The sequence below is a fragment of the Acinetobacter sp. MD2(2019) genome (assembly GCF_035615615.1).
Lineage (GTDB): Bacteria > Pseudomonadota > Gammaproteobacteria > Pseudomonadales > Moraxellaceae > Acinetobacter.
The window spans coordinates 1-57,671 of sequence record NZ_VTDU01000005.1; the positions used below are offsets into that span (position 1 = coordinate 1).

At 41.6% G+C, this 57,671-nt stretch carries 47 protein-coding genes, 1 rRNA gene and 1 riboswitch (1 of these 49 running past the window's edge); of the genes, 30 read left to right on the forward strand and 18 right to left on the reverse strand.

Going from position 1 to position 57,671, the window contains the following annotated elements; all coding sequences use genetic code 11:
* Window positions 1-35: 35 nt before the first annotated feature.
* Window positions 36-150 (forward strand): 5S ribosomal RNA (gene rrf / locus I2F62_RS04045).
* A gap of 300 nt (window positions 151-450) precedes the next feature.
* Here rrf and I2F62_RS04050 read toward each other — a convergent pair.
* Window positions 451-1,818: a nucleobase:cation symporter-2 family protein gene (locus tag I2F62_RS04050; protein ID WP_324625747.1), complete on the reverse strand. Its 1,368-nt coding sequence runs from the start codon at window positions 1,816-1,818 to the stop codon at window positions 451-453.
* Window positions 1,819-2,077: 259 nt separating this feature from the next.
* Between I2F62_RS04050 and I2F62_RS04055 the strand changes: the two genes are divergently transcribed.
* From I2F62_RS04055 to I2F62_RS04090, 8 genes are all read left to right on the forward strand, one after another.
* Window positions 2,078-3,178: a BMP family ABC transporter substrate-binding protein gene (locus I2F62_RS04055; protein WP_324625748.1), complete on the forward strand. Its 1,101-nt coding sequence runs from the start codon at window positions 2,078-2,080 to the stop codon at window positions 3,176-3,178.
* Window positions 3,179-3,332: 154 nt separating this feature from the next.
* Complete coding sequence (locus I2F62_RS04060; RefSeq protein ID WP_324625749.1) at window positions 3,333-4,871, forward strand: ABC transporter ATP-binding protein; 1,539 nt, start codon at window positions 3,333-3,335, stop codon at window positions 4,869-4,871.
* A 10-nt stretch (window positions 4,872-4,881) separates the two neighbouring features.
* Window positions 4,882-5,973 (forward strand): ABC transporter permease, encoded by a 1,092-nt coding sequence (locus I2F62_RS04065; protein ID WP_324625750.1) that lies wholly within the window; start codon window positions 4,882-4,884, stop codon window positions 5,971-5,973.
* 8 nt (window positions 5,974-5,981) lie between these two features.
* The gene (locus tag I2F62_RS04070) at window positions 5,982-6,902 is read left to right on the forward strand and encodes an ABC transporter permease (RefSeq protein ID WP_324625862.1); all 921 of its coding nucleotides are present in this window, start codon (window positions 5,982-5,984) and stop codon (window positions 6,900-6,902) included.
* Between the two features lie 75 nt (window positions 6,903-6,977).
* Window positions 6,978-7,463, forward strand: coding sequence for a nucleoside deaminase (locus tag I2F62_RS04075; RefSeq protein WP_324625751.1), 486 nt, complete (start codon window positions 6,978-6,980; stop codon window positions 7,461-7,463).
* Window positions 7,464-7,760: 297 nt separating this feature from the next.
* Window positions 7,761-8,933 carry an FMNH2-dependent alkanesulfonate monooxygenase gene (ssuD, locus tag I2F62_RS04080; protein WP_324625752.1) on the forward strand — a complete coding sequence of 391 codons (1,173 nt, stop codon included), beginning with the start codon at window positions 7,761-7,763 and terminating at the stop codon, window positions 8,931-8,933.
* Window positions 8,930-9,739, forward strand: coding sequence for an aliphatic sulfonate ABC transporter permease SsuC (ssuC, locus tag I2F62_RS04085; protein WP_324625753.1), 810 nt, complete (start codon window positions 8,930-8,932; stop codon window positions 9,737-9,739). Before ssuD ends, ssuC begins: the two co-directional genes overlap by 4 nt.
* 13 nt (window positions 9,740-9,752) lie before the next feature.
* Window positions 9,753-10,553: an ABC transporter ATP-binding protein gene (locus I2F62_RS04090; protein WP_324625754.1), complete on the forward strand. Its 801-nt coding sequence runs from the start codon at window positions 9,753-9,755 to the stop codon at window positions 10,551-10,553.
* Window positions 10,554-10,809: 256 nt separating this feature from the next.
* On the opposite strand, the gene I2F62_RS04095 is transcribed toward I2F62_RS04090, so the two are convergent.
* On the reverse strand, window positions 10,810-12,912 hold the full coding sequence (locus I2F62_RS04095; RefSeq protein WP_324625863.1) for a TonB-dependent receptor: 2,103 nt from the start codon (window positions 12,910-12,912) through the stop codon (window positions 10,810-10,812).
* Between the two features lie 410 nt (window positions 12,913-13,322).
* On the opposite strand from I2F62_RS04095, the gene I2F62_RS04100 reads away from it, so the two are divergent.
* Entirely contained in the window at window positions 13,323-14,747 is a 1,425-nt protein-coding gene (locus I2F62_RS04100) for a phosphate--AMP phosphotransferase (protein WP_324625755.1), read from the forward strand.
* Between the two features lie 53 nt (window positions 14,748-14,800).
* Here the strand turns inward: I2F62_RS04100 and I2F62_RS04105 are convergent, their stop codons facing one another.
* On the reverse strand, window positions 14,801-15,322 hold the full coding sequence (locus I2F62_RS04105) for a hypothetical protein (protein WP_324625756.1): 522 nt from the start codon (window positions 15,320-15,322) through the stop codon (window positions 14,801-14,803).
* Between the two features lie 124 nt (window positions 15,323-15,446).
* Between I2F62_RS04105 and I2F62_RS04110 the strand changes: the two genes are divergently transcribed.
* The 7 genes from I2F62_RS04110 to I2F62_RS04140 all read left to right on the forward strand — a co-directional run bounded on the left by I2F62_RS04110 (window position 15,447) and on the right by I2F62_RS04140 (window position 30,334).
* The gene (locus tag I2F62_RS04110; protein ID WP_324625757.1) at window positions 15,447-19,115 is read left to right on the forward strand and encodes an exodeoxyribonuclease V subunit gamma; all 3,669 of its coding nucleotides are present in this window, start codon (window positions 15,447-15,449) and stop codon (window positions 19,113-19,115) included.
* The gene (locus I2F62_RS04115) at window positions 19,112-22,819 is read left to right on the forward strand and encodes a UvrD-helicase domain-containing protein (RefSeq protein WP_324625758.1); all 3,708 of its coding nucleotides are present in this window, start codon (window positions 19,112-19,114) and stop codon (window positions 22,817-22,819) included. The genes I2F62_RS04110 and I2F62_RS04115 overlap by 4 nt, the downstream gene beginning before the upstream one ends.
* 179 nt (window positions 22,820-22,998) lie before the next feature.
* Window positions 22,999-24,669, forward strand: coding sequence for an exodeoxyribonuclease V subunit alpha (gene recD / locus I2F62_RS04120; RefSeq protein ID WP_420713720.1), 1,671 nt, complete (start codon window positions 22,999-23,001; stop codon window positions 24,667-24,669).
* Between the two features lie 755 nt (window positions 24,670-25,424).
* The gene (gene rpsO, locus I2F62_RS04125) at window positions 25,425-25,694 is read left to right on the forward strand and encodes a 30S ribosomal protein S15 (RefSeq protein WP_111895817.1); all 270 of its coding nucleotides are present in this window, start codon (window positions 25,425-25,427) and stop codon (window positions 25,692-25,694) included.
* A 242-nt stretch (window positions 25,695-25,936) separates the two neighbouring features.
* On the forward strand, window positions 25,937-28,024 hold the full coding sequence (gene pnp / locus I2F62_RS04130; protein ID WP_324625864.1) for a polyribonucleotide nucleotidyltransferase: 2,088 nt from the start codon (window positions 25,937-25,939) through the stop codon (window positions 28,022-28,024).
* Between the two features lie 85 nt (window positions 28,025-28,109).
* Window positions 28,110-29,336, forward strand: coding sequence for a magnesium transporter CorA family protein (locus I2F62_RS04135; RefSeq protein WP_324625760.1), 1,227 nt, complete (start codon window positions 28,110-28,112; stop codon window positions 29,334-29,336).
* 152 nt (window positions 29,337-29,488) lie between these two features.
* Window positions 29,489-30,334 carry a Cof-type HAD-IIB family hydrolase gene (locus I2F62_RS04140; RefSeq protein ID WP_324625761.1) on the forward strand — a complete coding sequence of 282 codons (846 nt, stop codon included), beginning with the start codon at window positions 29,489-29,491 and terminating at the stop codon, window positions 30,332-30,334.
* Between the two features lie 61 nt (window positions 30,335-30,395).
* Here I2F62_RS04140 and I2F62_RS04145 read toward each other — a convergent pair whose 3' ends face one another.
* The 6 genes from I2F62_RS04145 to I2F62_RS04170 all read right to left on the reverse strand — a co-directional run bounded on the left by I2F62_RS04145 (window position 30,396) and on the right by I2F62_RS04170 (window position 37,579).
* On the reverse strand, window positions 30,396-30,713 hold the full coding sequence (locus I2F62_RS04145; RefSeq protein WP_324625762.1) for a chaperone modulator CbpM: 318 nt from the start codon (window positions 30,711-30,713) through the stop codon (window positions 30,396-30,398).
* Window positions 30,714-30,715: 2 nt separating this feature from the next.
* Window positions 30,716-31,657, reverse strand: coding sequence for a DnaJ C-terminal domain-containing protein (locus I2F62_RS04150; RefSeq protein WP_324625763.1), 942 nt, complete (start codon window positions 31,655-31,657; stop codon window positions 30,716-30,718).
* Window positions 31,658-31,787: 130 nt separating this feature from the next.
* Entirely contained in the window at window positions 31,788-32,399 is a 612-nt protein-coding gene (locus I2F62_RS04155; RefSeq protein WP_324625764.1) for a LysE family translocator, read from the reverse strand.
* Window positions 32,400-32,493: 94 nt separating this feature from the next.
* Complete coding sequence (locus I2F62_RS04160; RefSeq protein ID WP_324625766.1) at window positions 32,494-33,369, reverse strand: Hsp33 family molecular chaperone HslO; 876 nt, start codon at window positions 33,367-33,369, stop codon at window positions 32,494-32,496.
* A 56-nt stretch (window positions 33,370-33,425) separates the two neighbouring features.
* Window positions 33,426-35,273, reverse strand: coding sequence for a monovalent cation:proton antiporter-2 (CPA2) family protein (locus I2F62_RS04165; protein ID WP_324625767.1), 1,848 nt, complete (start codon window positions 35,271-35,273; stop codon window positions 33,426-33,428).
* A gap of 98 nt (window positions 35,274-35,371) precedes the next feature.
* Window positions 35,372-37,579 (reverse strand): primosomal protein N', encoded by a 2,208-nt coding sequence (locus I2F62_RS04170; protein ID WP_324625768.1) that lies wholly within the window; start codon window positions 37,577-37,579, stop codon window positions 35,372-35,374.
* 144 nt (window positions 37,580-37,723) lie between these two features.
* Here I2F62_RS04170 and I2F62_RS04175 point away from each other — a divergent pair, with 144 nt between their 5' ends.
* Both I2F62_RS04175 and I2F62_RS04180 read left to right on the forward strand, forming a co-directional pair.
* A complete protein-coding gene (locus I2F62_RS04175; RefSeq protein WP_324625769.1) occupies window positions 37,724-39,904 on the forward strand; it encodes a TonB-dependent receptor in 2,181 nt (726 codons plus the stop codon).
* Window positions 39,905-40,140: 236 nt separating this feature from the next.
* Entirely contained in the window at window positions 40,141-40,491 is a 351-nt protein-coding gene (locus I2F62_RS04180; RefSeq protein ID WP_324625770.1) for a hypothetical protein, read from the forward strand.
* A 42-nt stretch (window positions 40,492-40,533) separates the two neighbouring features.
* Here I2F62_RS04180 and lnt read toward each other — a convergent pair whose 3' ends face one another.
* Window positions 40,534-42,075, reverse strand: coding sequence for an apolipoprotein N-acyltransferase (lnt, locus tag I2F62_RS04185; protein ID WP_420713712.1), 1,542 nt, complete (start codon window positions 42,073-42,075; stop codon window positions 40,534-40,536).
* A 5-nt stretch (window positions 42,076-42,080) separates the two neighbouring features.
* The gene (locus tag I2F62_RS04190; protein WP_324625771.1) at window positions 42,081-42,920 is read right to left on the reverse strand and encodes an HlyC/CorC family transporter; all 840 of its coding nucleotides are present in this window, start codon (window positions 42,918-42,920) and stop codon (window positions 42,081-42,083) included.
* Window positions 42,921-43,091: 171 nt separating this feature from the next.
* Here I2F62_RS04190 and tusA point away from each other — a divergent pair, with 171 nt between their 5' ends.
* Window positions 43,092-43,349 carry a sulfurtransferase TusA gene (tusA, locus tag I2F62_RS04195; protein ID WP_324625772.1) on the forward strand — a complete coding sequence of 86 codons (258 nt, stop codon included), beginning with the start codon at window positions 43,092-43,094 and terminating at the stop codon, window positions 43,347-43,349.
* A gap of 37 nt (window positions 43,350-43,386) precedes the next feature.
* Here the strand turns inward: tusA and I2F62_RS04200 are convergent, their stop codons facing one another.
* The 5 genes from I2F62_RS04200 to I2F62_RS04220 all read right to left on the reverse strand — a co-directional run bounded on the left by I2F62_RS04200 (window position 43,387) and on the right by I2F62_RS04220 (window position 48,866).
* Complete coding sequence (locus tag I2F62_RS04200) at window positions 43,387-44,352, reverse strand: CsgG/HfaB family protein (protein WP_324625773.1); 966 nt, start codon at window positions 44,350-44,352, stop codon at window positions 43,387-43,389.
* Window positions 44,353-44,417: 65 nt separating this feature from the next.
* On the reverse strand, window positions 44,418-45,014 hold the full coding sequence (gene lpoB, locus I2F62_RS04205) for a penicillin-binding protein activator LpoB (RefSeq protein WP_324625774.1): 597 nt from the start codon (window positions 45,012-45,014) through the stop codon (window positions 44,418-44,420).
* Window positions 45,015-45,027: 13 nt separating this feature from the next.
* Window positions 45,028-45,426 carry a DUF1425 domain-containing protein gene (locus I2F62_RS04210; RefSeq protein WP_324625775.1) on the reverse strand — a complete coding sequence of 133 codons (399 nt, stop codon included), beginning with the start codon at window positions 45,424-45,426 and terminating at the stop codon, window positions 45,028-45,030.
* Between the two features lie 20 nt (window positions 45,427-45,446).
* Window positions 45,447-46,826, reverse strand: coding sequence for a hypothetical protein (locus tag I2F62_RS04215; protein WP_324625776.1), 1,380 nt, complete (start codon window positions 46,824-46,826; stop codon window positions 45,447-45,449).
* A 306-nt stretch (window positions 46,827-47,132) separates the two neighbouring features.
* Window positions 47,133-48,866 (reverse strand): electron transfer flavoprotein-ubiquinone oxidoreductase, encoded by a 1,734-nt coding sequence (locus tag I2F62_RS04220; protein WP_324625865.1) that lies wholly within the window; start codon window positions 48,864-48,866, stop codon window positions 47,133-47,135.
* 166 nt (window positions 48,867-49,032) lie between these two features.
* On the opposite strand from I2F62_RS04220, the gene I2F62_RS04225 reads away from it, so the two are divergent.
* The 5 genes from I2F62_RS04225 (at window position 49,033) to I2F62_RS04245 (ending at window position 53,453) form a co-directional block, all read left to right on the forward strand.
* A complete protein-coding gene (locus I2F62_RS04225) occupies window positions 49,033-49,644 on the forward strand; it encodes a DUF1285 domain-containing protein (protein ID WP_324625777.1) in 612 nt (203 codons plus the stop codon).
* Window positions 49,645-49,691: 47 nt separating this feature from the next.
* Window positions 49,692-50,576 (forward strand): glutamate racemase, encoded by an 885-nt coding sequence (gene murI / locus I2F62_RS04230; RefSeq protein WP_420713713.1) that lies wholly within the window; start codon window positions 49,692-49,694, stop codon window positions 50,574-50,576.
* A gap of 113 nt (window positions 50,577-50,689) precedes the next feature.
* Window positions 50,690-51,667 (forward strand): DUF4062 domain-containing protein, encoded by a 978-nt coding sequence (locus I2F62_RS04235; protein ID WP_420713714.1) that lies wholly within the window; start codon window positions 50,690-50,692, stop codon window positions 51,665-51,667.
* Between the two features lie 130 nt (window positions 51,668-51,797).
* On the forward strand, window positions 51,798-52,796 hold the full coding sequence (gene hemH / locus I2F62_RS04240; protein ID WP_324625779.1) for a ferrochelatase: 999 nt from the start codon (window positions 51,798-51,800) through the stop codon (window positions 52,794-52,796).
* Between the two features lie 12 nt (window positions 52,797-52,808).
* A complete protein-coding gene (locus I2F62_RS04245) occupies window positions 52,809-53,453 on the forward strand; it encodes an MBL fold metallo-hydrolase (RefSeq protein WP_324625780.1) in 645 nt (214 codons plus the stop codon).
* 2 nt (window positions 53,454-53,455) lie between these two features.
* Here the strand turns inward: I2F62_RS04245 and I2F62_RS04250 are convergent, their stop codons facing one another.
* Window positions 53,456-53,647, reverse strand: coding sequence for a DNA gyrase inhibitor YacG (locus tag I2F62_RS04250; protein ID WP_324625781.1), 192 nt, complete (start codon window positions 53,645-53,647; stop codon window positions 53,456-53,458).
* A 91-nt stretch (window positions 53,648-53,738) separates the two neighbouring features.
* Between I2F62_RS04250 and I2F62_RS04255 the strand changes: the two genes are divergently transcribed.
* The 5 genes from I2F62_RS04255 to crcB all read left to right on the forward strand — a co-directional run bounded on the left by I2F62_RS04255 (window position 53,739) and on the right by crcB (window position 57,499).
* Window positions 53,739-54,368, forward strand: a complete 630-nt coding sequence (locus tag I2F62_RS04255) for an SAM-dependent methyltransferase (protein WP_324625782.1) — start codon at window positions 53,739-53,741, stop codon at window positions 54,366-54,368.
* The gene (locus I2F62_RS04260) at window positions 54,368-55,579 is read left to right on the forward strand and encodes a TIGR03862 family flavoprotein (protein ID WP_324625867.1); all 1,212 of its coding nucleotides are present in this window, start codon (window positions 54,368-54,370) and stop codon (window positions 55,577-55,579) included. The genes I2F62_RS04255 and I2F62_RS04260 overlap by 1 nt, the downstream gene beginning before the upstream one ends.
* Before the next feature lie 34 nt (window positions 55,580-55,613).
* On the forward strand, window positions 55,614-56,411 hold the full coding sequence (locus I2F62_RS04265; protein WP_324625783.1) for a tetratricopeptide repeat protein: 798 nt from the start codon (window positions 55,614-55,616) through the stop codon (window positions 56,409-56,411).
* 71 nt (window positions 56,412-56,482) lie between these two features.
* A complete protein-coding gene (locus tag I2F62_RS04270; protein WP_324625784.1) occupies window positions 56,483-56,890 on the forward strand; it encodes a GFA family protein in 408 nt (135 codons plus the stop codon).
* A 33-nt stretch (window positions 56,891-56,923) separates the two neighbouring features.
* A riboswitch (Fluoride riboswitch) is annotated at window positions 56,924-56,989 on the forward strand.
* 123 nt (window positions 56,990-57,112) lie between these two features.
* Window positions 57,113-57,499, forward strand: a complete 387-nt coding sequence (crcB, locus tag I2F62_RS04275) for a fluoride efflux transporter CrcB (RefSeq protein ID WP_324625785.1) — start codon at window positions 57,113-57,115, stop codon at window positions 57,497-57,499.
* 36 nt (window positions 57,500-57,535) lie between these two features.
* On the opposite strand, the gene I2F62_RS04280 is transcribed toward crcB, so the two are convergent.
* Window positions 57,536-57,671: the end of a HopJ type III effector protein gene (locus tag I2F62_RS04280; protein ID WP_324625786.1), read on the reverse strand. Its footprint extends 200 nt past the window's final position; the window shows 136 of its 336 coding nt (coding positions 201-336); its start codon lies beyond the right edge, outside the window; its stop codon occupies window positions 57,536-57,538.

Genomic DNA, 57,671 nt, shown 5'->3' on the forward strand with positions numbered 1-57,671 from the left:
CCCAATAAGACCTAACGAGTAAGCATCCAAGTTGTGCTGGCGACAATAGCAAGAGTGAACCACCTGATCCCTTCCCGAACTCAGAAGTGAAACCTCTTAGCGCTGATGGTAGTGTGGGGTTACCCATGTGAGAGTAAGTCATCGCCAGCTCATTATTCAAACACCCTCCGCTTAATAAAGCAGAGGGTGTTTTTTTATGTGGAATAGAAAAAGAAGTCAAAAATAAAGAACCAATTATATTCAAATGGATTCCTTCTTAAAGAATATAGATATCTTCGTATGAAAATTTGTGCTTTTCTCTCCACAGTAAAAAATATGCAAGTAGATATAAACCTCAAAGACCATCTAAAAAAAGACTCGGCTTTAAAAGTCCGAGTCATTGATTGTGCTAAGAAAGTACTTAAGTGCTGAATCTTATATTTTAAAGAGGATGCATCTTCCGCTAGCAAATTAATGAATTGTTTTTTTAATCACGCTTTTTGCTAATTGATCAGCTGTTAACGTTTTTTTCTTAATACCCATATGGTTAAACATAATATTTAAACAAACGGCCATAATACATGTTGCGCTAATACCTGAATGGAATAATGTTTTAAACCATGTTGGGAATTGTGCATAAAATTCATTGTTGGCTAAAGGAATCATGCCTACAGCTAATGAAGTTGCAACGATAATCATATTTTTTTGTTGGCTATAGTCAATTTTTCCTAAGCTGCGAATTCCACTGGCTGCGACCGATCCAAATAAAACCAAACCAGCGCCGCCTAAAACAGGCATAGGAACAGCAGAAACGATACGTCCCATAATAGGCAGTAGCCCCAATAAAACTAAAATTGCACCGCCTGCAGCAACAACAAAGCGACTTTTTACCCCAGTCATCGCCACTAAGCCCACGTTTTGGGCGAAAGCACTTTGCATAAATGTGCCAAACAGTGGTGCAACTGCACTTGAGAGCATGTCGGCACGTAAACCATCGGCAATTCGTTTATCATCCACTTTGGTTTCTACAATCTCGCTGACGGCAATAATGTCGGCTGTGGTTTCGGTTAGAATCACGACTGTTGCAATCAGCATCGCTAAAATGGCTGGAAGATGAAAAACCGGTGCACCAAAACTTAAAAACTCAGGCACAGCGAACCAAGCACCTTGCGTGACATTTGAAAAATTACCAAAGCCCAAAATAGCAGCTAAGATGGTTCCAATAACAATAGACGCGAGAATTGAAAGTCTACGCAAAGTTTCATTACCGATTTTGCTTAAGATTAATAAAATGATTAGGGTCATGGCAGCAAGGCCAATATTCTCGACTGAACCAAAATCGGGTGCTTTGCTGTTTCCACCCATAATCCAACGCACGGCAACGGGCATTAGTGAAATCCCAATAATGGTGATTACGCAACCGGTAACAATGGGCGGAAAAAATCGAATAATTTTGGCAAAAAATGGTGCAATGATTAAGCCGATAACTGCCGCACCCATTACCGCACCGAGTACCACATTAAAACCGCCTCCGGTTGTGGCAATGCCTACCATCGTGCCGACACTTGCAAATGAAACGCCTTGTACCAAGGGTAAACGTGCACCAAAGTATTTAATGCCGATCGTTTGTAGAATGGTTGCAAGACCACCAATAAATAATGATGCTGTAATTAATTGTGCAATTTGCAGGCTATTAAAGCCAGATGCAGCACCAATAATTAGCGGAGGGGCAATAATGCCACCATACATGGTTAGAACATGCTGCAAGCCATAGGCAAAACTTTTTCCAAATCCTAGAAATTCATGTTCTGGTGCGGTGATATTTTTTTTATTCGACATTAGACATTCCTTATTTACTGACAAAACTTGTACTTGTTTTAGAAAATGCATGAAATGTGCCAATAAAAAAATATGATTAATATATCAATATGTTGTTTTTATCGTGGAATATCGCACAGGATTTATGCATTTTTCAAATCAACTAAGATGGACAAGTATTTTTAAATTTACGCTTAAATTTTGTGTTGGAATGATTTTTGCTTTTTCAGAAGAGAAAGATCTTAAAGATTATTTTATTTAAATCCGCTGGGAGAGAAAAATGCAAAATTGGCAACATACTACAAGTAAACTTAAAAAACTTGCCAAAGCTTGTTTAGCTGTTGGTACCCTTTGTTTTGCTGCATCGCAGGCCAGTTTTGCGGCAGAAAAAGCGGCATTTGTCTATATTGGCCCAACAGGTGACCATGGCTGGACTTACTCTCACGACCAAGGTCGTTTAAAGGCTGAAAAGGCTTTGGGCGGAAAATTCACCACCTCTCATATCGAAAATGTGCCTGAAACCGCTGATGCAGAGCGTGTGTTCCGTAATCTAGCACAACAAGGCAATAAGGTTATTTTCGGGACTTCATTTGGTTATATGAACCAAATGGAAAAAGTGTCTCGTCAATTTCCAAATACCATTTTTATGCATGCAACTGGCTACAAAATGGGTAAAAACTTAGGCACTTACGATGTAAGAACCTATGAAGGCGCTTATATGCTGGGTGTTGTGGCTGGGGGCAAAACCACTAAAAATACGTTAGGTGTGGTTGGTTCTTTCCCAATTCCAGAAGTCGTGCGTAACATTAATGCGTTTACTTTAGGTGCACAAAGTGTGAATCCTAAAATTAAAACGAAAGTGATTTGGGTGAACTCATGGTTTAACCCGGGTAAAGAGCGCGATGCTGCTTTAGCCCTTATTTCACAAGGGGCAGATGTGTTAATGCAAAATACGGATTCACCAGCGGTCGTGCAAGCTGCTCAACAAAAAGGCATTTATGCGTTTGGTTGGGATTCAGATATGAGTAAATTTGGTGCAAAAGCACAACTTGCTGCATCGGTAATTCATTGGGAAAAAATTTATGTGCCGTTGTTGAACCAAGTGGCGAATAAAACATGGAAACCAACAAGCATTTGGTGGGGTGTTCCACAAGGGGCAATTGATATTGAAAACTTTGGCCCTGCGGTTCCTGCACCATTAAAAGTCAAAGCACTTGCTGTCCGCGATTCTATTCGTAAAGGTCAAATGCATCCGTTTGATGGTCCAATCTACAACCAAGCAGGTGGTGTGGTCATTCCTAAAGGCAAACGTTTAGGCGATGATGTTTTAAGCAAAATGAACTTTTATGTGAAAGGCGTAGAAGGTGCATTACCTAAATAATTAAGACTGATTTGTATTTAATGATGCACTCAAAATGTTATTTTTGAGTGCATTTTTTATGCGCACGATATTCTTAGAATTTGGCATAGAGCTTGCAATAGTAACCCTTAATAGACTGAATTAAAAAATATAGATTTGGATGAGGAGGGTAGCTATGCCTGAAGTTCCGCGTTTGGAATTGGTTGGAATTAGTAAAAGTTACAACTCATTGAAGGCGAATGATCACATCAATTTAACGGTATTGCCCGGACAAATTCACGCCATTTTGGGTGAAAATGGTGCAGGCAAAAGTACATTAATGAAGATCATTTATGGTGCAGTCAAAGCCGACCAAGGTTCGCTGATTTGGAATGGCAAAGAAGAACATATCGATCGCCCTGCATTTGCTCGAAAATTAGGCATTGGTATGGTGTATCAGCATTTTTCATTATTTGAAACGCTAACCGTCACTGAAAATATTGCACTAGGTTTAGATGAGTCGATTGATTTAAAACAATTGAGTGAAAAAATTAAAACTGTTTCAGAAGAATACGGTTTACCCATCGACCCAAGACGAGAGGTGCATACGTTATCTGTAGGGGAGCGGCAACGTGTTGAAATTATTCGTTGTTTGTTGCAAAACCCCTCGTTACTTATTTTAGATGAGCCGACTTCGGTTTTAACGCCTCAAGCCGTTAAACAATTATTTAAAACGCTAAAACAATTGGCCAGCCAGGGCGTATCAATTTTATATATCAGTCATAAATTACATGAAATTAAAGAGTTATGTGATGAAGCAACCATTATTCGTGCTGGGCGCGTGACAGGTACGGTCAATCCAAAAGAAAAAACCACCAATGAATTGGCCAGTTTAATGATTGGGCGAGAATTGCCAACATATAGTCGTGTGGCATTTACAGGCAATCAGGTTTCTTTATTTAAAGTTGAGGCATTAAGTTTTAATTCAGATGATCCATTTTCGGTTGCATTACGCGATATCGATTTAGAGTTACATCAAGGTGAAATTTTAGGCATTGCCGGTATTTCTGGAAATGGTCAAGCCGAATTATTAAGTTTGCTTTCGGGCGAAACAGCAACAAAGCAAGGCAAAATTTTGTTTAAACAGCAAAGTATTGGACATTTAAATGCAGGTAAACGACGTGATTTAGGTTTGGGATTTGTGCCAGAAGAGCGCTTAGGCCGTGGTGCTGTGCCTAATATGACTTTGAATCAAAATACGTTGCTGACAGCACATCGTCAAGGATTAACACATTTTCAACTGATTGATTTTAATAAAGTGAAAGCCTTTGCAGAACAATGCATTGAACGCTTTGGCGTCAAAGCCAGTGGTGCAGATGCCGAAGCACGTTCGCTTTCTGGGGGGAATTTGCAAAAATTTATTGTTGGACGTGAAATTTTACAACAGCCCGAAGTGTTAATTATTTCTCAGCCAACGTGGGGCGTGGATATTGGGGCATCGATGTTTATTCGTCAGACCTTAATCGATCTTTCTCGAGAAGGCGTTGCAATTTTAGTGGTCTCTGAAGAATTAGAAGAATTATTTGAGATTAGCGACCGAATTGCGGTACTGGCGGAAGGAAAATTGTCTGAAGCTATGCCAACGACCAGTACCAATGCGGAACAAATTGGATTGCTTATGTCGGGTTTAGGGCATAGCGCAGGGCAAAATCAAGTTTCAGAAGGACGTGCTTAAGGAGTTCATCATGCATTTATTACAGCCTAGAGAACATCCTTCTCTTTTAATGAAATGGCTTTCACCTATTTTAGCCATCTTTTTGACCCTTATTGCCGGTTTAATTTTATTTCGCTGTTTGGGATATGACCCGTTCAAAACCTTATACATCTTCTTTATTTCACCGCTGAATAGTTTATATGGTTGGAGTGAGTTGGTGGTCAAAGCCAGTCCACTTATTTTAATTGCTCTGGGTTTATCGATTGGTTTTCGCGCCAAATTATTTAACATTGGTGCCGAAGGGCAGTTAACTATGGGCGCTATTTTTGGTGGTGGCGTGGCTGTTTTGTGCTATGGGCATGAAGGATTATGGACATTACCGCTTATGTTGGTGATGGGGGCTTTAGGCGGTGCATTGTGGGGTGCAATTCCTGCATTACTCAAAACGGTTTTTAATGCAGAAGAAACCCTAACCACGTTAATGCTGAATTATGTGGCAAGTTTTGTGTTGCTGTATTTAATCAATGGTCCGTGGCGCGACCCAAATGGCATGAACTTTCCGCAGTCGGTGATGTTTAGCGATTTAAGTTTATTGCCGCTATTAAACGACACCACACGGATTAATTATTCCGTCTTTTTAACCCTTATTTTAGTGATTGTATTTTGGGTCTTTATTAAAAAAAGTATGCAGGCCTTCAAATTAGAAGTGAGCGGGCAAGCCCCAGCAGCTGCTAAATATGCGGGTTTTTCTGCCAGTAAAACTGTTTGGTTTAGTTTGGTTTTGTCGGGCATGATGGCAGGACTGGCTGGTATTTGTGAAGTGGCAGGGCCAATTGGGCAGCTGAATCCAAATTTATCGCCGGGTTATGGTTATGCTGCAATTATTGTTGCGTATTTAGGCCGCCTGAATCCGATTGGGATTGTATTATCTGCTTTTTTAATGGCGCTCATTTATTTGGGTGGTGAAATGGCACAAATGCAGTTACAACTACCCGTTGCAATTGCTGGTGTGTTTCAAGGCTTATTGCTGATGTTTTTATTGGCAGCAGATGCCTTTATTGAAAACAAATATCGGTTTAGCAAGAAAAAAACCGAAGCATCTGTTCTATCTATGCAAGGCTAAGGGGAAAAATTATGTTGGAAGTGACAGCTATTTTAGCAACAACCGTTGCCGCAGCAACACCTCTTATTTTTGCCGGTTTAGGTGAACTGGTTGCCGAGCGAACTGGGGTGATTAATTTAGGTGTGGAAGGCATGATGCTGGTCGGGGCGATTGCCGGATTCGCTTTTTCTACCCAATTTGAATTAAGTGTATTGAGTGCTTTAGGTGTGGGCGCAATTGCTGGCATGCTGATGGCACTTATTTTTGCTTTTTTTAGTTTGTCTTTAAGTACGAATCAATCGGCTTGTGGTTTGGCTTTAACTATTTTTGGTATGGGGTTGTCGTCTTTTATTGGACAAAACTATGTCAGTCAAGGGTTGCCGGGCTTAAGTGCAATGAATATTCCACTGCTTTCGCAAATTCCATTTATTGGGCCGGTGTTTTTTCAGCAAAACTACGTGGTGTATTTGTCGTTTCTAGCTTTTGTGTTGGTGTGGTGGGTTTTGGCAAAAACACGCTTAGGTTTATTGCTAAAAGCCGTAGGTGAGTCGCCAGAAAGTGCGCATGCAATGGGCTATAACGTGTTAGGCATTCGTTATGCTGCGGTGTTATTTGGTGGTGCGATGGCCGGCGTGGCAGGGGCATTTTTATCAACCGTATATACGCCCATGTGGATTGAAAATATGGTTGCAGGACGCGGTTGGATTGCTATTGCATTGGTGGTGTTTGCAACATGGAAACCGACACGTTTAATGCTGGGGGCGTATTTATTTGGCGGCGTCACAATTTTGCAGTTACATGCGCAAGCATTGGGGCTCAATGTGCCAACCGAATTTTTAGCGGCTTTGCCTTATGTTGCGACCATTGTAGTTTTGGTAGTGATTTCTCGCGACAAAAAAGTGTTGAAGATGAATTTACCTGCATCTTTAGGGAAAACTTTTTTACCTTAATAACTTAAAAATAATTACCATTATGGCGAGGTGTTCACTTCAAAGTAATGGTTTTAAAATGGAAGTGAGATCACTATGTCTGCACCAAGCCCAGCGCAAATTTTATATTTTTTACAACAAGCCAATGAACTTGCCCGAAAAACCATGTCCGATGGGCATCATCCTTTTGCGGCATTATTGGTTGCACCAGACCATGAAACGATTTTGCTCAGTCAAGGCAATATCGATACGGTAAATCATGCCGAATCGACTTTAGCGCGCATCGCTGCCAGTCAATATTCAGAAGAATATTTATGGCAATGTACCTTGTACACCACGGTCGAGCCGTGTTGTATGTGTTCAGGCACCATTTATTGGGCGAATATTGGTCGTGTTGTGTACGGTATGGATGAAGCCGATTTATTGGCTTGCACAGGGGATCATACTGAAAATCCAACCATGAGTTTACCCGCAGCAGAAGTATTTGCACGCGGGCAAAAACAAATTGATTTAATTGGCCCTGTTGAGCAGGCGATTCCTGAAATTTTAGAAGTGCATCAAAACTTTTGGCAGCATTCATAAGCGTTTAAAACGAATGTTTTTTCAGCATGAATATTTTAGCTACTTCAATAAGCCTATAAATAATAATAATAAATTTTTTTGTTAATAGCCCGATGGGGCTATTTTTTTATCTGCATAAAACCGATGCGGCTGTATATTCCAAAATCTGCTAAGTACAGCAATAAAAGTTTTATCTTCAAATTTCATAATCATTCAAGATTTTCTTGGTTTGAATTTTGAGCATTGCTATTTATCTTTATCGCAACGGTGTTAAGCCTTTTGCTTCACAAATCCATTGCATTTTATAGGTAGAACAGCATGAAAATTTTTTGGTTTATTCCCACTCATGGCGATAGTCGTTATTTAGGCACTACAAAAGGCGCGCGCCAAGTGGATCATGCGTATATGAAACAAATTGCAGTGGCAGCGGATCATTTAGGTTACGAAGGTGTACTTATTCCCACCGGCCGTTCTTGTGAAGACCCATGGATTGTGGCCGCAAGTTTAATAGATGCCACGCAGCATTTAAAATTTTTAGTCGCACTGCGCCCGGGTGTAACCACGCCAGCTTTAACCGCACGCATGGCTGCAACCTTTGACCGACTTTCTCATGGGCGGGTATTACTGAATTTGGTTACAGGCGGCGATGAATATGAATTACGCGGCGATGGTGTGTATGAAGATCATCAAACTCGTTATGAAACAGCCAATGAATACGTCAAAATTTGGCGAGAAATTTTAACCCGTTCCCACACGGGCGAATCCTTTACTTTTAAAGGCAAAAGATTACAGGTGGATGATGCCAAACTATTGTATCCACCGGTGCAAAAACCGTATCCACCGCTGTGGTTTGGTGGGTCTTCAGATGTGGCGATTGATTTAGCTGCCGAGCAAGTCGATACCTATTTAACTTGGGGTGAACCGCCTGCGGCTGTTGCTGAAAAAATTGCAGTGGTTGCGGCAAAAGCTGCGCAAAAAGGGCGTCGCTTAAATTATGGTATTCGCTTGCATGTGATTGTCCGCGAAAGTAATGAAGAAGCATGGGCAGCGGCGAATCGTTTGATTCAACATATTGATGATGCAACCATTGCCGCCGCACAGAAAAAATTTGCCCGAATGGATTCTATCGGCCAGCAAAGAATGGCGGCTTTACATGGCGGAAAACGTGACCAACTGGAAGTGTCGCCGAATCTTTGGGCGGGCATTGGTTTGGTTCGCGGTGGTGCGGGTACCGCATTGGTTGGCGACCCCGAAACCGTTGCGGCACGTATTCAAGAATATGCCGATTTAGGGATTGAAACCTTTATCTTTTCAGGCTATCCGCACCTTGAAGAATCTATTCGCTTTGCCGAACTAGTTTTCCCATTATTGCCGCTAGAAACTCGTAACAAACTACAACGCGACCATTTATCTGGCCCATATGGTGAAATTATTGCCAATGATTATTCTCCTGCGGATGCGACTAAGCGTCCATTACGGGAGGCGATATGAACCCAAAACAACGCTCAGATAAAAACACCTCAACGCTGTTTTTATCTGCGCTGAGCAAACGAATATTGCCGTGGGTGGTGCCATTATTGTTACTTACGGCATGGCAATTGGCTGCATTTTATGGCGTGCTACAAAGCCAAATTTTACCCGCACCTTCGGCGGTACTTACGGCATTTTGGCATTTATTGGTGAGTGGTGAGCTTTGGCATCATGTGAAAATTAGTGCAGGTCGGGCGTTACTGGGTTTAATTGTGGGGGGCGGTTTAGGTTTATTACTGGGGCTGTTAAACGGCTCTTCTAAAGTTGCTGCAACCTTGTTAGATACCACCTTACAAATGATTCGCAATATTCCAGCGTTGGCGTTAATTCCATTGGTAATTTTATGGTTTGGGATTGATGAATCTGCCAAGTTGTTTTTGGTTGCCGTCGGGGTGTTTTTCCCAATGTATATCAATACTTATCATGGAATTCGTGGGGTCGACCCACAGCTTATTGAGATGGGGAAAAGCTATGGTTTGACGCGTTGGGGCTTGTATAAAAATATTATTTTACCCGGTGCAATGCCATCTATTTTAGTCGGGCTACGTTTTGCGTTGGGTTTGGTTTGGGTGTTATTAATTGTTGCAGAAACGATTTCAGCACAGGCAGGTATTGGCTATATGACCATGAATGCACGTGAATTTTTACAAACGGATATCGTTGTCGTCGGCATTTTACTTTATGCCATTTTAGGAAAATTGGCGGATGTATTTGCACAACAATTAGAGCGTTATTTGTTGCGTTGGCATGCGGGTTATCAGCAATAATTGGAGAAATGACATGACGGATTTAAGTATTGCTCGGCATGAAACGAGTGCCGATCAGCCTTTATTTTATACTGCGCATCAGCCTTTGGTAGAAACATCTCGTGGTGCAGAGATTGCCATTCAGCAACTGCATAAATATTATGGCAAGGTTTGTGTTTTAGACCATTTAAATTTGAATATTGCTGCAGGTGAATTTGTGGCGATTGTAGGGCGAAGTGGCTGTGGTAAAAGTACCTTATTGCGTTTAATTGCGGGTTTAGAAGCATCAACCCAAGGTGAGATTCAAATTCAAAATACACAAGCACAATTGGTTCAAACACAAGAAATTCGCGTCATGTTTCAAGATCCGCGTTTGTTGCCGTGGAAAAATATTTTGGCGAATGTTCAATTGGGTTTGCAAAAGCAGCAATTTTCCCAAGCAGCGCAATTACTGGAAAAAGTCGGTTTAAAAGACAAAGCCAGCTTGTGGCCAAGTCAACTTTCTGGTGGGCAGCGCCAGCGCACGGCATTGGCACGAGCATTGTCGCATCAACCCCGTATTTTATTGTTGGATGAACCGCTCGGTGCTTTAGATGCGTTAACCCGTTTAGAGATGCAAAACTTAATTGAAACGCTGTGGAGGGAGCAAGGCTTTACCGCTATTTTGGTCACGCACGATGTCAGTGAAGCAGTTCAATTGGCCGATCGAATTATTTTGTTAGATCAAGGTCATATCGCCCAACAGTTTCAAGTGGATTTGCCTAGACCCCGACAAAAAGGCGCGCATTTTGCCGAATTAGAACAGCAAGTCTTAGCGGCAGTTTTAGCAACTTAGGCATATACGGGAAATAAAGCATTTTTAATTTATGCAGATGGTGTCAGCTAAAACGTACAATAAATAGAGAAATTGGCTGCTATACCACAGCAGGAATTTTTCTTAAGATGAATTTATCAGGAACAGGATGTTCCCAAACATAAAACAAAAACCATAAGTTTGTGCATCAGGAATGTGAGGTAAGACAGGAGTCCAACCTAATCACCCAATCTAAATAAGCCCGACAGGATGTCGGGCTTATTTATTGGTTCACACTTTAGAAGCGATAGGTTGCACCGAGTTGAACAGTACGTGGCTCGCCTGGGTAAGAGAACAGCATATAACTACTTTCATCATAACGTTTATTGAAGATGTTCTTCACGTCCAAGTTAAAACGTAATTGATCGTTGACTTTGTAATACGCCAGCGCATCGGTCACGCTATAACCCTTCATTTTGAAATACACATCATCATTTTTACCATAACGCTGACTAATATATTTTTGGTTAATGCCGACACCTAGGCCCGACAACGCCTTGCTTTGGAACTCATAAATGCTTAATAGGTTAAAGCTGTTTTTAGGAATGTTGTCTAACGGTTGACCCACATTATTGGCATTTCCATCTTTCGTGATTTTGGCATCGGTATAAGCATAACCGCCAATCACTTTCCATGCTGGCGTGATTTGCCCTGCAAGATTTAACTCAAATCCTTTACTGGTGGCAGCACCAATGGTTTCATAAATTGTTTCACCTTGGCTATTCAATGCGGCAGAAAGCACATTTTTCTTTTTGGTGTAATAAATGGCACTTTGTACAGACAGTTTATCGTCAAGCAATTGCCATTTTGAACCGAGTTCGTAGACTAAGCCTTTTTCAGGATCATTGGCTTGTCCGTTGCTGTTTTCGCCATGGATTGGATAAAACGAGGTGCTGATATTGCCATACAGTGACCATTCTGGCGTGACTGCATAACTGAGTCCCACGCGAGGCAATACTGTATTGGTGTTTTTGCTCCATGCAGTAGGTTCATCGGTGGTATGGTCTTGTTGATAATGTTCAAAACGTAAACTCATTAAGGCTTTGAGTTTTGCGGTTAAGTCAACTTGGTCTTGAATAAACGCTGCATAACTGGTGAGGTTTTCACGCTCATTATAAAATGGGTTAATCAGAGTTGGCAGCGTTTGTGAATAGTTTGGATTAAGTGGATTTAACGATAAGTTTGCACCACGGCCATTACGGTCGATACGGGCTTTATAATCGTAATCTTCATATTCAATTCCGGTCAGCAAGGTATGTTGCATTCCCCATAAATTGAACTTTCCTGTTAAGCTTGCTTGTAGGTCTTTATCGGTCCAAGACAATTTACGCCAGCTATATCCAACTAAAAGATTATTTGTTGTTTGATCAAAGCCACGTGGTTCTAAACCGAAACCATGAATCCCACCATTGATATATTGTGCGCCAAAATTTAACGTCCAATCCGAATTGAGTTGATGTTCAACTCTAAATTGATACAGATCGTTGGCGCTATCTAAGCGGTTGACATCTTTACCCGTTTGCCAAAAATATGTTTTGGCACTGAACTGTGGATAGTTCTGCCCGGGATAATTCGTAAAGCCTTTGTCGTAAGGTTGTTGATTTCGTAAAAAATCGGCTTCGAAGGTGACTTTGGTTTGGTCGGTGGGTTGCCACTGTAGCACAGGCGAAATGTCATAGCGTTTGACATGCACATCGTCACGGAAGGTCGAGCCGCCTTCACCAGCAACATTTAAACGATAGGTTAAGCTTTTATCTTGATTGATTGCACCTGTGGTGTCGAGTGTGCCGCGGTATGTCCCGTATTGGTTGCCTTGAATGCCCACAACGGTTTGATTTTCTTTTAAAGGTTGCTTACTGACAATATTAAATGTTCCGCTTGGGTCACTACGACCATACATGGCGGAAGATGGCCCACGAATAACATCTACGCGGTCAATATTGCTGCTGTCTGGTGCAGCAGGGTAACCCCGATTAATTGGAAAACCGTTGCGGTAAAATTCACCACTTGAAAAACCACGTGTGGTGTATTTGGTGAGTCCTTGTGCGCCGAAGTTATTTGAACGACCCACGCCGCCAGCAACATCTAAGGCTTCAATTAAGCGCGATGCACCTAAATCAGTCAGCACGCCTTGGCTGACTACAGACACCGATTGTGGCGTGTCTTGTAATGCGGTATTGGTTTTAGTGGCTGAACTGGAATTCTTTTGCAAATAGGCATTTGCATTGTTTTGTTCGGTAGAAACTTGAATACTAGGGAGATTAACATCGTCAGCGAAGCTAGATTTTGCAATGAAGATAGCGCAGATGCTCAGTGCAAGAGGCGTAAGTTTTAACACAATAGTCCTTTATAAATGAGATTCATTATCTATATTATTATAGTTACAGTTTGTATAAATAAATAGCAACGCAGCGCGAATATATCACTTTTATTAATATATTTTTTATATAAATGTTTGGGGCGATAATATGTTAGTGAAAAGCGATAAGCAATAAATAAATGATTAAATGGGCGCAGAGAATTAGCTCAACTCAGGTTGAATAGGTAGCAGGCTGTTCCTCAATAAAAACAAAAAGCAAAAATTAAGCGAAGATCAAAGCCCACCTAATCATCTAATCTTAAGCGCTAAGGCAGCAGCTTAAGTTTATGTATGGCTTGGCTTACGCTTTATATTGAGTGCAATTGGCAGATCAGACAGATTGTTTTATATTAGAAAATAATGCATTCAATTGAATAACAATAAGGTGAGCTATGACTGCTACAACCGCGAAACAAAAACTGAAGAAACAAGAAGATCAGCTCTCTATCGATTTAATTGAAGCGCAATATGGATTAAAAGAAAGTCGTGGAACTGCACACAGTAAAAGCGTGCTCATTATTGTCAGTGGTATTGAACTGGCGGGCAAAGGTGAAGCGGTGAAGCAACTGCGTGAATGGGTCGATCCACGACATTTGCATGTGAAGGCCAAAACTGCCGAGTTACTCAGTAGCAGCCAAACTTTCTGGGAACCCTACGCCAATTCGATTCCTGCCGAAGGCGAACTCTTTATTTTGTTTGGAAATTGGTATAACGATTTACTCAAAACTGCCATGCATGTGTCGAAGCCGTTAAATGAAACCTTGTTTGATTCTTATATTGAACAAATGCAGCAATTTGAACACGACTTGAAGCAAAATTATGTTGATGTGATTAAAATTTGGTTTGATTTATCGTGGAAATCATTGCAAAAACGTTTAGATAATATGAATGCCTCTGAGCAACAATGGCATAAATTGCATGGGCTAGATTGGCGCAATAAAAAAGAATATGACACCATTCAAAAATTACGTCAGCGCTTTAGTGATGATTGGATTTGTATTGATGGTGAAGATCCAACGCAGCGTAATCAAATCTTTGCCGAGCATGTTCTCGACAGATTGCGAGATTTACCCGAACATAACGGCTTGGTGGCACATCAATGGCAGCAAGCAGCAATACCGAGCCCATTACGTGACATCCAAAATCCTAGCGTTGAAAAAAAATCGTATAAAAAACAATTGAAGAAACTCGGCTTAAAAGTATCGAGAGCCATGCTGCAAAATCAGCGCCGTGTGGTGATTGTGTTTGAAGGGATGGATGCTGCAGGCAAAGGCGGCGCCATTAAACGGATTGTGAAACGCTTAGACCCACGTGAATATGAAATTACCAGTATTGCTGCGCCAGATCCTTTTGAGCTCAGACATCCTTATTTATGGCGTTTTTGGCGAAAACTCGAAGAAAATAATAGTTTTATTCATATCTTTGACCGTTCTTGGTACGGGCGCGTTTTGGTCGAACGCATAGAAGGCTATGCGCAGCCTTTTGAGTGGCAACGCGCCTACGATGAAATTAACAGTTTTGAAAAAGATTTGGTCGATACCAGAACTGTGGTCGTCAAAATTTGGTTAGCCATTAGTAAAGACGAGCAAGAAAAACGCTTTAAAGACCGCGAAGCCACGCCGCGCAAGCAATATAAAATTACCGATGAAGATTGGCGTAACCGAGCCAAGTGGGATGAATATTTAAATGCAGCCGCGGATATGTTTGAACGCAGCAGTACCCAATATGCGCCATGGCATATTATTGCAACAGATAATAAACGTCAGGCACGCTTAGATATATTAAAGGCGATTTTAAAGCAGTTAAAGGCAGAATAACTGCCTTTAACTCATTGATAAATTTATTTAAATATTAAAGCGTTTCTGCCCAGTTAAGCACCAACGCTTTCACCGACCACTTGAGCTTGTTGTTTAAGCTGAATTTTTTTGGCCAATTGATAACAATCATCGACATGGGCCGCAGCAATTTTCTTAAATACAAAATAACCCAAACCTGCGGCCACCATTTGTCCACCTAACGGAATAAATTTAGTCACTTGTTTGGTCAGCATTTTGCTAATAAATCCATTGAGTGATTTTTTTACACCTGTACGCGCGACCATTAATCCTGAAAATTGAACACCGCGTTTACGTAATTCTTGCCAATGAATCTCTTTGGTTTTAGGATCAAAAACACTTACATGTGCCTGATCTAAACCAAATTTTTCATTAATACTTGGAATTAATTGGCTTAAAATACTTACATCTGCCACAACATCAAAAAAAGGTACGGGTACAACGGCCGCACCTGCAGAAAGGTAGGCACGTTTTTGAATCAGTTCTAGACAGTCTCGTCTGACTTGTTCTAAGTTAAGATGTGGATCGATTGAATCTGGTACATGGTCAATTTTCATTTTTTACACCTGAGTTTCAATGATTTGTATTTAAACCTAAAATAACCAGACTGTGTAGTATTTCATGTGTAAAAATGTCACCCGTGTAGTCGTTAAATTTGCTTGAGAAAGATAAAGGAAGCATATGGGAATTCATATTTGCCAAAGTCAGCGTCTAGAAATTTTGGCTCAAGCATTATTACAACAAAGCCAAACCCAAGAGCAGTCGATTTTTCAGGCATTAGAAGCGCAGCATTTTATTGTGCCCAGTTTGGCTATGGAACATTGGTTAAAACAATATATTGCCAAAGCCCAAGGCATTAGTGCCAATACGCATTTTCATCAAAGAATACAAACTTTTCAATGGTTTGCTTATCAACAGATTTTGAGCAACAAAGAACGGGTGCGCCAAGCCAATATTCCTCGACTAGTTATGAAATGGCGGATTTATTCTGCCTTAGAACAATATATTCAACCGCCTCAATTCAGTTTAGATCATGCGCATCCGTTATTTAGCATTGTAGAGCGAATTTATCTGAGTGCCGAGCAAGTGGCGGAAGCTGATCGCCCACAAAAAAAACAAAGCATGTTGTATTGGGTTGCCGAGCAAGTGTCGCGGTTGTTTGGTCAATATATGTTGTATCGTGGGCACTGCCAACATACGTTTTCGCAACCGTGTCAGTGCCCACAAAATTGGTTAAAACAGTGGGGGAACAATCAGGCATTGGACCTTGAGCAGCTCAGTGCACTGCAATCTACACACGCCGCAGAGCAATTTGCGCAGCTTGAAAAATTAGAAGCATGGCAACGTTGGTTGTGGTTAGAGATTTTCCATGACGATTTTGTCGAAATGCAGCGCATTGATGCCGAGTTTTGGGCCATTTTAGATGATCCATTTCAACGTGAATCGGCTTTAGCCAAGCTTCCCAAACAGATTTTTATTTTTACCGTATTGGAACTTCCACCGAGTCAACTCAACTTTTTGCGCCGTTTGGGGCAGTATTTAGAGATTTATCTGTTTCACTTTAATCCATCGCAAGAATATTGGGCCGACAGTGTCGATCCCAATTGGAAGAAACAATATGACGTGAAAGTAAAAGAGCGATTTATTGACAGTCGTGAACGTCAAGGCAAGCAGGTAACCGATGCAGAAATTGCCCAGTTTTTTGAACAATTTAATTTAAATTTTAATGCGTTGGCAAGAGAATCACGCCATCCAATTCTGACGCGGTTTGGCAAGCAAGCACGGGATCATTTCTCTTTACTTGCAAATCTTTCATCGGGTGAGGAAGGCGAATGGTTCGACTTGTTCGATGAACACTATCCCGACACATTATTGGGGCGGTTGCAGTCCGATATTTTGTATTTGATGGAACCTGAATTACATCAGTATCCATTACAAGGTGCAGATCAGTCGATACAAATTCATGTGTGTCATTCGGCATTGCGTCAGCTTGAAGTGTTAAAAGAGCAATTATTGAATTGGTTGGCTGAAGGCAGCGCCGAGCAACCGCGCCGTTTAGATGATATTTTAATTTTAACGCCAAATTTAACCGCACTTGAGCCTCATATTCGAACTGTTTTTGCCCCTGCACCGAAAATTCATGGACAGCAGCAAGTGTATTTACCCATTAAAATTGGTGGTGTGCCTCAACTAGATGTATTGCAAGCGTGGCAAGCATTACTTGGGCGCATCACTTTGGTGAATACGCGCTTTTCCTTTGAAGATTTTGCCGATTGGCTAAGCCTTGTGGCAACCCAGCAGCGCTATGCCTTAGATGTCGATGCGATTGCGCGGATACTAGATTTATTAAGCCAAGCTGGATTTAAACGCGGTTTAGATGCCGCGCATTTATCGCGCAGTTTAAGCACAGACGATACAGATTATCGGTTTAGCTTTAAATTTGCGTTAGACCGTCTTGCGCTGGGTATTGCGATTCCTGAACATGTTCTTTTTGAGCAAAGTTTAAGTTTTGCCGAAGTTTTTCCTGAAGATTTTCAACTGATTGCAACCTTAATTCAGATCTATAACGATTTAAAGCAGCGCAGCACATGGTTATCGCCTGAACCGAATACGCCATCTATTAGTGTCGAGCAGTGGTTGTTGCTGCTTCAGCAAGATGTCTTTGAGTTTCAAAATGCGGGCGTGTTGGCTTTAGACAAGGTGGCTGAATTACTGCAAAAATATATTCGAATGCTGACCTTGTCGGTGTTTACCCAAAAACAGCAGCAACGTGAAGAAGTCCATTTAGCCGCGTTAAGTTTGCCTTTAACCTATTTGTTACAAGAAATTCAGCAACAGCTGGAAAATAATTTAGATCAGGCCGAACCGAGCGGACAAATTACCTTTAGTCAAATTGGGCAAATTCGTCCAATTCCTTATAAATTAGTGGTAATGCTTAATTTAGACAGCGGTGTGTTTCCGAATCGGCAAAGCCAAACTGCCTTTGATTTAATTCAGCAGTTACGCCCACAATTGGGCGATCGTTCGCGTTTAGAGGATGATCAAGGAGCGTTCTTAGATGCGCTGCTGCTTGCCAAACAGCAACTTTGGTTGTTTTATAATGGTTTTGATGTCAATGATGGCATGCTCCGTCAGCCGTCAAGTGTGCTGCAAGAGTTAATCGATCACCTCGATTTTATTGTGCAATCGTATCAGCCTGAACAGTTGATATCTGAGCAAATTGAAAAAAATGGCTTGTCGGTGTCTAAGCATATCCAGCATTTATTTTCGGTTCATCCTTTGCAACCGTTCGACCCTCAAGGCTTTCAACAAAACAGCATTGTAAGATTTCACGACCATTGGTTTAATGTGGCACAGCAGATTGTTGATGCAGAAGGAAAACGACACGGCTGGAGTCAGTCAGAATACGAATTAGATGCACAGACGCAGATTCGCATGAATGGTTCGCAATGGATTAATCAAATGGTTTTTCCTGCCGAGTTGTATTTAAAAACGCTGGGTATTGAAAATCTGCGCGTGCATGTCAATGACATTGACCAAGAGCCACTGATTTTAAATGGCTTAGGGCGCTATGCGGTGCGAGAATTTTTACAACAACAGCGACCCGCTACCGAAGCGCTGTTAGCCGACCAATTGCCCGTGGGTAAAGTGGGTCATGCTGCATGGCAACAAAGTATGCTCGAGCACGATTTATTGTGGCAACAACTGCAACGCTATGCCGCCCGCCCAACTCAACTTACGCAGCAGAACTTGTCGCTGCTGCCAAATCTAAGCCTTCGGATTGATGTTCCTGAAGAGGTGAACCACACCGATTGGGTGAGCCTTAATCCTGCAAGTGCCAATGCAGAGCGCCGTGCTAAAGTGTGGTTAGAATATTTATTGTGGCTGGTCTATCTTAATCAGGCCGATGTAACGCATCATCGGCGAATTGTGGTCTTTAGTGATTGCACCATTTTATATACAGGGCTAAGCACAGCACAGGCCAAAGACTATTTGCAGGCGTGGAGTATGGCTTGGGAATATGGCCGTCAGTCGCCTTTGGTTTTGCCTGCGGCATTGTTGCTGCATCCTTTAGCCCGAGACAACAAAGATTTAATTTGGGTGGCAGATGATGCAGGACACATGCAACTTGAAGACAGCGCCGTTTTATTAAAACAATGGCGAGCAGAGAATAACTTTAATCGGCAATTTTCTGCTAAAGATGACCGATCGACACAGCAACATGCCGATTGGAGATTCATTTTGCAAGAACAAGATAGCACGGCTGCGCTGCTCAAGAGTTGTCAGAAATTTGGCTATGTTTTATATGCGCCTATTTATCAATATCATCAGATGGAAAAAAATATATGACCGCAGAGGCATTATCCTATCAACCCATCGAGGATATTTACTTTTCAGGACTGCATTGGATTGAAGCTTCGGCAGGCTCTGGAAAAACCTATACCTTGTCTAGCTTAATGGTGCGTATTTTATTAGAAAAATATTTACCACGGCAGGTGGTGGCAACCACCTTTACTCGTGCCGCTGCCGCTGAATTAAAAGGACGCATTCGCTTACGCCTGATAGAAACCTACCGTTTTTTTGACCAACGCCGAACGGCCACGCAACTCGAAAATGAACAACATGCCGCACAGCTAAAAAGCCAAGATCCGTTGTATGCCAAATTACTGCATAGCTTTGCAGGGCAAGTGGCTTATGCTTGCGAACGCTTAAAATTGGTAATTGACCAATTAGATGAGTTGTTTGTGGGTACGCTAGACAGTTTTAGCCAAAAACTATTACGTGAATTTGCCTTTGAAAGTGGGCGGATAGAACGTGCAGATTTGACCGATAACGCCAAACAATATACCCAACAACTCATTCACGATATTTTAAGAGAATGGATTCAAGCCCAACCACAAAGCCACATCGACTGGTTATATGCTAGTGGCGAACTTGAGCCAGTCGAAAACTATATTGGACTGGTGGAATCGAGTCTTAATTTTTCCAATGCACAATTGCAGACGGTTCAACCGACAGCATTGCCGCTGCAGGCCTTTTTTAATGCTCGTAAATGCCTGCCGCCGTTAAATTTACATGCCTTAGAGATTTTTTATTTGCCCTCGGGCGAATATTTTTCATATGTCAGTGGCAAGTATTTTAGAAAAGACAGCTTCACGCTTTTATTTAGCGACATTATTCCCAGTGCCTTTAAACTGATTTCTCAGGGCGATGGACAAGCATTTTTTGCTAAAAACTTTAGCAGTCAACGAGAGAAATTATTTTCTTTTTTCGAGAAGTTTGATCAGCAAATTATTTTTACTAAAAAAATGCCTATAGCGGCGGCCGAACAGTTTTATCAAGATGCGCAGCTGCAAGCGTTAAGCCAAGTCTGTGCCGCATTGGTACAAATTCAGCAAAGTTTAGAAAGCACAGCGAGCTTTTTAAAGTTCTATTTGTGCCAACAAGTAAAAAAACGTTTGCCAGAGAAATTACAACACGCAGGTGAAACCACGTTTTCACAGCAAATTCGAAACTTAAGCGAAGCCTTACAGGGCACGCAAGGACAGTATTTTGCTGCGGCAGTGCATCAAAACTATCCTCTCATTTTGGTCGATGAATTTCAGGACACCAACCAAGACCAAGACAATATGTTGGCCAGTATTTGGCGACATCCGCAACGCTATGCGCGCGGTTGCATGATTATGGTTGGCGATCGAAAGCAAGCCATTTATGGTTTCCGTGGCGGCGATATGCTGACTTTTATTCAAGCCTATCAAGACGTGCTTCAAAAGTCGGGTCGATTTTATCAATTGCAATATAACCACCGTTCGGTGGCCGTTTTGGTTGAAGCTGTCGATGCTTTATTCCAACGCCAAACCGATTTTGGCGAACAGGTGATTTATCATCCCGTGTTTGCAGGTGCAAGACCACATCCCGATTTAGTCGATGCAGGGCAGGTGAACCCGAGTCCATTACGCTGGTTATCGCTTGAAGATAAAGCCGAGCAGCCACAACAAGTGGCATGGAAAATTGGCAGTTTATTGAATCAGTCAACTTTGGGGCAATTATATTTTGCAAGCACGAGCGCGCAGCAGCCCTTAATTGAAGATGATATTGCAGTGTTGTCGAAAAACCACGATGGTTTAGACAAAGTGCAGTTTATGTTAGAACGTATGGGCATTCGGGTGAATCGTCCGGCAAAACGTAGTGTGTTTGATCATCCCATTGCCAAAGATTTAGCGGCGGTGCTGGCTGCAATATTAAATCCGTATGATGAAAGTAAATTACGCCGTGCGTTATTAAGTCGATTTTTTAATTTTAATTTGGCCAAATTACTTGAACTACAAGCGCAGCCGCAAGGATTTTCAGCCTATATTGAACAATTGAACCACATTCGAGAATTGTGGTTTGAGCAGCGATTTTTAACCGCATGGCAATATGCATTGCAGTATTTTAATATGTGGGAAAATGCGGTTGCCGAGTCCAGCCAAGACAATGAGCGTGTGGTGGTTAATTTACGCCATTTAACCGAATTGTTAAGTGAGCAAAGTCGTTATCACGCAGGGCCACAGCATTTATATCAGTGGTATTTAAAGCAATTAAATTCGCCAAGTGAACGCGAATGGGAGTTGGAACGGCAACTTTCCAATGCTGCTGGGGTGAAATTGATGACCATTCATCAATCGAAAGGCTTAGAATTTAAAGTTGTTTTTCTATTAAATGCCGATGGCGGCTTTAATGGGCAAAATAATCTGAATTTTTCCACCCTAGACACGTTAGATTCCAACGGTGCAGTTGCAACACAAAAGCGTTTAATCAGCATTCCCGATGCAACTTTGTCATCCGATGCCAAAGCGCAAGATAAAGCGCGTACTGAAGCGGAACAACACCGTTTGTGGTATGTGGCGCTTACCCGTGCAAGCCATCGGGTTTATGCTTTAATGTCGGCGAAAAGTAATTTGCAAACCGGTTTGGCTTTTTGGAAAAATCAAGCAGGGGATTTTCACATTGTGCACAGTGACAATGAGCCTGTACTTGAGCAATCTCCACAGCTTGCAAAAAAACAGCAGTTGCAGCCAGCAGTCTCTTTGTTTGCAAAAGCATTACCTGCGCAGCGGTTTTATCCAAGTTCTAGAACCAGTTTTACCGCTTTAGCACAACATTTAACTCGCGCACAAATTCAAGACCAGTTGGCTACCGTGCAAGATAGTCCCTTGGCCGCAGCCGATGAGTTTTTATCTGCACATCTTGTGGCGAAAAATAGCGACGGGCAAAAAATTGCATGGATTCGTCAAGCGTTCCCACAAGGGCCACAAGCAGGAACCTTTTTGCACAGCATTTTTGAAAATATAGATTTTCAGGATACCGCGTTATGGGCACAAGAATTACAACGCCGTTTTAAAAATGCCGATCAATACTTATGGCAACAATTACAAGAGCGTTATGCGCAAGCGAATTTAGTTGCGCAGCCGTTATCAATTGCTGATCAGGAACAGATTCTAAGCTTATTCACGCAATGGTTGAGCGATGTTTTAGCGGCTGAATTACATGACAATTTTAGTCTGCGCCAGTTAGCCCCACAGCAACGGTTGGTTGAGTTCCCATTTTTTATGGCTTTGTCCGAGCGTATTTTTGCAACGCAGCGCATACAAGCTTTATTTATGGAATACGGCTATCACATGCCAAATTTAAACTCGGCTGAATCGGCTCGATTTTTAAATGGTGCGATAGATTTAGTCTATTCGCATGGGCAAAAATTCTATATTGCCGATTATAAAAGTAATTATTTAGGCAGCACAGTGGAAGACTATAACCAAGCCGCTTTGCAGCAAAATATGTCAATGAGCAGTTATTGGCTGCAAGCCGCGATTTACTTGGTGGCATTACATCGATATTTAAAAACCAAACTTAAAAATTATGATATCGAGCAGCATTTAGGTGGTGCAAGTTACTTATATTTAAGAGGAATTCAGGAAAGTGCCACATATGGAATTATGCATTGGCAGCCAGAAGTTGAGCTGATTTTACGCTTAGACGCAATTTTAGGATATCCACCAGAAAAAATGGATTAAAATGTGGGTATGGTTATTTAAATATATGAAAATCAAATATTTATATTGTGGGTAAGTTTGAGTATAACTGTGTTGATAAGTCTGTGAATAAACGTGAGGATAAGTCTGTGGGTAAGCCTGAGTATAATTTAGATGAGCAACAGCAGTGGGTTGAACCGTGGATTTCTTATCTTCTGCAAATGACTTCATTTGATGAACAACACCATCCACAGGTGCGTCAATTGGTGCATCGATTGTTTGCCGCGCAAGCACAAGGCAATAGTTGCATCGAGACCGACTTTGAAGAGGTGGCGATTCTAGAGAAATTATTGGGTGATGTACAGGAAAATTTACCCAAACCTTTTGTGTATGATGGAAAATTACTCTATTTGTATCGTTATTTTCAGTTAGAGCAGCGTGTGGCCACTCAAGTCATGCGTTTACAGCACGCCACGCCTACACAGGTGGATATGCAACAGTATGAACATCTACTGAACGATGAGTATCAAAAACAAGCCCTTTTCAGCGCAGGTGAGCATGCTTTCAATATTATTACCGGTGGGCCGGGAACAGGAAAAACCTATACTTTGGCTAGAATTGTTGCTGCGCTTAAGCACAGTCTGCCCGAGCTGAGAATTGCAATGGCCGCACCAACAGGAAAGGCCGCTCAGCGGATGCAAGAAGCCTTACAAGCGTCTTTTAAAGATGAGCATTTGCTTGCGCAAAACCTATTACATGACGACTTATTTAATTTACAGCCTGTGACGTTGCATCGTTTACTTGGTATTGGCATGTATGGGCAACCACGTTATCAGGCAAACTATCCTTTACCATTTGACTTAATTGTTGTCGATGAAGCCTCGATGTTAGATTTAAAGCTAGCCGCACAATTATTGGAAGCGATTCCTTCACAGGCGCGACTCATTTTATTGGGGGATGCACAGCAATTGGCATCGGTGGATATCGGATCGGTGTTGGCCGATTTACAACACATTCCAAGCTTACAGGAAAACAGAACACATTTACGTAATAGTCGCCGTTTTAGCGACCATGCCTATATTGGAAAAATGGCAACATTTATTCAAAACGTGAGCCAGCAAAAGTTACTTGAAGAACAGGTGCTAGACGCATTCGAACAACAGGTTGTATTTGCCTCAGCCTTACAAAAAATTGATTTATCGCAACTCGACACAGATTGTGTGCAACTGCAATATCTCGATAATCATGCTGCAGATTTTCCACAAACGGCCTTGCACTTACTGTGGCAAGGTTTTGAAAATTATGCCGAAATGCTATTCAATTATGCGCAAAGCAAAGACTCTAAATGGGTAGAAAAAATTGTTCAATGTTTTGATGAATACCGAATTTTAACAGCCATTCATCATGGCGATTTGGGACTGGCCCGATTAAACCAATTTATGGAACAGCAATTGTTGGCATATTTGGCCACAGCGACTGTAAAACAAGGCAATTGGTATATCGGACGACCCGTGATGATGACGGAAAACGACTATCAATTGGGCTTGTCTAATGGTGATATTGGAATTTGTTTTTATCATCGCGACAATGCGGCAATGTTCGAAGTTTACTTTCCGAGCCTAAATAAATGGTTGAATGCAACTCGATTACCGCAGCACATTCAAACTGCATTTGCCTTAACTATTCATAAATCGCAAGGTTCTGAATTTTCACATGTGGCGGTGGTATTAGATCACGCAGCGACAAAACTATTGAGCCAAGAATTGATTTACACCGCAATTACACGTGCTAAACAAGCCGTATCTTTATTAGTAGATAAAAATGCATTTATACAGGCTTTAACGCAAAAGACTTCTCGACAAAGTGGATTGATTAAAAAGATAAATAATTGATAAAAATCAATGCTGAAAAAAAACAGTTTGGTCAAATGTAAGCTTAGGCTTACACGAAAGCAAGACATTGTCGGGTAGTGTGACTGTAATAGTTCTGTCACAATAGCGTTATCAAAAACACTTGGTTAGGATACTAAGTCATAATCGTACAATAATAATAAAAGTCAATTGACACGAACCTACACGATGGACGTAGGAAAAAAAGAGGATGTTTACAGCCGCTAGACCTTGTCGTTTTGGGAGAGACTACAAGGTTTTTCTTTTTTTAAAATTTAGCAAACTATTTTGATATTCAGTCGTTAATGGCTTAACTAGATTTATTTTTTTAAAACCAACCAAAGCAATCGTTTTTTATTTTGTAAGCGATGACTTACAAAAAGTGACGAAAAAATCGTCTACTGATAAATGTGCTTACATGCGATGATACAAGCGATCGGAGAATCGCAGATAACAACAGGACGTTGAAAAGAAGCGGTTTTAATCGCATATAAACAACAAAATAAGAAACTACAGCAGTAAAAGCCCAGTCGTAAAGACTGGGCTTTTGTTATTTTAGTTGCCAAAAAAGTCATTTTATTCAACTAAAAAATGCCGCAGTAATGGATTATTGATAACAAGTCACACTTTCTTTGCAATCATGCTCAAATTCACTTAAAATAGCCGCTGCTGTAGTGATGCACGGCAGTCAACTTTACTGTTTAGCAAAGTTGGTTTCATATCAAATTTTTACATTTTAAGCATCTCGGAGAAATCGAATGGCTTTAACTAACCAAGACCGCGCTGAAATCATCGCTAAATTTGCTCGCGCAGAAAACGACACTGGTTCACCAGAAGTTCAAGTTGCTTTATTGACTGCTCAAATCAACGATTTGCAAGGTCACTTTAAAGAACACAAACACGACCACCATAGCCGTCGCGGTTTAATCCGTATGGTTAACCAACGTCGTAAATTACTTGACTATCTAAATGGTAAAGACCACGGTCGTTACACAGCGTTGATCGGTGCTTTGGGTTTACGTCGTTAATTCGATTGAAGCTTTATTTTTCGGTTTATCGAATGGTTGTAACGTTCGTTACTGAAAAACAGGCGCTGCTTAGTTCCAACTAAGCGATTGGGAAGGGGCGATTATTCGCTCCTTCTTTGTGTCTAATCTCTAGTGAGGTCGGCTTCTAAGCTTTGTCATTTATAGGGTTATTTGAACGCTGTAATGTCAAACCTTAGGGGTCTCCACTAGTATAAAATCTTAGGAAAATAAACACTATGTCAATGTTTAATGTGGTTCGTAAAGAATTCCAATATGGACAATATCAAGTTGTATTAGAAACAGGTCGTGTTGCGCGTCAAGCAAACTCTGTTTTAGTGACTATGGGCGGCGTAACTGTATTGGTGGCTGTGGTTGCTCAACCTACAGCAAAAGCGGGTCAAGACTTTTTCCCGTTAACAGTTAATTATCAAGAAAAACAATATGCCGGTGGTCGTATCCCAGGTGGTTATGGTAAGCGTGAAGGCCGTGCGTCTGAAGCTGAAACCTTAATTTCTCGCTTAATTGACCGTCCAATTCGTCCGTTGTTCCCTGAAGGTTACTACAACGAAATTCAAGTGACAGCAACCGTTGTATCTTCTGACAAAACCATGGATGCGGATATTGCAGCAATGATTGGTACTTCAGCTGCGCTTTCAATTGCTGGCACACCATTCCGTGGTCCAATTGGTGGTGCGCGTGTGGGTTTAATCAACGGCGAATACATCTTAAACCCGAACCACGAACAATTGGCACAGTCAGACCTTGACCTTGTGGTTGCCGGTACTGAATCTGCAGTACTTATGGTTGAATCTGAAGCGAAAGAACTTTCAGAAGACCAAATGCTTGGTGCAGTATTGTTCGGTCATGACGAACAACAAATTGCTATTCAAGCAATTAAAGAATTTGCAGCAGCCGTTGGTGCGAAAGAGTCAACTTGGACTGCTCCTGCACATAACGAAGAATTACGTGCTAACTTAAAAGCAGCATTTGAAGCAAAAATTTCAGAAGCGTATACCATTGCAGTTAAACAAGACCGTTATGCGGCATTAGATGCATTGTATGCTGAAGCAAAAGCACAATTTGTTCCTGCTGAAGACGTAGACGGTATTGCAGACGAAGTTGACTACTTATTTGAAGATTTAAAATACCGCACAGTTCGTGACAACATTTTGTCGGGTAAACCACGTATTGATGGTCGTGACACCAAAACTGTTCGTGGCCTAGATGTGCAAGTGGGTGTACTTGAGCGTACTCACGGTTCTGCATTATTTACCCGTGGTGAAACACAAGCACTTGTGACTACGACTTTGGGCAACACGCGCGATGCCTTAATGGTAGATACCCTTGCTGGTACAAAAACTGACAACTTCATGTTGCACTACAACTTCCCGGCATACTCTGTTGGTGAAACAGGTCGTGAATCTGGTCCTAAACGTCGTGAAATTGGTCATGGTCGTTTGGCACGCCGTGGTGTGCAAGCTGTTCTTCCTGCGGCAGATCGCTTCCCGTATGTGATTCGTATTGTATCTGACATTACCGAATCAAACGGTTCATCTTCAATGGCGTCTGTATGTGGCGCTTCGCTTTCACTGATGGATGCAGGCGTACCATTAAAAGCACCAGTTGCAGGTATTGCAATGGGCTTGGTTAAAGAAGACGAACGCTTTGCAGTATTGTCTGACATTTTAGGCGATGAAGATCACTTAGGTGATATGGACTTTAAAGTTGCAGGTTCTGCTAACGGTATTACTGCACTTCAAATGGACATTAAAATTGAAGGCATCACCGAAGAAATTATGGAAGTTGCATTGAATCAAGCGTATACAGGTCGTATGCACATCTTGAATGAAATGAACAAAGTAATTTCTCGTGCACGTCCTGAAATCAACATGTTCGCGCCAACATTCCAAGTCATTAATATCAACCCAGACAAAATCCGTGATGTGATTGGTAAAGGCGGTGCAACCATCCGTTCAATTACTGAAGAAACCGGTGCTGCAATTGACATCGAAGACAACGGTACAGTGCGCGTATTTGGTGAATCTAAAGCGTCTGCAAGTGCTGCGGTTGCAAAAATTCAAGCGTTAACTGCTGAAATTGAGCCAGGTACAATTTATGCAGGTAAAGTGATTCGTATTGTTGAATTTGGTGCGTTTGTAAACATTATGCCAGGTACAGACGGTTTACTTCACATTTCACAAATTTCGAACGAACGCATTGCGAACGTGACTGACGTATTAACAGAAGGTCAAGAAATTAAAGTGCAAGTGGCCGATGTCGACAACCGTGGTCGTATTAAATTGACCATGAAAGATGTTGAACAAGCATAAGTTTTTAAAACTTACGAAAAGTCCGCTTTATGCGGGCTTTTTTTATGGCATGATAAAAAAATAGCAAAAAGAGTCGATTAGGTGTATGCAAGTTTATTATTTTTATCGTCATCCCGATGAAGATTATACCTTTATTCGTAAAGCACCCGCTGAGCACTATATTTTAGATTACATTTGGGTGGATTGTTTACGCCACGACGTGGTTGGAAAAGAACAGCAATGGCAAGAGCAGATTCAAGCGCTGAGCAATGTTCACTTTAATGAATTTCATCTGCAAGATATTTTAAATTTGGATCATCCTTGTGGTTTTGACACCATGGATGATTACGATTTTCTGATTTTTCGCAAACTGATTACGCCTGACGATCATGTCGCGGTCGGTGCAGACAGCGCAGAAACACATCATAGTGAATTTGGTTTACTCACCACACCGGTGAATTTTATTCTGTCACCGCGCGCAATTGTGACTGTACGCGAACAGGGGAATCAGGCGATTGAAAATTATATCGAACGATTACATGGCTTTATGCAACGCCCTGAACCTGAGCAAAATAAAACTAGAAAGTTACCCGCAACCCCGCTGAATTTAGCCATGCGTTTGTTAAATAGCATGATTGATGATTATTTACAGTTGCGTGCGCCATTAACTCGACGTGTTGAATATTGGCAGCAAGAATTATTGCAGGGACATCGTTATTTCCGCCAATGGCGCCAGTTATTACAAGAAAATATGGCATTTCAACAGGTGGAAAACTTGTGTGAAGAGCAAATTGAAACCTTGCAAGAATTACGCGATGAAATTGTGGAAAATTATCATCATTTGGTGGGGCATCAACCCACAGAAAGTCTCGATTTAATGTTGGTGCGTTTAAACGATTTGGTCAGTCATATCGAACGGATTCAAAAACATACCGCACGCCTACGTAGTTCAATTCAAGCGGCAATCGATTTACATTTTTCAGCCATTTCCAATCAAACCAATGAAAATATGCGAATTTTGGCCATTATTACCGCCGTATTTGCGCCGTTAACTTTGCTGACGGGAATTTATGGTATGAACTTCGAGTTTATTCCGGGGCTCAAATCGCCACAAGGTTTTTGGTTAATGTTGGTGGTGATGTTATTCAGCACGGCACTGTTAATTTTCTATTTTTATCGTCGGCACATGGTGGGGCGGGGCGAAAATAGCGTGATAGATATGTTAGCGCAGCAACATCACCAACAAGGGGTGAATTTATTTTGGTTTTTAGAGATTGAACCGATTAAACAGACCTTGAAACAGGTTGAAAAAATCACCAAATTTAAAGAATAGAGTTGTAGTATAAAACCGCTTTATTGTGCCCAATAAAATCCAATAAAGCGGGAATTCAATCCATGGAAAATTAATTTTAGTGGATTGATTCATTAAAATGTCATCTATGGCAGATAGAATAGCTACAAATAAAAGTGAGATGAGAGGTGTAAATGACTGTAAAAATAATTGCGGTAGATATGGACGGAACTTTTTTAAACAACGATAAAAAATACAACAAAACACGCTTTTTACAACAGTATCAGCAGTTAAAACAGCGCGGTATTCATTTTGTGGTGGCCAGTGGCAACCAATATGCAACCTTGCAACATTACTTCCCTGAAATTAAAGATGAAATTGCCTTTGTTGCAGAAAATGGGGCGTATGTTATTGATGCCAATCAAGAAGTGGCATTTGCGCATTTCCCAAAAAAACTAGTAAATAGCATGCAGCAGCAACTGGTGCAGTTATACCGCGGCTCGGTTATTCTTTGTGGTAAGAATGGCGCGTATATTGATGCCAATGTGCCTAAAGAAAATTTAGAAAAATTAGCGAAATATTTTAAGCAGCTTCAACAAGTGACTGACTTTAGTGGTGTGGATGATCAGATTTGTAAAATCACTTTAGATACGCGAAATTTCGATTTTGAGCCCATGTATCAACGCTTAGAACAGCTTGATTTTATTGTTCAGGGGCACGTTAAAATGGTGTCGAGTGGGTTTGGATTTATCGATTTTATTGTGCCGAATCAGCACAAAGCCAATGGACTCAAGCAATTACAACAGCGCTGGAATGTGTCGAATCAGCAAATTCTCGCCATTGGCGATAATTTTAATGACCTTGAAATGCTGCAACATGCAGGATTTGGTTTTGCAGTCGCCAATGCGGTGGATGAATTAAAACAGGCGGCCGATTTTGTGACCCTGAAAACCAATGAAGAAGAAGCAGTACTGGATGTGATTGACCAAGTCTTACATGCAACATTTCCGTTTAATAAAGCACAGCAAAAAAGTGCATAGTTGCATTCCCCAAAGACGGTTATTTTGATCTTTGGGGAATATTAGCGGATGATTTCAGCGATTAAGCGGGCATTTTTCGGCGTAATTTTTGTACTTCGTCAATTAAATCCAGCATCATCGCCACTGCCGCAAATGAGGCGTCAAAGTCGCGTTGCAACCGATACGCTCGGCGTGCGCGAAGTAAATCTTCTGCTAAAAATAAATGAGCTTCAGCCGATCTGGTTGGTAAAATATCAAATTCGAGCAATTGTAAAACCCATGTTGTGGGCTGCCCACACGCACTAGAAAAATGTGCTAAATCAAAAATTGAATCGTCATCTAAAAGTTCAGTTTTATAATCTGCATTACAAATCACTTCACAATAATGAATTTGAGTCATGGTTAATCTCCTGCGTTTTGACGAGGATTAAAATGTGGGAATTGTTTAGAGAATTGTTGGTAGGCCTGAGTTTGTTGTTCATTGTTGGCCGTTGGGCAGACGATATTTAAAATCAGATATAAATGTCCTGCAATTTGACTTGGAATGCCTTTATCTTTCAGGCGTAGCTGTTGGCCGTATTTGGCATTTTTAGGTAAATTCACCTGTAATTGCCCCGATGGCGTATTCACGGTAATGGTTTTGCCAAGTGCAGCTTCCCACGGACTGATGGGCGTAGTGAGATAAATGTCTGCTCCTTCAACCCGAATCTGTTCATTTTCTTGATAATGAACTTCTAGGTATAAATCGCCGTTTGCACCGCCATTGACACCTAATTGCCCTTGACCCGAAAGACGAATTTGCTGGCCTTGTTTCATGCCTTTAGGAATTTTAACTTCTAGGGTTTTACGTTGGACTTCGGGTTGTCCATAAGCATTGTAGCTTGGAATTTGTAAGGTAATTTGCTGGGTTGCACCCTGATAGGCAATCTCAATTGGAATTTCTATTCGCGCGTGTTGGTCTTCGCCTTTAAATTGTTGATGCTGCGCTTTCGCACCACCAAAACCTGTGCCAAAACGGCCAAATAAATCTTCAAAGCCATGAAATTGATCGTTTTGATGGGTATTTTGCCGATAAAACGGGCTTTCGTTAAAACCGCCTGCTTGATGAGAATTGTTGCCAGAAAATCCCTGTGGATGGTCGAGCATGTGGTCGTATTCTGCTTTTTTCTCTGTATGGCTTAAAGTGTCGTAGGCCACATTAATGGCCTGCATTCTCGCTTCGGCATCGCTTTCTTTACTGATATCGGGATGATATTTTCGCGCCAGTTTACGGTAGGCTTTTTTTATTTCATCTGCTGTGGCGCTACGGTCGATTCCTAATTCTTCATAATAATTTTTGCTCATGATTTAGATCATCACGTATTTTATTCACTTCATTATGAAACAAATTGATGTAAAAAACAGCAAAAACTATCTCGTTGCTAGCTCAATCCTTCAAGTTTTCAGGGTGAAACTTGAATGGGGTCTTCTGGCATTAGATGAAAAGTTGCGCAATACCATAAATTGCAATCAACAATAATAATCCACCACAAAGCCCTAAAATTTTTGGATATAAATGACTGTTTGAGAGTTTGCGGAAAAACATATACACCAACGATAAAGTCAGAAAATCGAGCACAATCCAAGTGAAGGTTAAAATACTTAAACTTGTATTGATGTGGGGCGTGATTGAAACAAATTGTGGGAAAAATGCTGAAAAGAAAATGATGTCTTTAGGATTCGAGATTCCGACCAAAAGCCCTCTTTTAAAACCGCCTTTTTTTGCTGAAACCATGGTCAGTGCTGCTGCATCGGGCGTTTGTAAAACTTCTTTGATAATTCCAACGCCGATATAAGCAATGTATAAGCAGCCTAACACCCGAATGATATTCAAATAGTTTTGATTAACAGCCACAATGCCATTGAGCATTAAAATAGAAATAAAAATTAAGATTAATGAGGCGAAGTTGGTGCCAAAAATGGTTTGTAAGGCTTTTTGATAGCCGCCTTGTAGTCCTGCACTGGCCACTAAAATCATGACTGGGCCGGGCGTTGCAATCATCACCACGACCGTTAAAATAAATAAAAAATAATCTACGTAATTCATTTTTTAAAGCTTTTTTATATGCCATTTGCGTTGTATTGTATTGATTTTTCAAGCAATAAAAAAGACAGAGATCTGCCTTTTTTATTTAATTGAATTAGCTTAAATGTTCGCCAAATAAGCCGAGCGCTTCTTCTGCTGTAAATTGATATTGCGTATTACAAAATTGACAATCCATATCGATTGGATTTTGAAATTCCAATGTTTCTTTCACCGCTTCAATGCCAATTTGAATCAGCGCATTGGCACATTTTTCTTTAGAACAGGTGCAGGCAAATTTTAACTGCTCAACTTCAGGCAAACGCACGTCTTCTTCGTTGTATAAACGATATAGAATTTCGTTGGCATCAAGTTCAGTTAATTCTTCTGCCTTAATGGTTTGAGTTAATAAGATGAGGCGTGGCCAAATATCTTCATCAACCAGCTGTTGTTCTTCTTCGTTGGTGCGTGGTAGCAATTGAATGAGTAAACCACCGGCACGCATGGCATTCGCCGCCAAAGAAATTTGCGTTGGAATTTGCGCAGACAACTCATAATATTGCATTAAACAGCCTGCAAGCGTTGGTTTATCTAACGGCACAATACCTTGATAACGCTCGCCAAATTCAGGTTCAATGTTAATAAATAAAACGGGTTGCACCAATGTGCCAAGTACTGTGCTGCTGTCTGTTGCCGTTAAAAAACGTGGATCTTCTTCAAAGTCGACCAAACCACGGACTTCACCCAAATGGTTACATTCGGCCATGCCCCATTTGAAACTGCCTTGGGCTTGAATTTGTAAGCTGATTCGGCCTTTAATCTTTAAGGTACTGGCAAGGAGTGCGGTTGCACTGAGCATTTCACCAAGCAAAACTTGAATGGCTTGAGGATAACTGCGCTGTGCTAAAATTGTTTGTAGTGCATCTTCAAGATGAACCACTTCACCACGGACTGGGCAGTTTTCGATAAAAAAACGTTGACGTAGGTTAGACATATAATTCTCCATGACCTAGCCTTAATGGTGGCAGTTGGTAAAAACTCAAGTTATTTTCAATCTCGTGATACATCGATACGTTCGTGGCCAAGGCCTCGGCGTAAATCGACATCGGGTTGCATTTGTTCAACCTGTGCATCGCTTTCAAACAGATGTTCAAGCTCGGCCAAGGCATTTCGATGGGTTTCAAAAACCTTTTGTTGGTCATTATAAATACTTTGCTGTTTGACCAATAGGTCTTCATCATAATTCCGAAACAACTCGATATTTTTATAGGCAACCTGATCTTCCACGCCCAATTCTTTCATTGCACGAAACGCCATGCCTAAAGAGGACAGATAAGTTTCACGCCAAATATAATGTACGCCTAAATCGCGAAGCAAATGAACATGGTGACGATCTCGAGCACGAACCAAGAGTTTAATTTGTGGATAATTCAGCGTGATGTGTCGTGCAACATTTAACGAATCTTCAACATCGTCAATGGCGAGCACAAAAACTTTGCTGTGTTCAATACCGGCAGAGCGCAGAATTTCTGGATGAGTGACATCGCCATAATAAATTTTACCGCCATATTTTCGCACGAAGTCGACTTGTTTTAAGCTCATATCAATGGCAGTAAAATTAAGATGTTGCAAGCGAGCAACGCGGGCAATAATTTGCCCAACACGCCCAAATCCGGCAATAATCATGGGGTTGTGTTCATTTTCAGGAATTTGATCGTATGGTGGTTGCTCTGAGTTGTTTTTGTCGAATAACGGCACAAGCCAACGTTCACAAATCCAATAAATGACCGGTGTGAGCACCATAGATAACGTTACAATTAAGGTGACTGGTTCTGAAAGTGCTTGGCTTAATATTTTTTCGCTATTGGCAACACTTAAAACCACAAAGGCAAATTCACCGCCTTGCGCTAAACATGCACCCAAAAGTAGGCTGTTTTTGGATGTGTTTTTATAAAACACTCGGCTGACTAAAAAGCTTAAAGCTAATTTAATCAGTAATAAGCCAATGGCACTGCCGATAATGAGCCACGGCATTTCAATAAATAAGCTTAAATGGGTGGTCATCCCCACCGTCATAAAAAACAAACCAAGCAGTAAGCCTTTAAACGGTGCAATACTGGCTTCAAGTTCGTGACGAAATTCAGAGTCGGCAAGCAAAACACCGGTTAAAAATGCCCCCAGCGTTGTACTAATTCCGAGGGTTTTCATTAATAACACCACGGCCAAAACAATAAATAACGCCACCGCGGTGATGAGTTCACTGGCGCCACTGGTTGCCACAAAACGAAAAAATGGTCGCATAACAAAACGACTAAATAAAAATAAGCCGCTAAAGGTGGCAATAATGGCCGCAAAGTAGGCGATACCATGATGTGAGCCGCCATTGGAACCCGATAAAATCGGAATGATGGCCAGCAAGGGAATGGCTGCAATATCTTGGAACAGCAAAATAGAAAAAGCATGCTGACCATAAGTGGTATTGAGTTGCTGCTTTTCACCTAAAAGCTGTAAAACAAAGGCTGTCGATGACAACGCTAGCGCAAAACCAATCACGAAGCTTGCCGTTAAGGAAACTTGAAATCCAAAGTAAAGCAAAAGCATCAGCACGCTGCCAGTGAGGACTACTTGCAAACTGCCCATACCAAAAATAGATTGTCGCATTTGCCAAAGACGCTGTGGCCGCAGTTCAAGGCCAATCAAAAACATTAATAAAATGACCCCAAACTCAGCCATTTCCATAATTGATTCAGCATCGTTGGCCACGTTTAATACGCTTGGGCCTAAAATAATGCCTGTAAACAGATAGCCTAAAACAGTGGCCAGCCCAAAACGTTTTCCTAAAGGAACCAGTAATAAGGCTGCAGCTAAAAACAGCGTTGCTTGTAGCAATAAAGACATCGGGTTACCTTAATTTTTCAGCATAATGGATACATCGCAGCTTGAGCTTGCATGCGAGATATAGTCTTAATCTTATTACATTATTGGTATTTTTCGCATTAACTTAATTCTTGCGGGTCGATATCTATTGAAATTCTTAATCCGGTTGGAATGTGCTGTATGGCCTCAGCCCACCAGAGGTTTAAGTAATAATGCAATCGGGCACGGTCTTGTGCAAATAACAGAAGGTGTGCATGGTGTTTATTGGCTTTACGTTCCATGGGCGCAGGAATTGGCCCCCACATATTAATTTCTGTCCCCGCCATTGCTTGCAGTTGTTTTGCGATGTGCTGTAGATATTGCTGATTTTGTTCGGCAGTACGCGAAACACAACGCAATAACACACTATAGCGAAAAGGCGGTAACTGTGCGACTTTACGTTCTTTTAAGGTGTGCATGGCAAAGGTACGATAATCTTTTTCAACCAAGGTATTTAATAACGGATGATCGGGTCGTAGCGTTTGTAAAAACACTTCGCCTTTATGTTCACCCCGTCCGGCACGCCCCGATACTTGTACAATCATTTGTGCGGTACGTTCTGTGGCGCGAAAATCGACACTGAGTAAGCCGGCATCGATATCTAAAATGGCCACTAAGGTGACGTAAGGAAAATGATGCCCTTTGGCCAACATTTGTGTACCCAATAAAATGAGCGGTTGGCTTTGATGAATTTGGTCATAAATTTTTTGCCAACTGCCAACCCGACTGGTGCTGTCGCGGTCGACCCGAATCACGGCAAAATCGGGGAAAAGCTGTTGCAAACTTTCTTCAATTTTGGCGGTGCCCATGCCAATGGGTTTCAGTTGTGGATGTTGACATTTTGGGCAGGCATCGGGAATCCGTTGGATTAATCCACAATGGTGACAATGTAAATGCTGATATGGCTTTAAATGCAGGGTGAAATGCGCATCACAACTTGGGCAATTGGCTTGCCATGCGCATTGCTCACAAATTAAAACAGGTGCGTAACCACGCCTATTTAAAAAGATCAAAACCTGTTCTTTACGTTGTAAGCGTTGCTCAATTTTATTAATCAGAATCGAACTTAAGCCATATTGTTTTTGTGGGGCTTTTAAATCGAGTAAATGCATTTTCGGTAAATGCGCATTGCCGGCACGTTGGTTCAGTTCAATGTGAGTCAGTTTGTTTTGCTCGACCAAAGCATAACTGTCGATGCTTGGGGTTGCTGAACCTAATATAATTGGGCATTGCTGTAAATAGGCCCGATATAGTGCAACATCTCGCGCATGGTAGCGAAAACCTTCTTGTTGTTTAAAAGACAAGTCGTGTTCTTCATCTAAAATAATCAGGCCTAAATGCGGTAAAGGTGTATAAATGGCTGAACGTGTGCCCAAAATAATAGAAGCTTTGCCAGTTTGGGCATGTTGCCATGCTTGAAACCGTTTGCTGTCGTTTAAACCGGAGTGCAGTAGGGCAATATGCACATGAAACCGCGATTGAAACCGTGCGATGGTTTGTGGGGTGAGGCCAATTTCCGGCACTAAAACCAAAACCTGTTTGCCTTGCTTAAGAACCTCATGCATGACTTGTAAATACACTTCGGTTTTACCACTTCCGGTTACACCATCCAATAAAAAGCCTTGAAATTTGTGTTGTGCTTTTAAAATTTTGTGAATGGCTTTTTGCTGATCTTCATTGGCTTTAAGCGGCATTTGTGCCAGTTGCACTGGCGCGGGTGCAAAATCTTGTGGGGCAAGTTCACATCGGGCAATGCCTTTTTTTTCCAGTGCTTTTAAGGTGCTGGTTTGTACCCCACTTAAATTTAGAATATTTTCTAAGGTGCCTTGCGGTTGTAATTTTAAAATTTTATAGGCGTCTTGCTGAGGAATGGAGCGTTTAAGCTTGGCTTCGGCATCTAGGTCGGTTAAATGCCAAGTATGTGCCAATAAATCGTAAGGTTTGCCTTGGCGCAATAAGGTTGGAAAGGCAGTGGCGAAAACTTCACCGAGCGGAAATAAATAATACTGTGCCGACCACGTCAGCAATTTTAGAATTTTTGGATCTAATAATGGGGTTTGGTCTAATAAGGCTTGAATCGGTTTGAGTTGAAAACGCGGATCAAGCGGTGTATCTAGTGACACTTTTTCAACAATTACACCCACCACATTTTGTCGTCCAAATGAAACAGCCACCCGTGCGCCAATTTCAGCCTGTTGGTATTCTGCCTCGTTCACAACATAGTCAAAACAGTCGTATAGATGCACAGGTATGGCAACACGAACACGAAAAGGCAATGGTTTTGGCATAAATTAAACGATCAATTGAAATGCAGAATGTGCAATATGACGGATAACGCCTGAAAAAGGCAAGTCTTCTGTAGATGAAGATTTCTTTACATAAATGATAGTGATAATTATTATTAATTGTTTTTAATAATCTATGAGTTTTGTATGCGTTTGTCTTATCTTCATCTGTGTATTTTCGTTGCCCTCTCTAGTCAAGCTTTTGCTGATGACACGGTAACGCCTGTCAGTCATTCTTCAGAACATTCAGCAGAGTTACCTAAAATTGTTGTAACCGCAACCCGAACGCCTAAAACCATTGCCGAGATTGCGGGTACCGTACAAACTATTGCCGGTACGGAAATTGCGCAGCAGTCAGGCGCAGGGCGTAAAGTGGCCGATATTTTGGCACAACTGGTGCCATCGCTGGCGCCAAGCAGTGGTACAACCAGTAACTATGGTCAAACTATGCGTGGACGCAATGTTTTGGTGATGATTGATGGTGTACCACAAACGGGATCTCGAGATGCCGCACGTCAATTAAATAGTATCAGTCCAGAATCAATTGATCATATCGAAGTGGTTTCAGGGGCAAGCAGTGTTTATGGATCTGGTGCCACTGGCGGCATTATTAATATCATCAGCAAACGTGCTGACCCCAATCAACCAGTGAGCTTCTCAACCAAAGTTGGGTTAACCTCAGCAGACAACTTCCGTGGAGATGGTCTTGCTTATGAAGTGGGGCAAACAGCATCTTTTAATAACGATAAAATGAATGCTTTCTTAGGTGTTAATTATACAAGTACAGGTTCGCAATTTGATGGAAAGGGTGATCGTATTTCTTTAAGTCCATGGCAAGGAAGTACCATGGATACCAATACTTTAGATGTTAATGGCCGACTCGGATTTAATTTAGATGATCATCAAACCTTGAGCCTAGGTGCGCAGTATTATAAAGATAAGCAAGATTCAGATTATGGCCCTGACTACAGCAATACAACATCCGATTATTACACAGCAAAAAAAGGATGGAATATCCCTAATCAGCCATTTACTGAACGTTATGGGCTGAATACCCAATATCAAAATACAGACTTTTTGGGGCAAACTTTAAATTTAGATGCTTACTATCGTAAAGAAAAAATGCGATTCCTGCCTTATTACGGTGAAACTGTTAAAAATGGTTATACCGTCAAACAAAGTGAATCAGAGAATGATTTTTATGGTTTACGCTCAACAATGAGCAGTGATTTATCCATATTTGATCATCCGCTGAATTTAACCTATGGCATCGATTATGATCATGAGAACGATAGTCAGTGGGCAGATAACTATACCGCATCTAACAATGGCTTAAGCTATACCGCAACAGGGATATCTCAGAGTCAAGGTCCAGACACGCATATAGATAGTATCGGTGCGTTTACACAAGCAGATTATGCGTTAACAGATCGATTCAGCGTAAAAGGCGGAGTTCGTTATCAATATATTCAAGCGAAGACCGATGCTTATATTCCTGCAAGAGAGAAACAAGAAGTTGCTGGTGGAAAAACAGATGCAGATAAATTTTTATTTAATCTCGGCACTGTTTATAAGCTGACAGATGCTCAGCAAATATTTGCTAATTTTTCACAAGGCTTTAGCTATCCAGATGTACAACGGATGTTGCGTGATGTATCTACCTATAATGTTACAACAGCCAATTTACAACCGATATCTGTTAATAGTTATGAGCTTGGGTGGCGACTACAAGAAGATCAGGGATTAAATCTTGCAATCACAGGGTTTTATAATACATCCGATAAATCAGTTCAATTTAGTAGTAGAGCCGCGCATATCGTTAATACAGATCAACGCGTTTATGGTGCTGAGCTAAATGCAAAGTATCAGTTCTTAAATGAATATAGTGTTGGTGGTACATTTGCTTATACTCGAGGACAATATAAAGATACGTCTAATAGTTGGCATGAGCTGAATGCATTTCAAGTGTCTCCAATAAAAGCAACTTTATTTGCAGATTGGAATAATGATGAAGGTTATGGATTACGTGTACAAGCTACAGCGATAAAAGGGTCTGATAAAGCATACAAGGATGATTTAGCTTTTGTTGCAAAAGGATATCGTGCTGACGACAATAACGCTGCAAAAATTAAAGGCTATACAACTATGGATGTATTAGCTCATTTTCCAGCATATAAAGGCACTGTAAATTTTGGCGTTTATAATGTTTGGAATCGTCAGTATAAAACGGTCTTTGCGCAACAAGCAGCAGTAACAAATAGCAATCAATATTTAGATATTCCAGCACAAGGTAGAACGTTTGCATTAAGTTATACCCTTCATTATTAATTCAAAAAATTAGACCCATCGGGTGATCTCGGTTGGTCTTTTTTTTGCGCAGATTAACCCATTATAGAAGGATGGAAATAATAAAAAATCCCATTTAACTTTTTAATTTATAATAAGAATAATTCTCAAATATAATAGTTACAAGAAAAATAAAATAAGAAGGAAAATAGGCTATTTCATTGATGCGAAAATAGCTTAATATTTAAACATGAGTATTTTTGTCGGAGATGACATACATGAATACTGAATTTTTTAAAGAGCCGATCAATCAATTCCATTGGCGGATATTAAAAACCGTTGGATTGATCTTGGCGATTTTACCAGTACAACAAGCCTATCTTGAGCTGTGGCAGATCAGCCAAGCATCTAGCCAAATTGTATTCGGTTTTTTTGCACTCAGTTTATTTTGTTCTTGGTTAAGCGTAGGCTTCATTTGCGCATTACAACTGCTACAGTTTCCGGTATCTACAATATTTTCAGACGCTGAAATGCGGGTGGTAAAATATTATAAGCAACTGCCGATGCTGTTATTTGTATTGTTGGTGGCGTATATCAGTTCGCATTCTTGGGGACTATGGGTTCAATAAATCCAAGCATCTAGCCAGACCAATCTGGCTAGATGCGGTGTATTAGCGGCGTGCTTTAAATGACACATTGACCTCACGTGGGCGATAACGTAAGCCGAGTAGCAGTAACAATCCACTAAAAACCAACACGGGCCAATCACCTAAGCGGTTATACAAGGTTTGCCCTGTATACGCGGGTAAGTTTCCACGTAAGACATATTCATGATCGAGTGGTGCCTGTTCGACAATATGCCCATCGGCATTAATAAATGCGGTCACACCTGTATTGGTGGCACGAATAAACCAACGACCATTTTCTTTGGCGCGCATTTGCACCATTTGTAAATGTTGCCAAGGACCTGCGGTACCTGTAAACCACGCATCGTTAGACACGGTAATCATAAAGTCGCTGTTTTTGGCGTTCTGACGAGTTAAATTAGGATACGCCACCTCATAACAAATGGCTGCACCTAAAGCATGTTGTTTCACATTCAGTAAGGCTTGATGTGCAGGTCCTGCGCTAAAACCTTCTACGCTGGCATCATTTTGTAAAGCAGGCAGTAGCCATTTTAGTAAGCCCGACAACGGAATATATTCGCCGAAAGGAACCAAGCGTTGTTTAAGATATAAGCCCGATGTTTTTTCACCCGAGGCCATTAAGCTATTATAAAACAGTGCTTTTTTCGCTTTAATTGAAGCGGATTCATCAAAATAAGGAATACCCGTTACCCATGCTGAACCTTGGCTGAGTGCAGCATCGGTCATTTCATTTAAGAAGGGTTCAATTGCGGTTTGTGCCATAGGAATTGACGATTCAGGCCAAACCACTAAATCTCGTCCCCATTCAGAGGCACTTAAATGGCTATAAATCTCTAAGGTTTTGTTCTGATAACTGGTCAGCCATTTTAAATCTTGAGGAATGTTGCCTTGAATCAATGAAACCGTTAACGGGCGTTCGGCTTTAGGCTGCACAAACACAAGATGAGAGACTGCCCAAGCAAGTACTAAAACTACGCTGATCGGAATTGCCCAGAAGATTCGTTTCTTGAGCATTTCGACCGCTGCGCTTGCAATCAGCACCGCAATAAAGGAAACGCCAAAAACACCAAATAACGGCGCGTAATGATCTAAGAAACGTTCGGTAAAGGCATAACCCACAAACAACCATGGGAAGCCAGTAAATAACCACGTTTTTACCCATTCAAACAACACCCACAGTGGAGCAAAGGTCAGTGGTGTTTCTGGGAAAAATCGTCGGTAAATCCATGTTTGTAAGGCACTAAATAAGCCCATGATGATGGCGAGAAGCACAATTAAAAAGACACTGACAATCGAACTGGTATCGCCATAGACATGAATTGACGTGTAGAGCCAAAATGCACCCACAAACCAGAGTCCAAAGCCATAGCTCCAACCAATCAAAAAGGCTTGGGGAGCTTTACGTTGCTGTAAGCAGGCATATAACAAAGCAGGGCTGAGTAATGCCAGCCACCAGTAATCGTAAGGTGCCAGCGAAAAGCTAAATATTCCACCGGCAATCAGTGCAATCACACTAACTAACCACGTGGGCAATACGTTCATCTGAGATATTATTTTTTTTGACATAAAAATTATTTACGGGTCGCACGAATTAAATGAATGCTACGGGTATCGGCTTGCACAATGGTAAAATTCCAATCGCCAAGTTCGATGGTTTGACCTTCAAGATCATTCACCAAACCAATTTCTTGTAATAATAAACCGCCTACAGTTTCAACTTCGTCATCTGGAAAATCTGCATCCAACGTATCATTAAAATATTCAATGGGTGTGAGGGCTTGCACCAGCCAAGCATTGGCCGGATTGTGTTTTGGATCGGGAACAATCAGCGCGGCGTCTTCATCGGCGTGGTCATGTTCATCTTCAATTTCGCCAACAATTTCTTCTAAAATATCTTCTAAGGTCACTAAACCTGAAGTCGCACCGTGTTCGTCAATTACAATGGCAATATGGGTTTGGGTCTTTTTGAGCATGCGCAACACTTGGTCGGAACGCGCACTTTCAGGCACAAACAGCGGCTGACGCATCAGCGCACATAAATCGACTTTGGTGCTGGGTTCAGTCAGGCATGGCAGTAAATCTTTGGCCAATAAAATGCCCACCACATTTTCAGGCTGATCGGCCGAGAAAATAGGAAAACGAGAATGTGCAGATTCAATCAAAACATGCAAAATATCGAGCAACTGATCATTTTCTTGTAAGCTAATCATTGCTGTTCGAGGGGTCATGACCTCTCGGATTTTAGTTGCGGGTAAGTCGAGCACACCTTCTAACATGGTTACGGTATCGGGTTCTAAGAAGCGGCGCGAGTCTTGAACCAGTTTTAATAATTCATCGCGATTTTCAGGGGCAGTCCCCAACCACTTTCGTAAGCCCAGCATACCCCACGATGGGCTTGATTCCTCTTGCATGATTTTTCCTAAATCGGTCTTGAATATAGAATTAAATTTTATCATACCGAAGAAAAATGCCTTGTGCATCTAGTAAACGGTATCAAAATTGCGATTGTTGAAGATAACGTGGTACATGCGAAAAAAAGCTTTATGCTAAAATGGGGTAGATTGTTTTAATTTGAGTATTTCATGTCCGAGCAAAGTATGCCTGTAACCGAGCTGAATACGCGCGGTTTATATTGTCCTGATCCGATTATGATGTTGCGTCAAGCATTAAGAAAATTACAAACAGGTGATATTGTTGAGGTGTTTGCAACCGATCCATCTACATCGTGGGATATCCCTCGTTTTTGTGTGCATATGGGGCATGAGTTGATGTTGCAGGAAGAAATTTTGGATGAAAAAAGCCAGAAGGAATATCATTATTTGGTGAAAAAGGGCAGTTAAAATGTGACCCACTTGAGTCACATTTTAGTGGGTGAACTTACCATTTAATGGGCTTGTCGCTTGACCCCGGTGTCATGTCATAACCCGGTGATGTATCTACAGCCGCTTGTGTAGCCGATGTTCTGCTTTTTAATTTTAAGCCCGCCATAATATCTTGGTAAACGCCTTGTGCCAACGCATCGGTTGCATTGTTAGATGCACCCGTAACAAGATTTTGCCCTGAAAATGCCGAGATGGTCTTGTTGAGTGTGCCTGCTGCAACCACCTTGCTGGTATTTGCTTCAATGACACGCCAAGTGAGACGAACTTGCTGTGCATCTTTGTTTAGGCCATACATAGACGAGCTTGAGGCGGCTGAAAGTTGGGTAATTTTACCGACAACTAAATAATCAACCCCAACTTTTTGCCCAATACGTGCAAGTTCTTGCGGAGCACCATCCCAGTTTAAAACGTCATTTTCATATTGCATTTCAGCCAAGTATTGACGATCGAGTACACTGAGTTGCCCCGATTGGGTCATGTACGTTCCGACTAAATCGGCTAATTCTTCACTGACATTTTCAGCATTTTCCGTACGACTGGTTAGGCGAAATGGCAAAATGGCAATGCGTTTTAAGTGTTGATCATTCACTGCAGATTCAAACTTATTTACATAAGCGCGGACATGTGCACGATAGTGATCTTTAGATCCTGTTAAACTTAAAACCTGAAAACGGCTGACAGAACCTGTACCCGAGGTATCAACGCTAAAAACGGGCGAGGTTTTACTGCTGTAATTCCATTGGTTGCGTCCAATAGACATTGAAACGGTTTCTTCATAATCGACTCGTGAAGAAACGCCTGTCCCATTAACCGACTGTACGGCAATTAACAGTGCTTCAGCAACAGCTTGTTGTTGTGTCGGGCCGCTGCCTGTCGCGTCCTTAACGACTTCTTTAACGCCGGCAATGGCATGGGTGGCTGACCCTAACAGCAGTGCCAGCGTGAATATCATTTTTTTCATTATGTTCTACTTAAGCGATGGCTCATCGCAGCAATGTTGCAATATGCGATGAGCACATAGATAAATTATAGACCGAAGGTTGAGCGTTTACCCGATTTACGGATTTCTTTTTCGCCCGTCCATTCAACAATACCTGTTTGAATATTTTGTAATTTTAGCGTGAACTTATAGTAAACATCGCTTTTACCGCCGGCATTTTTCACAATACTAGACAAGTTGCCATTGAGCATATATTCAGCACCAATATGACCGCCTGCACGTACAGAGGTGGCTTGGTTGACCATGCCACTTTGTTTTTGATAGGCAATTTGATCGGCCATGGCACTTGCTGAGGTCATATCAACAAAACGGAATTTACCTGAATTGGTTAATTTGCTTTGGATAGTATCGGTAATTGATTCGGTATCAATGTGTTCTTGGGTTTTGTTTTTAATGCGTTCAACAAACATCACTGGACGACGAGACTGTGTCATTTGAATGACTGGCGGGAAGCTCAGCATATCGTCAACCATTTTGTTGGCAATCATTTGTAAGTCGGTTGAACCAAAATCGGTAGTTAATGTTTCAACGGATTGAGCATCGCCATAGCTCACGTTTGAGGTTGCACAACCGCTTAATAATGTTGTACCTGCAAAAATTGCGGCGGCTAATTTTAATTTCATGACTTCAACTCTCTCATTTCTTTAAGTAAACAACAACATCAACTGCTGATGGATTGGGTGCAAGAGATTGCACGCTTTTGATTTCGCGTCCAGTTAAATCAATCGGCTTCCAAATTGATCCTTCAGGATTGACTTCGACACCATCGGCATCGACCCAAACAATTTTGTAATTAAAATGTTTGTTATTAAATCGTTGGTTTTTAATTCCAAGTGCGACTTTTTTTAGATCGCCAACGTTTTGCATACTCACGCGGCTAACACCAATTTCGGTAAATAAGGCTGCATTATTGGTCAGCTTTTTCACGGTCATTGTGCCGTTATCTTGTGTTTGGGTGCTCAGTGAGTTGGGTGCCGTACAAGCCGTTAAAGATAGGCCTAAACTACATAAAATGCTGAAAGTTAGAAGCTTCATCGTATAAGGTGTCCAAGATATTAAGGTTTAGAAAATGAACTACTGCTCACCGAAATTTTATTGTTAATGTCGTAGGCATAGACAAAAACGGTTTGGTTTGCTGTGGTATCAATACTAATTGGTGAACTGTATTTGCCTGCATTTGCCAGCTGGAGTTGATATTTTCCAGGGGCTAAATTCAGCCGTGCAACTTGCGTATTACTTGGCAGCGTAGACCAAGAGCGTAAATCTGCATGATCGGTGGCTGTGTTCATTAGCATGCCCGCCAATTGCCCAACAGTACCTAACTGTCTGCCAAGTTGCTCTTGCGCAATATATTTGGCGGTTGTGCGCATAATTTGTCGGCTTACCGTTGCAGTGGTATGTTCTTTAAGTTCTTTTACCGCCAATGCACCAATATCATTCAGCACATAACTATTTTGAATTTTTTTATTATTAATCAGGACTTGTGTGGCTTGTGGTGTTTGATACGTTTTGGGTTCATAACTTGCAAAAGCAATATTAATTAAGCCATTCGGACCAGGTAAGACCAGTTTATTTTCAACTTTTTGTGGAACAAGCCCTTGCTCGATAAAAATAATGACAGGCACATTTTTATCTTTTTGTTTGCTGGCTTTATCGACCCGTTGAATATCTGCGGCAATTTGTGGGTCAGGCTGTAATTCATACGCTTTTTTATAATCGACTAAAGCATCGTTATATTCACCTAAAACCTCCCATAAACTGGCGGCCATATAAAAGGAATAGCTATTTTGATAGGTGTTTTTAATTTTTCCTGCAATTGGATTGAGTCCAACTAAGGCGTCATCAATTTGTTTGGTTTCTGGTTCTTGTTCCGGTTCTGCATTCTTTTTCTTGGCTTTTTCAACTTTTTTCGCCAGCTCTTGTTCATGTGCAAGTTCGATATCACGCTGTATTTGTTGTGCAATTCGCATTTCAACCGCAGCAGCATCCATATCTTTTAAGTAAATATAATTTTTGGCTTGTGAGATATGGGCAATGACTTGCTCGTAAGGCGGAACCAAATAGGGGACAACCGAGTCGTTACTGAGCATTGACAATGCTTGAAAACCTACCCGCGAAGCACTGATTTTCGAACGATGATTTTGTTTGTCTAACAGCTCAAAAGCTTTTTTATAGGTGTCTAAACTGGCTTGATAATTTTGATCGACTTGTTGAATACGTGCTTGTTCTAATAAATACAAGACACCGTCTTTTTTAGAAGCGCTTTTTTTGAATTTTTCAGTGAAATTGGCTTCATTATTCTGATTCAATGCGGTTCTAAATTGATCGCTATCCTCTTTGTAGGTCTTAAATGTAGCCGCATGCGCGAGATTAGTTGTAGCAACAGATAGTGTGATAATCGCTGCAAGCGATGATTTTCTTCCTGAAATCGTCATTTTATTCAATTTATTATGATAAAAACAAAGTAATTCTAATTGTATAGATTATTTTTTCAAGAGTTAATTTTTGTAATTAATGTGTTTTTTTCTGTATGAATAGTTGAATTCAAAGTAACTCATTTATTTTTCTAAAAAATAAAAAAGATGAGAAATTTAAAAAAATTTCTGCGCAAAAAAATAACCCACCTAAATGAAGGTGGGTTATAACAGCTTGAATCGTTGTTTCTAAACATGTGCTGTTCGAATCATTCGATTCACAAGGTACTGTTAAAGCTATACTTTTACAGTACACATCTGCTTGGCTTACATATTCGGATAGTTCGGTCCGCCGCCGCCTTCCGGCGCAATCCATGTAATGTTCTGTGATGGATCTTTAATATCACAGGTTTTACAGTGGACACAGTTGGCTGCATTAATTTGAAAGCGTTTCGCGCCGTCATTTTCCTCAACAATTTCATACACCCCAGCTGGGCAATAGCGCTGTGCTGGTTCGTCCCATTTCGGTAAATTGACGCTGACAGGAATGCTTGCATCGGTCAATTTCAAATGCGAAGGCTGATTTTCTTCATGCACGGTATTTGAAATAAACACCGAAGATAACCGGTCAAAGGTGAGTTTGCCATCGGCTTTTGGATAGTTAGGTTTAAATGTCGTTGCATCAACGGTTTTTAAAGCCGAGAAGTCAGGCACTAAGTCGCGCAAGGTAAATGGCACTTTAAAGACATTTTGGTCAATAAAGTTAAATGCACCACCAATCCAAGTACCAAATTTGTGCATTGCAGGGCCAAAGTTACGTGCGCTATATAGTTCGTCTTTCAGCCAGCTATGGTCAAATTTTTCGGTGTAACTGGTCAGTTCTTTTACAAAGAAGTCTTCGCCTTCAACCACACGGGCAATGGCTAAGTCACCGCCTTTTGCAACGCCGGCTTGAATAGCTTCAAATACCGCTTCACCACACAGCATGCCCGATTTCATGGCGGTGTGTGAGCCTTTAATTTTGGCGAAGTTTAAGAAACCTGCATCATCTCCAATTAAACAACCACCGGCAAAAGTCAGTTTAGGTAAAGAATTAAAACCGCCTTTAACCACTGCACGTGCGCCATAAGAAATACGTTTACCGCCTTCTAAATATTGCTTAATTAACGGATGGGTTTTCCAGCGTTGCATTTCCATAAACGGGAACATGTGTGGATTTTGGTAAGACAAATCAATAATCATGCCCAAAGTCACTTGGTTGTTTTCGGCATGATACAACCACCATCCGCCTGCAGATGCAGTTTCCGCCAATGGCCAGCCTGTACCGTGCATGACTAAACCCGGTTTGTGCTTGGCAGGGTCAATTTCCCATAATTCTTTAATACCAATTCCGTAGTGTTGTGGATCGGCATCTTTGTCTAAATTAAATTTGTTAATGAGGCGTTTACCTAAATGCCCGCGGCAACCTTCGGCAAAAAGGGTGTATTTGGCATGTAATTCGTAACCCGGCGCAAAGTTATGCGTGGGTTCGCCATCTTTACCAATGCCCATGTCGCCAGTTTGAATACCTTTTACGGTGCCATCTTCATGGTAAAGCACTTCGCTTGCAGCAAAACCTGGAAAAATAGAAACTTCAAGTTCTTCAGCTTTTTGCCCTAACCAACGCACCACGTTGCCAAGTGACACCACATAGTTGCCATCGTTATGCATGGTTTTAGGAACCATCCAATGTGGGGCTTCTTTAGATGTGGTTTCAGACATTAAGAAGAAGGTTTTATCTTCAGTCACAGGCACATTTAAAGGTGCGCCATCTTCTTTCCAATTTGGGAAGAGTTCGTTTAATGCACGTGGTTCAAGCACAGCACCAGATAAAATATGTGCGCCTACTTCAGAGCCTTTTTCGACCACGCAAACAGATAGATCGTTTAGGTTATGTTCAATTGCCAATTGACGAATTTTAATGGCGGCGGATAAGCCGGCAGGGCCTGCGCCAACAATTACGACGTCAAACTCCATCGCTTCGCGTTCGATGTGCTCCATGTAGGACTCCTCAACTGCTATAGGTGGCAACCAAGGTCAATGCAATGGTGCTGCCATGAGTGTTCTGTTGCTGTAGACACAAAACGTGCTAACGTGTCTAAAGAAATATTGGTTAGTATAGGATAAACCAGTCTCAGTGTGATTGGCTGAGCGGTGTGTATTTTCTGTCAAATAAGGCATAAAAGCGATGGTAAAACAAAAGTTTTTTCCAGATCTGCATGAAAAAACAGCACATAGTGATGATAAAAATTTTGCTCAGATCGCACAATATCTAAAAGATGCACAGTCGAGTCACAAAAGAGTCATTCCTCCGCTACAAGATTGGCATCCCAAACACTGCGGTAAAATGGATTTGGTGATTAAAGCCAATGGCGAATGGTGGCATGAAGGACAAAAAATTCAGCGACAAAGCTTAATTGAATTGTTTTCGCGGGTGCTATGGACCGAACAGAATAAATTTTATTTAAAAACGCCGGTCGAACAAATTGAAATTGAGGTTGAAGATGCTCCTTTATTGATTGATCGGGTGGATCAAATTCAAATGGATGGAAAAGTCTATTTACAGTTTATGACGCCACAGCAAGATATTGTGGTGCTTGATGAGGCGCATCCTATTTTTTTTAAAGAATATCAGGGTGAAACCCGTCCTTATTTGCATGTTCGTTTTGGCTTAAATGCCTTGATTCAGCGTGCCTGCTTTTATCATTTAGTTGAGTATGGTGAATTGTTTGAAAATGCGCAAGGCGAAACCGAGTTGCATTTGCAAAGCGGAGATTATCGCTTGCATTTCAGCGCTTGAGGTTTATCCTTATTTACATTCTTTGATCTTCATCATTTAACTTGATCATGGCACGAACACAACCCACGATGACAGAAACACTCGCAGCTTCACTTCCAAACCCAAATGCACCGATTGGTATTTTTGATTCTGGAATTGGAGGGCTGTCGATCGCCCAAGAAATTGCCCAGCATTTGCCCAACGAACGCATTGTCTATTTTGCCGACACAGCGCATGTGCCTTATGGCTCGCGTACAGGTGAAGATATTCGCTGTTTAACCGCACAAGGCATTGAGTGGTTATATCAGCAAGGCTGTAAGGCGGTGGTGGTGGCCTGTAATACCGCGTCTGCGTTTAGTTTGGATTATTTGCGTGACTATTATGGCGAAAATTTTCCAATTATTGGCTTAGTGCCTGCATTGAAACCTGCGGTGCTACAGACAAAAAGCAAAGTGGTTGCCGTTTTAGCCACACCTGCCACGTTTAAAGGACAATTGATTCAAGAGGTTGTACATAAATTTGCAGAGCCATTGGGGGTGAAAATGCTTCCGGTGACCTGTTTAGAATTGGTGCCTTTAATTGAAACAGGGCAAGAGATGTCGGGCTATTGCTTAGAGCTATTACAACGAGTTTTACAGCCCGTTGTAGATCAGGGTGCGGATCATTTGGTTCTGGGCTGTACCCATTATCCTTTTTTAAAGCCTGCAATTGAGCAACTTTATGGGTCGCAGCTTAAAATGATCGATTCTGGTGCTGCAGTTGCACGGCAAACCGCAAAAATTTTAATTAAAAACGAGCTGCTGAATACCTCAGATGTTGCTTTTGATTTTCAAATTGAATGTTGTGTCAGTGGCGGTAATGCAACGTATGTGAAAAGGGTGATTTCTCATCTTATGCCATTGCATTTAAAATGGGATGTGGTGAATATAGATGCCTTTATTAAAAGCAAGTGATTATTTTGTTGTTCAAGAATGAATGTTTTTCGATTGCATCGGGCTGAAATACTCCATTTTTTAGTTGTAATTATGATGAATGAGGGGATTGCTGTGTGTAAATGGAATTCAATATGTCAATAAAAGATAAAAAATATCAGGTGTTTATTTCCGCATCAGGGCCAGAAATGCAGGCTGAGCGAGACGTGTTATGCCAAACTTTAGTGGGCATGGGTTTTTTTGCATGGGGTTTAGCGCAAAGAACACCACTCAGTGCTACATTGGCCCGCCGCAAAATTGATGAAGCAGACTACGTTGCATTGCTTTTGGGGCAGCACTATGGCGAACTCTCGATGTCTGGTGTGAGCTACATGCAGCACGAATATATTTATGCACTGACCAAACACAAACCGATGATTGTTTTTTTACAAAAACCTTCAGCGCAACCTCTTCCCGAGTCAGTAAAAATCCAAGAAAAATATCACGCATTTCGTCAGACTTTATTGCAAGATGTCCCAGTGGTGGTGGAATTTAATAGCATAAGAGAGCTTGAATTGGCGGTGCGCGCGAATATGTCGAGTTTATTGAAACAGTTTTCAGCCGAGGGATGGGTGCGTTATCAGCCGATGGATTTAGCACCACAGATTCAACAACTACAGGAAAAAATCGCCCAGTTAGAAAACGAGTTGATACAAAAACAGCAAGAGATTGATTCGAAACAGCCGAGCGTGAAGGGCCACGATATATTTAGCATCAATTATCAAGTGCAAGCGTATCAGGATGGTCACTTCAAAGAATTAAAGCTGAGCTGCGATTTGTCGTGGAAAAAAATTGTTAAAATTTTGGCACCTACCTTTATAAATCCAAGTCCAGAAGATTATTTTGCGCTCGGTTTAAATAATTTTTTAAACGAAACTGGATTAAGCGCTGCACAAACCCACATGCCAAGAGCACATGCTGTTGCACGCTCGCAAGTTAATTTTAGAGATCTGCACCATATTAAAAATGTGCTAAAAACCAATCAGTGGTTAATTTTAATTGGCCGAGATGATCGGCATCGGGCATTGTGGCAACTGACCGAAAAAGGCAAAGAGTTGGTGGGGCAAATATAGATCTGCAAATGGATTGTGTCGACTTTCGCTTTGTCGCGCTAGCTAAGAATCAAATACATATCAGAGTTCCTTTCATCGGCTGAACAAGGTAAATTAACAGTTCTCGATTTTTGTAAAGCATGAGTTTAGTGTGAGTAAACCGAAAGTCACTGTCGTTTTAGCCAACTTAGGAACACCAGATGCGCCGAGTGTTTCTGCTGTCCGCCATTTTTTAAAAGAATTTTTATCTGACACACGCGTGATTGAAATTCCAAAATTCCTTTGGCAAATCATTTTACGTGGGTTTATTTTACCGTTTCGTCCTAAGCGCGTCGCCCATGCCTACCAAAGCATTTGGGGTGAAAATGCCTCGCCTATGCGTGAAATTTTACTGGCGCAGGTGGATGCGGTTAAAACACAATTGCTGCCGCAATATCCTGAATTTGAATTAAATGTTGTGCCCGCAATGACCTATGGCACAACGGGATTAAAAGATTTATTGGCGACGCTGCCGCCACAAGAACATTTAGTTTTATTGCCACTTTTTCCGCAATATTCAGCCACATCGACCGCGCCACAATACGATATTCTTGCCGATTGGGTGAAAACACAACGCCATTTGCCGGGGCTGACCATTGTTCGGGATTATCATCAACATCCGCTGTATATTCAGGCTTTAGCACAGAGCGTGCGCGAATTTCAACAACAGCATGGCGTGCCTGAAAAACTGCTTATGTCGTTCCATGGTATTCCACAGCCCTATGCCGATAAAGGCGATCCTTATCCCGAGCAATGTCGCCGTACGGCACAATTATTGGCAGATGCGTTGGGCTTAAGCGCGCAGCAATGGGCGATTAGTTTTCAGTCGCGCTTTGGTAAACAAGAATGGGTAAAACCCTATACCGATGCCTTGTTAGAAGAATGGGGGGCGCAAGGGGTGCAATCGGTACAGGTTTTAAGTCCTGCATTTTCTGCCGATTGTTTAGAAACTTTAGAAGAATTGGCCATGCAAAATGCCGAGCTGTTTCAGCATGCAGGCGGTGGAAAATATGCTTATATTCCTGCATTAAATACCATGCCGATGCATTTACACTTGCTTGAGCAACTGGTTGCCGCTCACCTAAACGCACTTAAACTGACCCTAAAATAGGATGTAATGACAATGTTGCAAGTCCAAATTGTGCCTGTTACGGCATTTGCACAAAATTGTTCAATTGTTTGGGACAGTGAAACCTTAGAGGCTGTGCTGATTGATGCCGGCGGCGACGCCGAAAAATTACAGCAAGTGGTGGCTGAATTGGGCTTAAAGGTCACTGCTTTATGGATTACACATGGCCATTTAGACCATGTGGGCGCGGTTGGTGCTTTAGCAAAAATTTGGCAAGTGCCTGTCATTGGCCCGCATCCCAATGATCAATTTTGGCTAGATGCTTTGCAAGAAACCTCAGCTCGCTATGGTTTTCCAATCCCTGAAAACGTGCATGTGGATCAGTGGTTATATGGCGGTGAAACTTTAAGTTTAGCTGAGCATCAGTTTGAAGTGCGTTTTGCCCCAGGGCATACCCCAGGACACGTCATGTTTTACAATGCACACAATCAAGTACTGTGGACGGGCGATGTTTTATTTAAAGGCTCGATTGGTCGGACGGATTTTCCGAAGGGAAACCATGAACAATTACTTGCGTCTATTCAGCGCGAGTGCTTCAGCTTACCCGATCAAACCCAATTCATTTCTGGACATGGGCCAATCAGTACCATTGGGCATGAAAAACAGTTTAATCCCTTTGTTTCAAGTACAAGTGGTTAAGCTTAAAACTCATCGTCTGTTCTAGAAATTTCAGATTGCGGTGCATCTTGTGTGGGCAGGCGATATTCGTCATTTGCCCATGCGCCTAAATCAATCAGCTTACATCGTTCAGAGCAAAATGGCCGAAACGGATTGTCTTGCCATTGGCTGGCGTTGCCACAACGTGGGCAAGGAAAAGTTTTGGGTTGTGTCATGGTTTCGATCCTGCATTGACCAGATGAGAGTAGGCATGCGTGGCTACTCTTTGTTAGACTTAAGCGACTTATTTATTATTTTGATCCGATTATGCAGATTCGTCAATTTCAGGCACAGCGTATGCGTGCACCGCGAAATTTCCAACCTATTGAAAATAAACCAATCGCAGTAGAAATTGGCGCTGGAAAAGGCAAACATGCGGTGCTTTTTAGTCAGCAACAGCCTAAGACGACTTTGTATGCCATTGAACGGACCAAAGAAAAATATGAGGCAATGCAAAAGCAGCACCAACTTACCGAAACGCCGTTATTGCATCCCATACATGCCGATGCTGTGCCATGGATCACTCATGCGCTCTATCCGGCACAGATCGAGCAATTTTTTATTTTATATCCGAATCCTGAACCGCATAATCCTGCGCAGCGTTGGTTGAATATGCCATTTTTCGAGTTTATTTTGTCGCGTTTGCAAGACAACGGACAGATCACACTGGCGAGTAATATTCCTGAATATATTAATGAAGCCGAACAGCAATTAAAAGAGATTTGGCAACTTCCTTATGAAAAGCAAGTCATTGCCCCCGATTCTGCGCGTACACACTTCGAGGTGAAATATTTAGAACGTGGGGAATTATGTCAGCAATTGCTGATTCAAAAACCTGCGGGCTACACAACACGGTTTGATGATTTTCAGCCGTTGTTAGGAGCGGTTGTGGCATGATGCCCAAAAAAATTGCCATTGTTGGGGCAGGTCCTGCGGGGTTAATGGCCGCAGAGGCGCTGTTGTCTTTTGGATATGACATTCATATTTATGAACAAATGCCTTCTGCTGCACGTAAGTTTTTAATGGCCGGAAAAACTGGCTTAAATATTTCGCACGCAGAAGAAATCGACACGTTTATTTCACGTTATGACCATGCCGAATGGTTAGCGCCGTGGATTCGTCAATACGATGCCCACTGGATTCAAACATGGATGCAGGAACTTGGTATTCAGTCGTATATTGGCACATCGGGGCGGATTTTCCCCAAAGAAATGAAGGCTGCGCCTTTATTACGCGCATGGCTGAAGCGATTAAGCGAGCATGGCGTGAAGTTTCATTATCGGCATAAATGTGTGGCATTGCAGAGCAATTGTTTAAGTGTGCAATCGACTCAAAAAAACGCGGATGATGCCATACAACAGCTAATTTTTGATGCGATTATTTTAGCTTGTGGTGCGGTGTCTTGGCCAAAACTTGGCAGTGATGGTGCATGGCAAAATTGGTTAAGCGAAGGCAGTTTAAACCCGTTTCAAGCCAGTAATGCAGGCGTAGAGCGGACGTGGTCTGACTACATGCAGCCGGTATTTGGACAGCCGTTAAAACGTGTTATGGCATGGGTTAATCCCGAAAATAAAGCGCATGGCGATGTGGTGATCAGCCACTATGGCTTAGAAAGTGGTGTGATTTATAAGCTGAATCGCGACTTACGTATGCAGTTGAATCAGCAGCAAAGCATGATTTTATACGTCGATTTATTGCCCGATTTAACCGTGGATGAAATAGCAGAAAAATTACAGCCCCATAAAAAACAATCGACTGCAAATTTATGGCGTAAGTTGGGTTTAGATGCCGCCAAAGCCAGTTTAATTCGTGAACTGGTGGATAAATCGTTATGGTCTAATCCCATCAAATTAGCGCAAAAAATCAAACAATTAAAAATAGAGCTACAGTCTTTTCGGCCCATTGAAGAAGCGATTAGTTGTGCTGGCGGTGTAAGAATGGATGCTGTGCATCATCAATTACAGCTCAAGCAAAATCCTACGGTTTTTTGTTGTGGTGAAATGCTTGATTGGGATGCCCCCACAGGCGGTTATTTGCTGACGGCGTGTTTTGCCACGGGACGCATTGCAGGATTAGGCGTGCATGAATATCTCGCTTCATTGAATTGAAGTCTAAATTTTGGCGTGTTCTGGCAGATTAAAAATGAAAAAATTAAACTTGAGTGTATTGCTCATGCTTTTGCTTATGCAGAGCAGTTTTGCAAGCGATGCTGTTGAGAATTTGTCCAGATTACAAGATAGAGCAAACCAAGCAGATGCGACGGCTCAGTTAAAGCTCAGCATGATGTATAAGCTTGGACAGGGCGTTGAACAAAATAATCACCAAGCATTTGATTGGTTGAATAAGGCCGCAGCACAAGGCAATTTAACTGCGATTAATACACTTGCCACCATTTATGCCACTGGAGATGGTGTCCCGAAAAACATGCAAAAGGCAGTTACGCTGTTTCGTCAAGCCGCCGAAAAAGGCGATGCGCAAGCCCAATTTAATTTGGGGCTATTGTATTTGAAGGGACAGTATTTAAAAAAAGATATGGCTCAGGCCATACAGTGGTTTCGGCAATCGGCAGATCAAGGCTATACCGATGCACAATTTAATTTAGGGGTGATTTATAGCGAAGGCGAAGGTGTACCACACGATTATGCCGCCGCAGTTGATTGGTATAAACAAGCCGCAGCGCAAGGTTATTCGCTGGCGCAAACCAACCTTGCTATGATGTATAAGAATGGATACGGGGTTGCCAGAAATATCACTGAAGCGGTGAAATGGCTGACCTTAGCTGCAGAGCAGAATGATGCAAGTGCTCAAGCTAAATTAGGATTGATGTATTTTTCAGGGCAAGCGGGCACGACCGACCATACACTGGCTAAAAAGTGGTTATCCAAAGCGGTTGAAAATGGAGAACCATCGGCGAAGTATTTTTTAGATATGTTAAAATAACGTATAATTTTTAATATGTTTGCTGTGAAAAGGAATTGAGCTTAGCCATAACATCGACAGGGAGAATAAAAATGACAAAAATTTATCAAGGCAGTTGTTTGTGCGAAGGCATTCGCTATGAAATTCATGGTGAGCTTGGCGATATTATTCAATGTCATTGTCAGCGTTGCCGTAAAGCAAGTGGTAGCGCTTATGCAACCAATGCTGTGATTGCCGCTGCAGATTTTAAATTAATTCAAGGTCAGTTTTTACTGAAGAAATATCAATCAACTCCAATTACGCAGCGGTTCTTTTGTATGGAATGTGGCTCGCCAATTTATAGCCTAAAGCAAGATATGCCAGAAATTTATCGTTTAAGAATAGGCACATTAGACACGCCCATTACCCAAAAACCGACCATGCATATCTTTACTGCGCATAAAGCCGAGTGGGACGATATTGACGATGCGTTACCGCAATATGCCAATCGACCTGAATAAAATTGCGTGCAAGTGAGTCACGCATCGATTATATTATGTTTCGGAGATGGCATTCCTCCTTGCACAAACCGCCATTCGGCTAATGATGCCTACGTTTATCCTTGATTACAGGGGGCGTAGGCTTATGTGCGTACTCTGTATCTTACTTTTAGAGTGCGCGATCATGATTTATCTTATCCATCATCATCTTACTCTTTTAGTTTTTCTCTAAAGGGGCTTTTTATGTTTTATTCATTGGCTGCAATTGCGCTTGGCTCAGTTTTGGGTGGTTGGGGGCGTTGGTTTTTAGGCTTAAAAATGAATGCGATTTATCCGAATATTCCTTTGGGCACGCTTACGGTTAATTTAGTGGGTGGCTTTATTATCGGTTTTGCGATTGCATTTTTTGCACAAAGTGATTTAAGCCCCAATTATAAACTTTTTTTAGTCACCGGTTTTTGTGGTGGACTCACCACCTTCTCGACTTTTTCGGTTGAAATCGTGGCGCTGTTGCAAAGTGGAAAATGGACTTTAGCGATGACAGCCATTGCTTTGCACGTGTGCGGGTCGTTGTTATGCACCTTGCTTGGTATGGCGTGCTATCAGGCCATTAGCCAACATGGATCATAAAAGCAGCCGATTTGACTGCTTTTATGGATAGTATTTTTAAGCTTTTTGAGTCAATACTTGACCTTCAAATTCAATGCCTGACCAGCCGTGTTGCATAAATTGGCGGATATTTTGATGGTCTGTTGCGTCAGGTGTGGCTAAAACAGCCGCATAATGTTCGGCGAACAAGGCC

What these genes read in the sequence shown, in the direction of transcription:
- I2F62_RS04090 (WP_324625754.1), top strand. Translation starts at nt 9,753, where the DNA reads ATGACGGATTTAAGTATTGCTCGGCATGAAACGAGTGCCGATCAGCCT.
- I2F62_RS04225 (WP_324625777.1), top strand. Translation starts at nt 49,033, where the DNA reads ATGGTAAAACAAAAGTTTTTTCCAGATCTGCATGAAAAAACAGCACAT.
- I2F62_RS04235 (WP_420713714.1), top strand. Translation starts at nt 50,690, where the DNA reads ATGTCAATAAAAGATAAAAAATATCAGGTGTTTATTTCCGCATCAGGG.
- recD (WP_420713720.1), top strand. Translation starts at nt 22,999, where the DNA reads ATGACTTCATTTGATGAACAACACCATCCACAGGTGCGTCAATTGGTG.
- I2F62_RS04105 (WP_324625756.1), bottom strand. Translation starts at nt 15,322, where the DNA reads ATGAAAATTGACCATGTACCAGATTCAATCGATCCACATCTTAACTTA.
- murI (WP_420713713.1), top strand. Translation starts at nt 49,692, where the DNA reads ATGGCACGAACACAACCCACGATGACAGAAACACTCGCAGCTTCACTT.
- I2F62_RS04270 (WP_324625784.1), top strand. Translation starts at nt 56,483, where the DNA reads ATGACAAAAATTTATCAAGGCAGTTGTTTGTGCGAAGGCATTCGCTAT.
- I2F62_RS04190 (WP_324625771.1), bottom strand. Translation starts at nt 42,920, where the DNA reads ATGCAAGAGGAATCAAGCCCATCGTGGGGTATGCTGGGCTTACGAAAG.
- I2F62_RS04150 (WP_324625763.1), bottom strand. Translation starts at nt 31,657, where the DNA reads ATGAGCAAAAATTATTATGAAGAATTAGGAATCGACCGTAGCGCCACA.
- lnt (WP_420713712.1), bottom strand. Translation starts at nt 42,075, where the DNA reads ATGTCAAAAAAAATAATATCTCAGATGAACGTATTGCCCACGTGGTTA.
- crcB (WP_324625785.1), top strand. Translation starts at nt 57,113, where the DNA reads ATGTTTTATTCATTGGCTGCAATTGCGCTTGGCTCAGTTTTGGGTGGT.
- I2F62_RS04075 (WP_324625751.1), top strand. Translation starts at nt 6,978, where the DNA reads ATGTCTGCACCAAGCCCAGCGCAAATTTTATATTTTTTACAACAAGCC.
- I2F62_RS04060 (WP_324625749.1), top strand. Translation starts at nt 3,333, where the DNA reads ATGCCTGAAGTTCCGCGTTTGGAATTGGTTGGAATTAGTAAAAGTTAC.
- I2F62_RS04160 (WP_324625766.1), bottom strand. Translation starts at nt 33,369, where the DNA reads ATGTCTAACCTACGTCAACGTTTTTTTATCGAAAACTGCCCAGTCCGT.
- I2F62_RS04115 (WP_324625758.1), top strand. Translation starts at nt 19,112, where the DNA reads ATGACCGCAGAGGCATTATCCTATCAACCCATCGAGGATATTTACTTT.
- I2F62_RS04180 (WP_324625770.1), top strand. Translation starts at nt 40,141, where the DNA reads ATGAATACTGAATTTTTTAAAGAGCCGATCAATCAATTCCATTGGCGG.
- I2F62_RS04255 (WP_324625782.1), top strand. Translation starts at nt 53,739, where the DNA reads ATGCAGATTCGTCAATTTCAGGCACAGCGTATGCGTGCACCGCGAAAT.
- I2F62_RS04100 (WP_324625755.1), top strand. Translation starts at nt 13,323, where the DNA reads ATGACTGCTACAACCGCGAAACAAAAACTGAAGAAACAAGAAGATCAG.
- I2F62_RS04065 (WP_324625750.1), top strand. Translation starts at nt 4,882, where the DNA reads ATGCATTTATTACAGCCTAGAGAACATCCTTCTCTTTTAATGAAATGG.
- I2F62_RS04260 (WP_324625867.1), top strand. Translation starts at nt 54,368, where the DNA reads ATGCCCAAAAAAATTGCCATTGTTGGGGCAGGTCCTGCGGGGTTAATG.
- I2F62_RS04215 (WP_324625776.1), bottom strand. Translation starts at nt 46,826, where the DNA reads ATGACGATTTCAGGAAGAAAATCATCGCTTGCAGCGATTATCACACTA.
- I2F62_RS04135 (WP_324625760.1), top strand. Translation starts at nt 28,110, where the DNA reads ATGCAAGTTTATTATTTTTATCGTCATCCCGATGAAGATTATACCTTT.
- ssuD (WP_324625752.1), top strand. Translation starts at nt 7,761, where the DNA reads ATGAAAATTTTTTGGTTTATTCCCACTCATGGCGATAGTCGTTATTTA.
- lpoB (WP_324625774.1), bottom strand. Translation starts at nt 45,014, where the DNA reads ATGAAATTAAAATTAGCCGCCGCAATTTTTGCAGGTACAACATTATTA.
- I2F62_RS04165 (WP_324625767.1), bottom strand. Translation starts at nt 35,273, where the DNA reads ATGTCTTTATTGCTACAAGCAACGCTGTTTTTAGCTGCAGCCTTATTA.
- I2F62_RS04140 (WP_324625761.1), top strand. Translation starts at nt 29,489, where the DNA reads ATGACTGTAAAAATAATTGCGGTAGATATGGACGGAACTTTTTTAAAC.
- I2F62_RS04265 (WP_324625783.1), top strand. Translation starts at nt 55,614, where the DNA reads ATGAAAAAATTAAACTTGAGTGTATTGCTCATGCTTTTGCTTATGCAG.
- I2F62_RS04110 (WP_324625757.1), top strand. Translation starts at nt 15,447, where the DNA reads ATGGGAATTCATATTTGCCAAAGTCAGCGTCTAGAAATTTTGGCTCAA.
- tusA (WP_324625772.1), top strand. Translation starts at nt 43,092, where the DNA reads ATGTCCGAGCAAAGTATGCCTGTAACCGAGCTGAATACGCGCGGTTTA.
- I2F62_RS04210 (WP_324625775.1), bottom strand. Translation starts at nt 45,426, where the DNA reads ATGAAGCTTCTAACTTTCAGCATTTTATGTAGTTTAGGCCTATCTTTA.
- I2F62_RS04145 (WP_324625762.1), bottom strand. Translation starts at nt 30,713, where the DNA reads ATGACTCAAATTCATTATTGTGAAGTGATTTGTAATGCAGATTATAAA.
- I2F62_RS04250 (WP_324625781.1), bottom strand. Translation starts at nt 53,647, where the DNA reads ATGACACAACCCAAAACTTTTCCTTGCCCACGTTGTGGCAACGCCAGC.
- rpsO (WP_111895817.1), top strand. Translation starts at nt 25,425, where the DNA reads ATGGCTTTAACTAACCAAGACCGCGCTGAAATCATCGCTAAATTTGCT.
- pnp (WP_324625864.1), top strand. Translation starts at nt 25,937, where the DNA reads ATGTTTAATGTGGTTCGTAAAGAATTCCAATATGGACAATATCAAGTT.
- I2F62_RS04155 (WP_324625764.1), bottom strand. Translation starts at nt 32,399, where the DNA reads ATGAATTACGTAGATTATTTTTTATTTATTTTAACGGTCGTGGTGATG.
- I2F62_RS04200 (WP_324625773.1), bottom strand. Translation starts at nt 44,352, where the DNA reads ATGAAAAAAATGATATTCACGCTGGCACTGCTGTTAGGGTCAGCCACC.
- I2F62_RS04245 (WP_324625780.1), top strand. Translation starts at nt 52,809, where the DNA reads ATGTTGCAAGTCCAAATTGTGCCTGTTACGGCATTTGCACAAAATTGT.
- I2F62_RS04170 (WP_324625768.1), bottom strand. Translation starts at nt 37,579, where the DNA reads ATGCCAAAACCATTGCCTTTTCGTGTTCGTGTTGCCATACCTGTGCAT.
- I2F62_RS04050 (WP_324625747.1), bottom strand. Translation starts at nt 1,818, where the DNA reads ATGTCGAATAAAAAAAATATCACCGCACCAGAACATGAATTTCTAGGA.
- I2F62_RS04055 (WP_324625748.1), top strand. Translation starts at nt 2,078, where the DNA reads ATGCAAAATTGGCAACATACTACAAGTAAACTTAAAAAACTTGCCAAA.
- ssuC (WP_324625753.1), top strand. Translation starts at nt 8,930, where the DNA reads ATGAACCCAAAACAACGCTCAGATAAAAACACCTCAACGCTGTTTTTA.
- I2F62_RS04175 (WP_324625769.1), top strand. Translation starts at nt 37,724, where the DNA reads ATGCGTTTGTCTTATCTTCATCTGTGTATTTTCGTTGCCCTCTCTAGT.